Raw genomic sequence first — 41,097 nt, 5'->3', positions numbered from 1 at the left:
AATTCTCAATCAAAAAATATACAGTCAATTCTCGGCAACTAAAAAGGCTGCCCCTTTTGAGACAGCCTCTATTTGAATTATTTAATAATGCAATTAAGCATCGATTTTGGCATATTTTGCATGTTTCTCAATGAATTCACGACGAGGAGCAACTTCATCACCCATTAAGACTGAAAAGATATGGTCGCATTCTGCAGCATTTTCAATTGTCACCTGACGCAATGTACGGGTATCAGGGTTCATGGTAGTTTCCCACAATTGTTCAGCGTTCATCTCTCCCAAACCTTTGTAGCGTTGGGTGTTAACACTATCTTCTTTTCCACTGCCTTTTAAGCGCTCAATAGCAGCTAATCGTTGGTCTTCCGTCCATGCATATTCAAAGTCCTTGCCCTTTTTAACCATGTATAAAGGAGGAGTTGCAATGTAGATATAACCAAACTCAACCAGCTCTTTCATGTATCGGAAGAAGAAGGTAAGGATCAGTGTGGTGATGTGAGAACCATCCACATCGGCATCCGTCATGATAATAATCTTGTGATAACGGAGTTTAGTGATATTTAGAGCCTTATCGTCTTCAGGTGTTCCAATACTGACACCCATAGCGGTAAAGATATTCTTGATCTCATCGTTTTCGTAGATCTTATGTTCCATTGCTTTTTCCACGTTTAGGATCTTTCCTTTTAGTGGTAAAATAGCTTGGAAATTACGGTTACGACCTTGTTTTGCCGTACCACCCGCCGAATCACCCTCCACCAGGTATAATTCACAAGCCTCAGGATCATTGTTCGAACAGTCAGACAGTTTTCCAGGTAGACCTGATCCTGTCATAACGGTTTTGCGTTGCACCATTTCACGTGCCTTACGCGCGGCAGCACGAGCCGTTGCGGCAAGCACCACTTTTTGTACAATCAGTCGGGCCTCTTTAGGATGCTCTTCTAAATAAATATTTAAAATTTCACCTACAGCCTGATCTACCGCACCTGTAACCTCATTATTTCCAAGTTTAGTTTTAGTTTGACCTTCAAACTGTGGTTCAGCAACCTTTACTGAAATAACCGCAGTTAATCCTTCTCGGAAGTCATCACCGGTAATTTCAACCTTAAGGTTTTTCAGTAAGCCACTTTTATCGGCATAGCTTTTTAAAGTACGGGTTAAACCTCTTCGGAAACCAGCTACGTGCGTTCCACCTTCAATAGTGTTAATGTTGTTAACGTAGGAGTGAACGTTTTCGGAGTAAGTACTGTTATACTGCAGAGCAAGTTCTACTGGAATTCCGGCTTTGTTACCATCAATGTAAATAGGCTCCGGAATCAAAGGTTCACGAGTACCGTCCAGATAGGCAACAAACTCTCTTAAGCCACCGTCTGAATAGAAGGTGTTAGAGACGAAAGAGCCATCATCATTGGTTTCGCGTTCATCGGTTAAGGTAAGACGAATTCCTTTGTTCAAAAAGGCTAGCTCCCGTAAACGGGCAGCTAATGTATCATAATTGTAAACAGTTGTAAGGGTAAATATCTCACTGTCGGGAGTAAATGTAACTATGGTACCGGTTACATTTGTGTCACCTACTGTTTTAACATCGTACTGAGGTTTTCCTTTTTCATATTCCTGCACCCATACTTTGCCATCACGATGAACTTCGGCTTTTAAATGGATAGATAATGCATTTACGCAGGAAACGCCCACGCCATGCAGACCACCTGAAACTTTGTAGGTGTCTTTATCGAATTTACCACCCGCATGCAATACAGTCATTACTACCTCTAAAGCCGATTTTTTCTCTTTAGTGTGCATGCCTGTCGGAATACCACGGCCGTTATCTTTTACAGTAATTGAGTTATTTTGATGTATGGTAACGTTAATATCATTACAATATCCGGCTAATGCCTCGTCAATTGAGTTGTCAACAACTTCATAAACCAAATGGTGTAAGCCTTTTACGCCCACATCGCCAATATACATGGCTGGGCGTTTGCGTACGGCTTCTAATCCTTCAAGAACCTGAATATTATCCGCTGAATAATTCGCAGCTTTTGTTTCTGCTGTTTCGCTCATGTTATCCTATAGTTACAAAAGTTCAAAGATACTCTTTTTAGGCCTCTTACCGAAATGAAAAGCGCCTATTAAGACCTCGATATTAGTAATTTATTAGGGATTATTAAAGCATTCTGAAATCATAATTATTAACATTTTTCAGGGGTCGAAAAGTATTATAAATAATGGGCTCTTTGCTTGTTTTTGTGTCGAAATATTTGAAGGTCCTTACATTGCTTTTTATTGATTTTTTCAGATCAGGCAACTTTTGTAAAGTTTCATCCGTAAACCTATTTGATAAAACAATTACAATATGAAACGCAATGAATTCTTGTCTAAACTTGGTATTGGGGCCGCTATAATTTGTGCCGGAAGTTTGTTGGATGCCTGTGGTGGTGGAGATAGCGCAGAACCCAATAATAATAATGGAGGAAATAATGGAAACCCATTAAACTTTACGCTAAATATTGACACCGATTTGCCCAATGTGGGTAGTTCAAAAACCAAACAAGGAGTGATTGTAGTACGTACTGCAAATGCTGTTGTGGCTAGTTCGTTTGTTGCATTGGAGGCAGTTTGTCCGCATGAACATGGCTCGATTTTTTACGATGGTACCAACAATCGTTTGGAGTGTAGCTTACATCAAAGCAGATATCAACTGGATGGTGCCGTTATTAATGGTCCTGTAAATGCTTCGGGAAGTACCAGAACATTGAAAAAGTATAAAATTGAGATTACTGGAAATATAATGACGGTTACTGATTTATAATTATCAAAGTAAGGAACTAGCTTTAGTTTTAATTAAGGTTCACAATTTTATTCTGATATTTTTTAAAAACAACTTTCAGAAAGAATTTTGAAAATGGTTTGAATAATTATATTTGCCGCAAAGTCACTATTAGATATGAACCTTAAAAAATCAATTGCTCTTTTACCAATAGTTGGTGTAGCTATTTTGGCTGCATGTTCTAACAACAACAGCGGCACGGCAAATCAAAAAGCTGATTCGACCGGAGTTAAAACCGAAGGTGTTAAATCAGAAATTATAGTTTACGTTAATTCAGACTCTTTACAGAAGCATTACAACTACTTTGTAGATGTTAAAAAGAGTTTAGAAGCAAAAAACACGCTTCGTCAGCAACAATTTGAAGGCAAAGGCCGCTCATTTCAGCAAGAAGTGGCAAATGCACAACGTGCTGCCCAAGGTATGACTCAGGATCAACAACAACAATTGAGCTTGCAATTACAAAAGAGACAACAAGATCTAGGGCAGTTGCAACAAAGTTTGGCAGGCCAGGCTGCTAAAGAAGAACAGGAAGAAACCGAAAAATTGTACAATAAAATTACTGAGTACCTGAAGAAATATTCAAAAGATCACGGCTACAAAATGGTGATATCTTACTCAAAAGGTAATAGTGCTATTTTATATGCAGATGAAAGCCTTGATGTTACTAACGATGTGTTGAAAGGCTTGAATGAAGAATACAAAGCTGAAAAGAAATAATTAATTTTATTTTAATTTCATTTCATGTTGCGGGTTGCGGACAATAGGATGTTCGCAACCCGTTATATTTCACACTATACTAAAGGCACTTTCAAACTATTTAATCGCCACTATTCCGTAATTCATCCAAATCACGCCTGTCGCGTTTGGTAGGTCTGCCTGTTCCTCGTTCGCGCGTGAAAACAGGAGCAGTGAATACCGACATATGCCTCGCTTCGGTATTTACGGGACTTAAGTCTTCGTAATATAAAATTGCTTTTTTTGCTTCTACACGGCTTTCTAACAAACCAGTAACTTTAACAATCTTTTTCTCAATACCTTTTTGAATATGATAAACCTCATCGACCTTAACTACGTGTGCGGGTTTTAAATTATTGCCTTCCAATTTTACTTTTCCACCTTTGCAGGCCTCGGTTGCCAGACTGCGGGTTTTGAAAATTCGAATGGCCCATAAATATTTATCAATCCTTAGTTTTTCACTTTCATTCATACTGCAAATTAACAATATCGTGATTTAATATCACGTTTAATTATAACAGATAAATGAGATTAGGGTTCAGAAATCTTGTTTAAAATTGCGTTATTTGCAACGGATTTTACCTTAAGTCCTTGTATTCAAAAAAAAGTTCATTTTTAAATTCCTTACAAATGCCGTTAACTGCTTTAAAAGACAAAGTTGAGAAAGCTTGGGAAGATCGTTCCCTGCTTAACTACAGCGATATCATTTTAGCTATCGAAGAAGTTATAGAATTATTAGATAAAGGTCAATTGCGCGTTGCTGAACCGGTAATGGGTGGTTGGCATGTGAACGAGTGGGTGAAGAAGGCAGTAATTATGTACTTCCCAACTCGTGAGATGGAAGAAATTAAGGCTGGTCCTTTTGTTTTCTATGATAAAATTAAATTGAAAACAAACTTTAAAGAGGCTGGTGTTCGTGTGGTTCCTCATGGTCTTGCACGTTATGGTTCTTTCCTTGCTAAAGGAGTAATCATGATGCCTTCATACGTAAATATTGGTGCATACGTTGATTCAGGTACCATGGTTGATACCTGGGCAACTGTTGGTTCATGCGCGCAAATTGGTAAGGATGTGCATTTGAGCGGTGGTGTAGGTATAGGTGGTGTTTTGGAGCCAGTACAAGCTTCTCCTGTTATTATTGAAGACGGTTGTTTCTTAGGTTCACGCGCTATTGTTGTAGAAGGTGTGCACGTTGAAAAAGAAGCTGTATTAGGAGCCAACGTGGTTTTGACAGCTTCAACCAAAATTATTGATGTGACAGGTTTAGAACCTAAAGAATATAAAGGTTTAGTTCCTGCACGTTCGGTTGTAATCCCAGGAAGTTATACCAAAGAATTCGCTGCAGGTAGCTACCAGGTTCCTTGCGCCTTAATTATTGGTAAACGTAAAGAAAGTACCGATAAGAAAACTTCATTAAACAATGCTTTACGTGATTATAACGTAGCGGTTTAGTACAGATTTTTTAGAATATTTTGAAACATAGTCCATAAATTACCTTTATGGACTATGTTTTTTTACAGCTATTTTGTTATGAAAAGAATACTTCTGTTTATTCCCATTCTTTTTTTCTGTTCACTCTCAAGTGTTTTTGCACAGAAAGAGGCTTTTATTGATACCATTTCACAGAAAATATGTAATGAGCTGAAAGATGTTCAGTTAGATAAACTATCACCCGATTCGGTCACAAGTTTATTTGGGAAAGTGATGATGAAAGCTTGTGCCGACCATATGGGAACTCTTTTAGAGTATTATGATTTGATGGGAGCGAACTCTGATGTGGCAGCAGAACAATTGGGTAATGATGTTGCTAAAAATTTGATGAAAAATTGTCCCCGTTTTCTCGATTTTGCTCTGAAAATGGCCAATGAGAAAAAAACGCCCCTTCCAATAGATACGGAAAGTGCGACTTCTAACTATAATGGAAAACTGAGCAAAATAGTAAAGGGTGATTTTTACAAGTTTATTTGTGTAAATGAACAAGGATTACAGGAAACATTTTATTGGCTACAGCATTGCGGAGCCGAGAAATTACTACCCGAACCGAATAAATATATTGGTAAAAAGGTTAAAATTAATTTTATAGAAGTTTCTTATTTTATTCCGGCAGAATCCAACTATAAAAAGATAAAGATGATGGTTGTTTTTGATTTGCTTAATTAAAACTTCAGTTAATCTATCAAAATTAAAAGGCGTAGTTTTGCCGTTAAAATGTATTGAACATAAATCAATATGCAAAAAGAAATAGAAAGTGCGCTCGAAGTGTTAAAATCAGGAGGGGTTATTTTATATCCTACCGATACCATTTGGGGTTTGGGCTGCGATGCCACAAATCCTGAGGCCGTAGAAAAGATTATTCAACTTAAAAAACGAGAAGGGAAAAGCTTTATTGTTTTACTCGAGAATCTTAATGATTTATTCAGATACGTAAAGGATGTTCCTGAAGTGGCTTATGAACTAATTGAACTATCAGAAAAACCGTTAACAGTTGTTTTTGATGGGGGGAAGGGACTGGCTCCAAATGTATTGAACGAGGACGGAAGTGTAGGCATCAGGGTGGTTAAACATCCTTTTTGTGAGCAGCTTATTCGCAAGTTCCGCAAGCCTATTGTTTCAACTTCTGCTAATATCAGTGGACAGCCTTCTGCTATGAGTTACGATGAGATTTCCGAGGAAATTAAACAAGGTGTTGATTATGTTGTTGATTTCGAGAGAAGCAAAAAATCAACTTCTCCGTCATCAATCATAAAGCTGGGCAGTGGAGGATTGGTTAAAATCCTGCGGAAATAGTATAAAAGAAGATAAAAGTACAAAGTTAGAAGTACAGGGAAGATGGATCTTTTAGATCAGCTAACTGCTCATAACTAAAAGCTAACAACCTAATTAGAATGAGAAAACATCTCAATCATCCAATTTTTAAAACAATATCAGAAGAAGCGCAACGATTAAATATTGAGGCATTTGTTATTGGTGGTTTTGTGCGTGATATTTTTTTAAAAAGGCCATCAAAGGATGTTGATATTTTAGTGTTGGGCAATGGTGTTGAATTTGCCACCGCAGTAGCAAAAAAAGTAGGTCTGGAAAAACGCTTGGCTGTTTTTAAGAATTTTGGTACAGCTATGCTTAAACTCGAAGATCTGGAGGTTGAGTTTGTTGGTGCACGCAAGGAATCATATCGTTCACATTCACGCAAACCAATTGTAGAAGAAGGCACACTGCAGGATGATCAAAATCGCCGTGACTTTACGATAAATGCAATGGCCATCCGGTTAAATGACGGCAGTACTTTTGGTGAGTTGGTCGATCCGTTTAATGGAGTGATCGATTTGGAATATAAAACGATTAGAACTCCTTTAGATCCGGATGTGACCTATTCAGACGATCCCTTGCGAATGATGAGGGCCATTCGTTTTGCTAGCCAATTGCATTTCGATATTGAAGAACAATCACTTAAAGCTATTACAAAAAATAAGGAACGGATTAAAATTGTTTCGGCGGAACGAATAACGGATGAGTTGAACAAGATTATCCTATCCAAAAAACCGTCTATAGGTTTTAATCTTTTGTTTGACACCGGTTTACTGGAGCTGATATTTCCGCAAATGGTAGCTTTACATGGTGTTGAAACCATCAATGGCCGATCGCATAAAGATAACTTTTACCATACGCTAGAGGTGTTGGATAATATTTGTAAATCTACTGACGATCTATGGCTACGTTGGGCAGCCATTTTACATGATATTGCAAAACCTGCTACCAAACGATATGATCCTGTACATGGCTGGACTTTTCACGGACATGAGGACAAAGGTGCGCGGATGGTTCCTAAAATTTTCCGTCAGTTGAAACTTCCGTTGAATGAAAAGATGAAACTGGTCGAAAAATTAGTGCTGCTACATTTGCGTCCTATTGTTTTAGCGCAAGAAATTGTTACCGATTCGGCTGTTAGAAGACTTCTATTTGATGCCGGTGAGGATATTGAGGCGTTAATGAAACTTTGCCATGCTGATGTGACCACTAAAAATGAGTTCAAGATCAAAAAATACAAACGCAATTTCGAACTGGTTCAGCAAAAGCTTAAGGATGTTGAGGAGCGTGATAAAATGCGCAACTGGCAGCCACCGGTTTCCGGAAACGATATTATGACTATGTTTCAGTTGTCGGCAGGTAAGGAAGTTGGAATTTTGAAGAACTTAGTACGAGAAGCGATTTTAGAAGGAGAAATTAAGAACAACAGGGAAGAAGCGCTCAACTTTATCGTTCAAAAAGGAGTTGAAATGGGACTGATTGTATACGACAGGGCTCCAATATCCGAAGAAGAAAAAGAAAAGAAACACGTATAAATAATATTCGGGCAAAGATCTTTTAACGGATTATTGTCTTTGCCCGAATAACAATGTTTTTAAGGTTTAATTAGTCTGAACCTCAGGTTTTCTGAAATCATACCAGTCCACCCTTCTCGAAATAAACATCACCAATCCTAATATTACAAATAAACCGATACTGCCAATTAACAAGGCATAATCTTCCATTTGCAATAAAATGTAGAGGAATAAATAAAGGGCCGAAAGCAAAGATCCCATGAGAATTGAGAGACCTCTACTTTTAAGCACTGTTCCCGAGAACCAGGTGATTAGTAAAATAGTTGCGGCAGAAGCGATTGAATAAGCTATTCCAAATGATAAATGCTCGGTAAATGAAAGCAACAGCGTGTAAAAGATCACCAAGGCAAATCCAACCAAAATATACTGAACAGGGTGAATCCGTTTTTTGTTTACTAATTCGATAAAGAAGAAGGCTGTAAAGGTTAGGCCGATAAACATTAACGCGTACTTTGCAGAGCGATATACCTTTTGATAGAAATCAACAGGCATTAACAGGTCAACGCCAAATGAATAATTGTCTATAACTGCGTTCTTTGCTTTATGTTCTCTTGTTTCAGTGGTCATGGCGGCGGCATCCAACTCTTCTTCAGCATTTGGGAAACTATATAGATCTCCTGTCCATTTTTGAGGGAAATTTCTATTTAGCTCCAGTACTTTCCATTTTGCCGAAAATCCTTTTTCGGTGACTTCACGGCTCTCCGGTAAAAATGCTCCTGAAAAACTAGGCGAACTCCAAGGCGAGTTCAGTTGAATATTGGTTTCTTTGCCTAATGGCCAAAAACTTAATTTACTGCTTCCATTTAAATTAATACTAAAGCCAAATTTTACTCCAGACTGCAATAGAGCACCTTCTTCCAATGGAAATGGAATGCTTAAGCCCGAATCAAAAACGCCACCTCTTTCTATACCCGGATTTACCGTATATGCCTTATCGTTCAGGTTTACCAAAACGGTTTCTTTTATACCTCTTAAATCACTAATGTCAATGGATATAAAAGCATCTTTCCATGAGATACTTTCAGGAACCACTTTCAATCCGTTCAAATCAGGAGTGATAAAATTCCCTGAAAAATTAAGTTTTCCGTTGTACAAGATCGCCTCGTAAATTCCATAATATCGGATTGAAGGGTTAATATTTCCTTTTACATCAAGTCGTTCCGGTAGAAAATGCAGGTAATCGAGTGTGATCTCTTCTTTGCCATTGGCGTCTTTGGTTAAAGTCCGATATGGCACATTTAGAATTGGCCCGGCTAGGGTTTGCGCCTGTCCCCATTTCGAATAGATATCGTTTACTGCATGATCTCTGCTTTCAGAACGCTCTATAACAAGGTTCTGAATCATTACCGAAGGGATTAGTAATAACAGGCTAATAAAGCCGACCATCATTAGTTTAATAATAATGGCATTACGCTCGAAAAAGGTTGGTGCCGGTTGTTTTGTTTCTGAGGTTTCCATGATTCTATGTGTGTTAATATTTAATAAATTCTTATCGTTGAACAGTAATTGCTATAGGTTTTAAGGGCGAAAAGAGGTTGTCTTTGTTAGTGTATTTTAAAGCTGTAATGGGCAGGTGTTTTTTAATTTCAGCAATGGGACAATGAAGAAGCGGGAAGAAGTCAAGATTATGAAAAGCGGAGAACGATCTACCTTCCTTGTATCTACTAAAAAACAGCGAAAACTGGTTGGGGTAGAATAAAGTCCCTAATAGAATTACCGATTTTAGATAAATACTCTTCTTGCCATTTCCAAGCAAGTAATATTGCAAAGCAATTTCTTCGATCACTGAAGTGCCTATGCCTGATAAAACATGGAAAACATCATGATTTTCTAATTTGGCTTGTAGTTCGAAATCATTTTTCGTTAGAAAACAACCTAATTCATTTCCTAATGATCCTTCCGGAAAGTCAAGTAATTGTTGAGGCGAAATGTTCCAGGCCTTATTGTTTTTAAAAAGAGCTTGATAAGGCTTTTTGCTAAGATTATAAAGACCGATTATGATGAATTTTCTCATTTTTTAAAATTAAAAGTACTTTGTATTTCAAAGTTGTTATGCAAAAAAAATTATCTGTTAGAATTTAGCAATTGCTCAAGGCTGTTCAGGTGTTCGACAAAAGCCTTTTTACCTAAATCAGTTACTGAATAGGTGGTGTTCGGTTTTTTACCAATAAATTGTTTAGTTATCATAATGTATTTAAGTTCTTCGAGTGCTTTTGAATGGCTGGCCAAATTACCATCGGTTACATTCAATAGTTCTTTTAAGGTTGTAAAATCAATGGTTTCGTTTACCATTAAAACCGACATAATGCCCAATCTGACCTTGCTTTCAAAGGCTTTGTTGAAATTGTTAAACAGATTTACGACCATTGGTTTCTATTAATTTAAGCGTTTAAGTTTAGGCTGCCGAATCGTATTTGCGGTACATCACTAAGCCATAAATAATGTGCATTACACCAAATCCTAAGCACCAAAACCAAAATCCATATCCGGTTACAAAAAGGTTGATCAGTCCAAGTGCGATTTCAGTTAAGCCTAAATACCTGATGTCGCCAATGGTATACTTGCTGGCATTAAAAAGAGCCAAACCATAAAAAATCAGCATGCTTGGAGCAATCAGTTTATAATTACCATCAAGCAATAAATAAATAGCGAAAACACCACCAGTGGCTAATGGAATGGCAAGGTTAATAGCCAACCGTTGCGCCGATTTATCCCAAATAGATTGCTGCGCTTTAGCCGCTTTCTGTTTGGAGAAAATAAAGGCGGTCACTATTGATAAAATCAAAATGAGCAAAGCATCGATCAGGCAGAATAATAAAAAACTGTTTTGAAGCGAAAACTCTGGTGAAAAGTCCTTAATCGGAATTCGTAAATGATTATAATGGATATTTGCCCAAAATGCAGCAGCCGCGCCCAATAAAGCATAACCACCGGCAAAAATACCCGATAAACCACTTAGCGAAATAAATTTTGAAGATTTCTCCATTAAGCTCCTGATCTCAGTTAAGGATTCAAGGTGCTTGTTTACGTTTATGTCCATTTAAAAAGAACTTTGTATTGCAAAGTTAAAAATGAGAATGAAAACGCCAAATTAGATTGAAAAAAAAATTTGATTGAAAATTTATCTAATAAGAAGTAAAAAATGGACTGCTTGTTTTTATAAAAGCCGTTGTTTAGCAGTACTTTATGTACTTTTTGTAAGGCATTGTTCATTGATTCGGGTGAGTTTCCTATTTTTGCAAAAAAAACCGGTAGTGCGTAGCATTCAGAGAAATTGATCAAAGCCGGATATTTAACCTGTTAATAAACAAATAGAATTTCATAAACAGTATAATAATGGCTATCTATCGATTCAGAGTTGCTTTTGAAGATTACGACGCGGTTAGAGAAATCGACATTAAATCGAATCAAACATTCGAAGATTTTCACTACGCCATTCATAAATCAATAAATTTTGATGCAGGGCATCCCTCGTCGTTTTATGTGAGTAATGATCAATGGGTTAAAGGTGAAGAATTAGCGTTTATGCCAGCTGAACGTAAAGTTTCGCAGGGCATAAAGTTGATGAAAGACTTTAAGCTTAGCAAATTCATTGATGATCCACATCAGAAATTCTATTATATTTCAAATTTTGATCGTCCATTCGATTTTCATGTTGAGCTTTCTAAAATCTTTTTAGAGCCCGAAGCTGGTGTTGAATATCCTGTTTGTGTTAAATCAACCGGTGATGTTCCAAAACAATTCCGCGTTTCGGCGGTGGCTGCAGCAGCAAATAAAGACCCTTTAGAAGTTTTGGAAGATGAATTTGACATTGAAGAACCGGAAGAACTAGATGAGTTTGGTATTGATGTAGAAGATTTTTCATCAACAACATCATCAAAATCAGATGATGAAGATAGTCAAGAAGAATCAGAAGCAGGCGAGGATGATGATGAGTTTGGTGAACTGGGCTTTGGAAGTGGCTCTGATGATGAGTATGGCGAACGTGATGATTATTAACTAGTTCATAGGAAATAGACCATAGTTCATAGTAATGGTATTACAATCGAATCTATGAACTATGATCTATGAACCATGAGCATTTATGAAGAATAAGAAACTTATCGTTATTGTAGGGCCTACCGCTGTAGGTAAAACACGCGCAGCCATTGAGCTGGCGAAGTATTTCAACACCGAAATCCTCTCGGCTGACTCCCGTCAGTTTTTTAAAGAAATAAGCATAGGTACCGCCAAGCCGGATGAATCTGAACTGGCAGAAGCTAAACATCACTTTATTAATTCTCATTCTATTTTTGATGAAATAAATGCCGGAAGGTTTGAGGTAGAAGCCCTTGCCTTATTGGATGATTTATTTCAGAAGTATGATACTCTGATCATGGTAGGTGGTTCAGGTTTGTATATTAACGCCCTTTGTGATGGTTTAGATGACTTGCCTAAAGCTGATGAAACCCTGCGACAACAAATTGTTGACCGTTATGAACTCGAGGGTTTAAGCTATCTACAAACAGAGGTTGAACGATTGGACCCAGAATATTTTAAGCAGGTGGATGTAAACAATCCACAGCGTTTAATGCGTGCTCTGGAGGTTTGCTTGATGACCGGAGAGCCTTTTTCAGCTTTTAGAAAAAAAGAAAGCAAAGAACGTTCATTCGAGATCATAAAAATTGGTCTTAATCTTCCCCGCGAAGAACTGTACGAACGCATAAATCATCGTGTTGATCTAATGGTGGAAGCGGGTTTACTTCAAGAAGCGAAAGTGATGCATCAGCATAAAGATATCTATGCTTTACAAACAGTTGGTTACACTGAGTTATTCGATTATTTTGAGGATAAGCATGACCTGCAACGTGCATTGGAACTTATTAAACAAAATACACGAAGGTTTGCCAAACGACAAATCACCTGGTTTAACCGCGACAAGAATACCCATTGGTTTAAGCCTGAAGAAGTAAAAGAGATTATTTCTTTCTTAGCAACCGAATATGGAGTAAGGGCTGAATAGTTTAAGCTCAGCTATTGCCTGTTAATCTTTCAGCTTCTTTTACAATCCATCGGAATTCGTTCATAATCATTGCAGTTGCTCCCCAAATGGTTTTATTCTCCAACAAAAAGCAAGGTGCTTCAAACTGTAAACCTTGCGAATTGGTTACTGATACCAGTCCTAAATGTAAATCATTCAGTAAATCCGCTATCGATACAGTTACTATTTCGTCTACTTCCTTATCGTCTTTTATTAAATCGGGTTGATGATCTTGATAACCCACAATTACATGAATTAAAAAGCGGCTTGGAGGCACATAAACAGGAGATAGAGCTCCAATAATTTTAACAGTTGATTCAATAATTCCGATTTCCTCATTAGCCTCTCGTAGTGCAGTGGCAATTGGTGAGCTATCAAAAGACTCCATTTTTCCTCCGGGAAGGCCAATTTGTCCGCTGTGAACACCGTCATAAATCGGTCGTTGGATAAATGGTATTAGAATGGAAGTTGCTTTTGGGTATAATAAGATTAAAACGCTGCTTTGTCGGGCATTTTCCAGGTCGTATCCCTTCTCATAATCAGGCAACCTGACGAAGGGTACCATTTGCAAATGAGCCTCTTTACCGGGCAACGGATGTTGTAATTGGCTTGATAAGTTCTTTATGAATGAATGAAAATGCACAGTGAAATTGATAGGTGAATAAAGATACTATTTCGGCTTAAACCTTTTGGCTAAATGTTGTTTTGCTCTTTTTTAGCAGTAACAATATTTTTTGATGGGATTTTACTAGCCGGAATTAATGCCAGTAAAATGAGAATTAATGAAACAGTAAATCCGCGGTGTAAGGCAAATTGTTCAGCCTCCATAGTAGAAAAGCCTAAAGCTATTTTATTGTTATAAACATTTTGATGAGTGAAAGTGAGCATGGCAATACCTAAGGAGCCTCCCACCTGTAGTAAAAGACTGTTTATAGAGGAGGCCATAGCAACCTGTTCGAGTTTTACCGAGTTTACAGTAGCCGATGAAATCGGACTGATTAAAAGGCCCAAGCCCAACCCACGTAAACAAACAGCAATAAGAATGGATGTTAAGACGCTGCCTATGCCCAAGGTTGAAAATTGAAATGTGGAAATAGCCAATATTAATAATCCTGATATGGTCAATCCCCGTGATCCGTATTTGTCGGCCAATGTGCCCGAAATTGGCATTAGCAAACCCATAACTAAAGCACCCGGAAATAAGATCAAACCCGATTGCAGTTCGTTGTATCGTAAAAGTCCCTGCAGTAAGAAGGGCGCCAAAAACAAACCACCGAATAAGGCGGCAGAACGGGCAATGGTAACCAGGATGCAGCTTACAAACCGTGTGTTCTTAAAAAGTCTCAGGTTGATGATTGGTGATTCAGCCCTTTTCTCAACCTTTATAAAATAGATAAATGATGCAACCAATATGACGAATAAGCCAATTATTTCTATCGAAAATAAACCGACGTTCTCAAGTCTTACCAGCACTAATTGCAATAATAACAGGAAAACGGTTAGACTTGCAAATCCTTTAAAATCGAATTTGAGATACTTTTTAGGAACCTGCCGTAGAAACCCCAGGGAGTAAAAACACATTCCGATAGCTACAACACTAATAGGCAAATTGATCAAAAAGATGCTGTGCCAGCCAAATTCACGAGTTAGAAAACCACCTAAGGTTGGGCCTATAGTTGGTCCAACGACCGATCCCATACCCCACCAACCAATTGCTTTGCCTCGTTCTTCTTTCGGAAACACGGTCGACATGATGGCCATGGCAGTAGGAGGAAGGCTGCCCCCGCCAATTGCTTGCAATACTCTTGATGCTACCAGTATTTCTAAGTTGGCAGAAATTCCACAGAGCAAGGAAGCCAGCGTAAACACTACCAATCCGCCAACGTATAAATTGAAAAAGCCAATCCGGTCTTTCAGCCAGCTTGTTAAGGGCATAAAGAGTGAAAAGCTTAACATGTATGCCGTAACCACCCATTGGATCTGGTCCATGCGGCAATCAAAATCTTTACGAATAATAGGAAGGGAAACATTAACAATGCTCGAATCGAGTGAACCCATCAGGGTACCGATCATTAGAGTTGACAGAATAACATATTTATTCTTCATCTGCCGATGTTGGAACGCTAGGTTTAAAGATACTAATCTGTGGGGGCAATTTATAAGTAGGTATAAAAAAGGCCCGAACCTGATTGTCCGGGCCATTACAAACTAAACTTGGTGTCGATCAAACACTAATTTCTTCCTCTAGGCCTGCCTTCACTATGAGATTCGTTGCGTTCTGAACGTTGTTGCTGACCTCTGCTCGATCTTTCAGGACTTTGAGAGCTGCTGCTTTCTCTGCTATGTCGTTCTTGTGATTGTGAAACCTGACGATATTCAGGTTGAGAACGACGCTCTTGTTGTTGTGGTTGCTGTTGAGCATATCGTTCAGTTTTTTGCTGGCCTTGCTGATTATAATCACGTTGTTGATTCGGTCTGCTATCGTTTCTACGACTATCAGGTTGCTGATTCGTCCAGTTGTCATTTCTGCGATTTTCCTGTTGTGGAGCCTCTGTGCGTTGACGACTGTTTTCGAAACGGTTATCAGTTCTATATGAATCATTGCTACGGTTGTTATCGTAGCCATATTTTGGTCGGCTATTTCCAGGGTAATCGTTACGGCTACGTGGTTGTGTTTCTCTATTTGCGAAATATTCTTTACCTCTTATATCTGCAGGACGACAGCTTGGACGATTAACAATTCGTGGACGGTATACGTAAACGTTTTGATTATCGCATCTGGTGCTACGCGGCTCGTGACATTCGCGAACAGGAACCGGACGAGTATAGCAGCCGGGACGACTATTGTACTCGTGTACTCGTGGGCCGCAAGTGTAGCGGGTGCGGTTATAATAACTGTAATTGTTAACCACGGTTACATTTCTAACAATGGTAATGTTGCTGTAAACAGGCGCACAGTAAGCAAATAAGCGAACGCTTGAAATATAACGTGGTGGAGCAAATACCCAATAGTTGCTTGGAATGCTTCCGATATTTATTGAAACATTAATGTTCCATCCCGGAGCCATAGGTGCCCATCCGTAGTAATCACTGTTTGAACTCCAAACTACCCAGGCAGGAGCCCATTCGTAACCAGGAATCCAATACCAACCTAAATAAGTATCAAATTTCCAACGTCCGTAATGGAAAGGTGCCCATCCCCAACTATAATCCGACGCCCAGGTCCAGCCAATTTCACTCGAAACCCAGTGACCACCCGAACGATAAGGCATAAAATCAGGACCCATATCCGGACGCCAAACGTAGCCATACTGGTTGTCGTAAATCCAATCGCCGTAAGGACTTAATTCATCATAAAAAGTTTGGTAGCTTACATCACGATCATCCTCATCATATTGCTGTCCACCGTAACCTTGCGCTGATGCATTGCTAATACCCATACAAAAGGACAAGCCTAACGTTACTAATGCAGCTACCAATGTAAATTTTATAGTTTTCATATTGATCCTTTCTTTTTATAACCGCTTTGGGCGGTGTTTCTAATACTATGACGATTCAAATAAAAGAAGGTTGTATGATAAGAAGATGAAAAATGGAAGAAAATGAGTAGGGTTAAATTGTTTTATTGATAAAGTGTTGTGTATTAGTATTTTGTTGCGTTTTATGCTTTTGTTTGTATTCTAAACGTTACAATATTGGTTGAAAAAAGCTATTCTTTCGATCGGCATTAAGGTGAATTTTATGAGTAATAATGGTAAGAAGCTTGTAAACTGAAGCAGAGCGATTCCACAGCTTAAAACATGAATGATAACAGTAGAACGTTTTGGTGGTTAATATAGAAATAATATGTACATCAGATTGCTTCATCTAATTTGAATGAATACAAGGGATTTTTGCTTGTGAAGAATAGCCATTTTCATTGTTGTAAAGCATAATTGCGGAACAATTGGAGCAGTTTCCCTTTGAGTTAGCGGTTGTGCTTATTTGTTTAAGGAACATTGCTTCATCGGGTTGAAAAGGTCCTTTCTATCAATGACATGTTCCTTTCGGAGAAAGGACTTTTTCATCTCTGTTAAGCATAATTGCTATCTGTTGAAGGAATTTTGCTATCTGATGAAGCAATTTTTCTATCTGTTAAAGCTTAGTCTCCTAATTCAAATAAATCTGGATTTTTAGTCATCCATATCCCCAAAAGCGACGCTGACAATCCTATTCCTATCTCTATTAAACCTATACACACTTTGTTAAACGGGGAGTCGATAACATAGTTTTGAGGATTTTTTTTGGCATAATAAATAACTAATGAATCACTTCTGTTTAAATTATAGCCATCATAGGGCAGCATATATTCTACTGTATTTGGTTCATGGTTACTATCGTTAAATTTAATAATAACAATTTTTTTATCTCCACTATCTGAGTCATTAACATACATGCTATCAATAACCGCATTTGTTTTTTTTCCATAGAAAACTAAATAGGAGTTATTAGTCAATTCGTACAAGCCAAATAATATGAAAATGATACCTATTATTAAAAAGCCTCTTCCTGTAAAAACCTTAAGGTATGTGTCTTCCGCGTTCAATTTTCTTTTATAATAGACTATAATCCTACAATTTCAACTTAATCTTCCTTTTCTCTAACCAACCGGTAATCAAAATAATAATGAGTGAATACAGTAAACATTTAATAATCCCGATTCCTCCGGTTCTTAGTATTTCAGGTAATTGCCAACCAATAAGAGTGAAAATAGGGTAATGAATGTAGGGCAACAAATAAGCTGTTAAAGTAGCGGTTCCTGCGGGTTTTAAACTATTGAACCAGTTTTCTTTACCCTTTATATCAACCAGCCAAATTAAAAGCATGAAAGCAATAAGTGTAATACCCGAACAGATAGTGGTCCATGATGGAGTGCTGCGCAATTTAGAAATCCCCCAAAGCGGACGTGTGCTAAAACCGTAGATAAACATTACAAGGGCAAAACCGCCTAAAAGCAACCAAAGACTGCTATTTTTATCGCTATTCTTTTTATAGATAAGTCCAGCCAGAATACCTCCCATTACCAGGGTAGCGTTTGAGCCATCGCCCATGAGCCAGAAATGTAGATTTTTAGGTATATAGTTTAAATGAAAGGCCGAATTGATGGCTATTAAAGCAATTAAGCTGATAATTACCGCAACAACGTTTCCCTTACAAAGAACATGAATAGAACTGCATAAAAGGTACGCCCAGCCAATCAAACCCAAAATTCCCCACCATTGGTGTGTCATCCAGCTTGGATGTGCAGCGTCTCCTCCTTTATAAATCGCAGCCAGAATAATCAGCATTAAAATTCCGGTTCCTTGTAATAAAGTTTTTTTGCGCTTATCGAAATCTTTTGGATAGGCCAGCCAGATCAGGAAGAAAGCAATGGTGATCAGTATTTCCCATATAGGTTTTGAAAGAATTGCCTCCGGATTATAAGTTTCGAGGTTAACATGAAAGAAACCAATAATCAATAATGCCAAAGAGCGAATAGCTATATGCTTTAGAATTTCAAAAGTTGAATCGCCTTTTTTTAATCGGTTTTCAACTGCAAAGGGAATTGATAAACCAACAATGAACAAAAATGCAGGGAAAACGGTGTCAGCCAAGCCCATTCCATCTGTGTTTACGTCAACATGTTCGAGCCATTTTGGGATGCCGATTAAAGTCCAAAGGTCATTTACAAAAATCATCAGGAACATGGTCAATGCACGAAGGACATCAATAGAAGCTAAGCGGATGCTTTTTATTGTCATTGCAATTGTCTTTTTAAAAAATAAGCAATATTTAAAATGTTAAAATAAAATAATTTTAAATGTTTTGAAGTATTATTTTGAAGTACTGAAGGTTAAGTGCATAAAAAAAACCATCAGATTAACTGATGGTCTTTAAAAGAAAAGGTTCGTTTCTATTAACTTCCAAAGAAGCCTTTAAGTTTATTTTTAATTTCTGATTTTACTTTTTCGGTAGCTTGTTTTTTAACGGTATCTACCTTTTGTTTGGCTTGCTCTGTAGCTTGCTCTTTCAATTTAGTCACTTCTTCTTTTACCTTAGTTTCAGCTTCGGCTTTCTTTTGATCAATTGCCTGCGCTAAAACAGTTTGAGCAGCTGATTTGCCATCGCTACCTCCTGCTAACTGTAGTTTAACAGTTGGCTTGGTAATACTTCCGCCTAATATGGCATTTACCTTAACGGTTTCGCCTACAGAAACATTCGTTCCGGTTTTACTATTGAACTGTGAAACCAATGAATTAACAGTTGCATTGGCCTGAGAGCCTAGCATACTGCGAGGAACATTTAATGCCAATTTGTAATCCATTGATTGATCAATACCGTTTGAACCCTGAACATTCATCAGGAAATCGCCTTTCTTAATATCAAAAGGAGAAACTTTTAAACGGCCGTCTTCAATTCGGAATTTGGCTAACAGGTTATTTACTTCGAGTTTCTTGAACTTATCAGTGTTTAAAGCCATCGAAAGCTTATTCATCGGTTCAAAGCCTTCAACAATCGCCTGAATAATATTGGTCATACCTTCGGCATTGATCGAAGAATAAACCGGCATCATGTTCTGATTTAAATCCGTATTGAATTTAAGGTTAGTTGAGAATGAACCGTTGGTGTATTTAGCAATCGGCGCCAGCATTTTAACGGTGTTAAACGTTGCAAAGGCCTTTTGAATGTTCATTTTATCAATTCCGAAAGCAATATCCACTTTTGGTTTTTTAGCATCGGTGGTTGCATAAGAACCGTTCATGGTTACCGAACCGTCCAGCATGTTCAGCGACATATCCTTGAAGAAAATCGTTTTGTCTTTAACGATCATCGCACCACGTGCATTTTGTATGTCCATGTTATCATATAGCACACGGGCAACTTTAGCTGTCATGGTGAAATCGATATTTCCAGGAACTTCAACAACACTCAGCTTAGTAGTATCATTTTTTGTTTCAACTGCTGCCGGACCCATCAATTCATTAACATTGATCAGGCTTGATGTTACATTGAAAGTTCCTTGTAAAGGCTGATCTTTCTTGAATACATAGGCCATGTAATTATTCACTGTTCCATTTGCCTGAAAATCACTCGCACCAACTTTAGCCGATAAATTGCTTAAGGTAATGTTTTTAGGATTGAAGGTCATGCTGGCTGAAGGAATGCTTACCGGTTTTGGAACATTGGCACCCGAGTAGTTAAACGCCGTTAAAGCCATTTGTCCGCTTGCTTTAAAGTTTTCATATTGGCCTTTGTCAATTGACGATTTACGACCATTGGCTTTTAAATCCGCATCTAAAACACCGCTTAATTGCATGTCTTTCATCGGGAAAATGGTAGTCAGTTGTTTTAAATCCAATTTACCTTTCATTGCCATATCAATGTATGGGTCAGAAACAGGATTTTGAACTAACAACTGTCCGTCAATTGGAGCGCTACCAAATTCCATATGGAAAGCTGGGACTTTAATTTCGGTATGGTCAATCACTCCATCAGGGTTATTGATAGTGGTTTTAACCTGGATATTGTTGATTGCAGAAGGTAATGAAGGATATTTAATCTTACCGTTTTCAACCAATAGGTTAAGATTAAATGCTGGTAATGATTTTTCGTTATAAATACCTTTGGTAAAACCATCCATGGCAAATTTACCCGAAGCCTGAAGATCTTTGAAATTAGCTGCGTAAATGGCCGGAATTAATGAAAGGAAATGTTTTAAATCTGATTTCTGAGCATCGAATTTAAAGTCGATTACCATATCGCCGTTTGCCGGCATGGCTAAACTACCCACAAACGAAAGTAGCAGCTCGTTTAACTTAATTTCATTTTCTTTTAAGGTAAACTTCATTTGCTTCATGTCCATCTCAATAGGAAGTTTTGCATCGAGGTTTACTTTATTCAAATAAGGAATACCTCCGTATTTAACCGTTAATTTTTCAATAGACGATTCGGTTTCAAGTACGAACAGATCCTGGGTGAAATCACCTTTGCCGCTGTGATTAAGGTTGTCAAGTTCCATGAAAAACCCTAAAGAAGCATCGTCGTAGATTACTTTACCTTCATTGATACTATATTTCTTTAAAGCAGCTTTAAAAGTAGTAGGCTGTGATGGGGTAGGTTCTGCTGGTCCCGGTTTAGCAATGTCCCAGTTGGCTTTCCCGCTTTTGAGCACTTTTGCATAAATCGAAGGCTTATCCAATGAAACTGAACGGATATCAAAAGTTTCACCCTTAATTACACTCATTAGGTTAACATCAATTTGGAGTTGCTCAATGTTAGCCAGCGTGTCGGTAGCAAAACTGTCAACTCCAATCACGGTAAGGTTATTTAATTGTAAACCTAAATTAGGGAAGGAACTAATCAAAGTTAGATCGAAGTCTTTAAAATCAACTTTAGCGTTAACATTTTCGTTGATCGATGTTTTTACTTTAGCGACGATGCTATCTTTGAAAAAATAGGGCACAGCAATGGCTGCTGCCAGTAATACCGTAATTACAATGGCACACGTAATAAGTATTTTTTTTAACATGTTTGGTAATATGGTTTGAGTATGATTTGATTAGTACTGTTTAGTACTTAAACGAATAAAAACGACTAGGGTTATAAAATTTTAGCAATAAATAAGTGATATTTTAAGATATGCTTTTTCCTAAATCTAATTATATCTTTTCCTGTTTTCTGTAAACAATTGATACTACACTACCTGTGACAAATAAAAGGCCTCCAAGCACGGGTACCCAGCTAATTTCTTTATAGTTGGGGTCATCAAATTCAACCCTTCCAATTTTAAAATCCTTTTCCTTAAAAATCATACTGAAAGCGCTAAATGCTAAAATGGCAATGCCAATGGTTAGCAAGGTTAATCCTGTTGTTCTCATCTTTCACATAATTGATTAATGGTATATTCAGCATTTTTACTGGCAACAATTGCGAGTAAAGAATGTTGGTTAATTGAAACGAAATCGAGTTTTAGCTTTTAATAAAAATGAAACTAATTATAGGGTTATTGGGGATTGCGGTTTTGGTTTGGCTTATACGCAATTACCTCGGTTTGAATAAAAAAACATCAGTAAGAACTTCTATTGCAAATTTAGCCACAATTCTCGAACAAGAAGTGATGTTTTATCAGCGATTATCAATTCATCAAAAGCAACAATTTGAGGAAAAGGTAAATCAGTTTTTGTCAGAGGTGACTATAGAAGGAGTAGGACTGAATATCACAGATGAAGATAGGGTATTGGTAGCGGCGAGTGCTGTAATTCCGGTTTTTTATTTTGATAGCTGGACGTATAAAAACCTGAGCAATGTACTTTTGTATCCCGATACGTTTAATGAATCCTTTCAATATGATAGTGATAAGCGAAATATAGCTGGAATGGTTGGTACCGGTTTTATGAACGGGCAAATGATTCTTTCACAAAGAGCTTTGCGACAAGGTTTCAGAAATAATGCAGATAAATCAAATACCGGTATCCATGAGTTTGTTCATTTGTTAGATAAATCAGATGGTGAAACGGATGGGATCCCTGAAAACCTGCTTGCTCATCAATACACTATTCCATGGTTAAAGTTGATACATGAAGGAATAAGGGATATAAAAAAGGGACAATCGGATATTGATCCTTATGGTGCAACCAATGACGCAGAGTTTTTTGCTGTTGCAGCAGAGTACTTCTTCGAACAACCTCAACGTTTCCAACAAAATCACCCCGAATTGTACGCACTCATGCAATTGATTTTTCAAACTGAGGATAAATAGTTGTGCTCTAATGTGTTTGTATTTATTTGTTCATGGTAGTAATAATTGAAGGTGTGTCGGCTAAGCAGAAACAAAACTTGTAAGAAGAGTTGGGCGAAAACTAATAAAGCATTAATAATTTACTTCAAATCGAAATTCAATTTAAAATAAATGATTAATACTTTAAAAGATTTATACAGAAAATGCGAAAGTTAGGAATGGATTAAACCACTACCAAATCGTATTCATTGTAATCTTCGCAAATTTGGCGGGCATAATCTTCATCAAAATACAGTTTCGCTCCGTGTTTAGCAAAAACCGGATATCGGGTATCGGGTTTTGTTTTGTCTAAAAAGTTGTAGCCTGATAGAAACAGGTCAACTGTAGAAACTTTTACTTTAAAAACACGACGATGTTCTGCTTGATCTAGCACATCCATTAATTCAGAGCGCTCAAGAGAACTTCCTGCTTCTAATTTAACCCTGAAAATTTCGGCTCCGGCTTTTGGTTTGTCCGTAAAAATCAGGTCGAAGTTTTTTACATAGCACGAAAGGCAAAAAAGATCATTATATATTATGGCCGGACAATTTGGATCCCCTAATAATTTGATTGAAAAGCCTGAACGGGTAAAAAAATCTACAACTCTTTTATTCCGACGTAGAATATCATTCTCTGTAATCATATACTGCAACGATAAGATCGCTCTTATTTATTTTTGATTAGTAAGTTTTTAATGGTTCTATCTGTAAAATTGTATACAAAAGTATAAAAAATCAAATGGTTATCCGTTATGGATCAATAAAATATCTACAAGATTAACGCCATAATTCTCCCTGCTTTAAAATTACATTTATACTGAGTATTGAACAACGAGGAAGAGGTTTTGTTTTGAAGAAAAATTCGGCAAATAGACTTAATAACTAAGAGTGGCAATAATGATAGCACCACTCTTATGTTATTTATAAATTATTGCTTAGGTTTCTCTAGTAATTTGAAGAACTGGTCGAGTTGTGGTAAAATAACAATACGAGTACGACGATTAGTCGCCCTTCCGTCGGCTGAGCTATTATCTGCAATTGGCATAAATTCACTTCTACCAGCTGCTGTCATATGCTCAGCAGGTAGTCCGTAATCTTTTTGCAATACTCTTACTACAGCGGTGGCGCGTTTCACACTTAAATCCCAATTGTCTTCTATACAATTGTTTTTAATTGGTTTATTGTCGGTATGCCCTTCAACCATAAACTCAATATTTGGCTGATTAAGTAATACTTTAGCTACTTTTCCTAAAACAACTTTCGCCTGGTTAGTTATCGTGTAACTACCGCTGTTAAACAAAAGCTTATCTGAAATATCAATATAAACCACGCCCTTATCTACTTTAATATTGATGTCTTTGTCATTTAAATCACCAATAGCACCTTTTAGGTTCATCACCAGCGCCATATTCAGCGAATCTTTACGCGCCATTGATTTCTGCAAATCCTGAATGTAAACATCCTTGGCTCCAATATTTTCCATCGATTTTTTGATGCTCTCGGCTTGAGAAGCCGAGATTACCGATAAATCTTGTAGCTGCTTTAAAGCCGCGGTATTGTTTTCTTTTAAATAAGCCATTTGTTGATTTAAATTCTCAACCTGTGTATTTGCTTTGCTTAGCTGGCTTTCACAGTCTTGCTGTTTGGCAAGCAACTGTTGATATTGTGTGTTTATATCCTCTTTTTCGGCTTTTACCAGTTTAAGTTTTTTGTTGCTTACGCATGAAAATAAAAATGCGGTGCAAAATATGGCTGCGGCCATTGTTACTTTTTTCATATACCAATTTTTTATGTTAGAAAATTACCTGCTGAATAATACAATCAACAGGCCATTGAGGTAGGATGTACTTGTATAACGACCGAAAACGCGCGATTAGTGCCATCATTACGTTCGTTGAGTCTATTGATGGAGGTAAGTGGTTGAAATCATAGTGGTTATAGTTTGTAGTGGTTTTGATGGAAAAAATAATTTAACTGTGATTTTTTGCCACATCAAGTTAATAATTGGTAAAGATTTTACTTAACTGATTATTTTATGGAAAAGGAAATTGCAAGAAGACAGAATTTAATGACAGTTCTTATATTAATAGTGGTGTTGCAAACTGAAATAAGTTTTGTGATACGAAGTATTGAGCAACAAATTAATGTTGAAGGGAGTTTTAATTGCTCCAAAGAGAGTTCATTGGTCTGTGCAAGAACTCTTTTTAAATAGAAAATGATAATGAGTAAGGAAGAGTTTCTATTACTGCTCGAAAAAAACAAAGGACTTATCTACAAGGTTGCCAATTCTTATTGCAAAAATAATGAGGATCGGAAAGATCTGGTTCAGGAAATTATTATTCAGTTGTGGAGGTCATTTGATCGCTATGATCATAATTATAAGCTGTCCACATGGATGTATCGGGTTGCATTGAATACTGCTATCTCCTTTTATCGCAAGGAGAATAAACGAAAAGATGTGAGTTTACCTTTAATGGAGGAGTTTATTGAAGTTGCTGAGGAAAATTTATCAGAAGACCTCGAAACTAATATTGGATTGTTGCAACAGTTTATTAATGAGTTAAAGGAGCTGGATAAGGCTTTGATGATTTTGTACCTCGAAGAAAGCAGTTATAAAGAAATGGCTGAAATTTTAGGTATTACCGAAACTAACGTGGCTACAAAGATTAGTCGCATTAAAGAGAAATTAAAACAACGTTTTTCACTTGTAAATAATTGATTGCGATGGACGAGTTAGAATTAAAAAGCTTATGGCAACAACAAAGCCGAAAGCTGGAGGAAACATTAATATTAAACAGAAGGCTGATCGAAGAGATTCAAACCCAAAAGGCCGAATCGAAAATCAGGGCGTTTTTAAGAAACCAGGCTGTTTATGTTGTACTTGGTATTTTATGGGTATGGCTCTTAGGCTTTCTGGTTTATCATACTTCGAATATTTTCTTCAGAATATCTATAGGAGCAATTGTTCTATTCAATATTTACGCGGTGGTGGTTTATATGAAGCATATTGCTATACTCAACTCCATTAATATCGCCGAAAGCATTACCGAAACCCAACAGAAGCTTACTGAAGTAAAAATATCCTTATCGAGTGTGGGCCGTATATTGATCTTGCAAACACCGTTTTATTGCACATTTTGGTATAGTACAGAGTTGTTTCAAAAAGCGGGAATACAATTTTGGATAATTAATCTAAGCATTGTCGCAATTTTTGTCGCTGCTTCCATTTTTTTGTACCAAAAACTTACCTACAAAAATATGCACATAAAATGGGTGAAGCATGTGATGGAAAGCTTTGGAGGTAAAACCTTATCGCAAGCTGTTGAATTTGTAGATGAGATAGAAAAGTTTAAAAAAGGTTAAAATCAGGGGAACCCTGCATTAGGGATAATAGTATCAACCATGATAAACTCGAGAAGCAACGATTTTCCCCTCCTTAATCTCCAATACTTCAGCGATCATCATTTCAAACTCCCCTTCAACAGATCTTAAATATTCCATAAAAACGCGATCATCATTGGCCGTTAGCGTTGTGGGTTTATAATGCAAGGTTGGTAAACGGTCAAATGCATCGTGCCACCATTCGTGCAAAGCAGCTTTGCCTGTTACAAATCCATGTGTTTCGGGTCTTCGGGCTTTTAATTTGGGACTAAAATGAATAGCTTCATCATCATAAAGCGATAATAGTTTTTCCAAATTATGTTCATTAAAGGCTTCAAACCAGGTTAAAGCAATCTTTTCATTAATTTCGGCTTGCATCATTCATAAAGTTTAGGTAGTGCAATTTAGCTTGGTTTTCATTTTGCTCAAAATTAAATCCTCTATCTTTGAGCTTCCATTAAAACAAAAATCATGAATAAAAAAATAATGCTGTTGGGTTCTGGTGAGTTGGGTAAAGAGTTCGTCATTGCAGTAAAGCGTCTGGGGCAATATGTAGTAGCAGTTGATTCTTATAATCACGCTCCGGCAATGCAAGTAGCCGATGAACGCGAGGTAATCAATATGCTTGATGGAGCAGAATTAGATCGGATAGTAGCAAAGCACCAACCCGATATTATTGTTCCGGAGGTGGAGGCTATTAGAACCGAACAGTTTTATAATTATGAAACCCAGGGAATTCAGGTGGTTCCTAGCGCCAAGGCTGCTAACTTTACTATGAATCGTAAGCAGATCAGGGATTTGGCAGCAAAAGAACTTGGCCTGAGAACGGCTAACTACCTTTATGCCACGACTCTTGAAGAGTTTAAACAAGCTATTGATCAAATTGGCTTGCCTTGTGTGGTGAAACCGATCATGTCTTCGTCGGGTAAAGGCCAATCGGTAGTACGTACAGCTGATGATATTGAAAAGGCTTGGGAGTCGGCAATGACTCAAGGGCGTGGTAAAGTGCAGGAAGTGATCATTGAAGAATTTATCCGTTTTAATTCTGAAATCACCTTGTTAGCAGTTACACAACAAAACGGACCCACGCTATTTTGCAGTGCCATTGGTCATCGACAGGAGCGCGGCGATTATATGGAGAGCTGGCAACCTGCTCTAATCAGTGAAGCCGATTTACAAAGCGCACAAGATATGGCCGCAAAAATTACTAAAGCTTTGAAGGGTGCCGGTATTTGGGGTGTGGAGTTTTTTTTAACAGATGCAGGTGTTTATTTTTCAGAGTTGTCACCTCGTCCGCATGACACAGGTATGGTTACTTTAGCGGGAACCCAAAACTTCTCAGAATTTGAATTGCATGCGCGGGCTGTTTTAGGTTTACCGATACCAGAAATTACTTTAGAGCGTAATGGGGCAAGCTATGTAGTGCTGGCTGCAAGCGAAAATGCAGGTCAGCCTGTATACGATGGTTTAAAAGAAGCCGCCGCATTTAGCGAAACTGATTTTAAAATCTTCGGAAAGCCTTATACTAAACAATATCGCCGGATGGCAGTTGCTTTGGCTTATGCTGATAAAACTACTTCAACTGATGTGGTGCGTGAAAGAGCGAAACAAGTGGCTTCAAAAATTACTGTGAATGGAGAACAGTCGCCGAGTGTATAGCAAAAACAAAACGGAGACACTGTCTCCGTTTTGTTTTTCGATGTTAATGCTTATAAATATTTCTCAATTTGAGCATATAGTTCTGCTTTATGACTTGGATATAAGGCGTTTTTTTCAACAATATTTCCCTGCTTGTCAATAATGATATAGGTAGGTACAATATATCTTTTCCCATCCCATATAAGTTGGTCAAGATTAGCCATTAATTCTTTATTTGCGCGAACATGAAAGCCTTCAAGTTCATAATATTTTATCATTTCCTTCCATCGTTGATCGTATTTATCTTCATCAATAGATATATAAATCATTGCAACATTATTCTTCTTTAGAAACGTTTTTAGTTCTTTATTATATTGGAATTGTGCTTTACAAGGAGGGCACCACGTAGCCCAGGTGTCAATAAAAATGGTTTGACCTTTAAGTTTATCAGTAAGCTCTTTTAAGGTATTAATTTGATTATAATTTTCAATGATTGTTTCTTGTGGTGTATAATTAGCCTTTGCTTTGTCAGAAAAGGCAACAGCATCATTTACATATGGTTGAATGTAAGATGAATATCGGCTGTTTGGAAATTGTTGTTTGAAATCAGCGAACCATTGAATAATTGCCGATTGAAAACGTTTTTCTATACCCAATGAATATAGAGATTGAGCATGAACAAATTCCGCTGTTTTAGAAGGAAATTCAGTTTTAATTGTGGCGCTAATTCTTATCAGGTCTTCATTTTCATGGCTTATTGGCGGTATTTCTCCTTTGTTTTCCATCAAAAAGCATTTGTATGAATTAAGATAAGTAAAGTAATAATCATTAATCCAGATTGTTTGTGTTGCTAGTAATGATTGAGGAGGGTATTGCTGATAGGTTCTTTTCCAAAGTTCTTCAAAATCAGAAGGGAGCTTTCCAGAATGAAGATTACGATCTTTTAGTTCTCTAAATTTTCTTAAATGATTCCTTATTGCCTCTGCAGTTATACCGGCATAAAGGTAATCTGATGATGTTTTGAGATAACTGTAAAATACCGAATCAATTTTCTTTTCAGTATATAGTTTTTGAGAGGTTTGTAAATCTGCAAGGTGTTTCTCTTTAATCTTTTTCTCCATATCAACCGCGTTACTATCTAATATATAGGCATAATATCCTTCATACATTGGTACGCTAAAGTATCGACCTTTGGGTAAAAATCGTTCCGTCAAAAATTGTTGGCCTGCAGCATTATTACCGTTAAATTTGAAAGGCATTGTTTTGTTGGCTGTGTCAATACTCAGCTTTATTTTGTCTCCTTTTTGTGTATAAAAGAGTGCTTTTTTGCCCAGTACCTCAATTGTTAGCGGGCCTGTTTCGTTCTCATTCAGTTCGATTTTTAAATAGCCTGATGACGTTAAGTTTACTTGTTTTTGGTTCCCATCAAATGCACTTTGGTTTACAGGGACTCTGACCTTAACCTCCGCATTTTTTACATTTTTAATATCTAGCTCGATACTGGTCAATTGAGCGAATAAAGGAACATTACAAAAGAGAGAAACAATTGTAAATAAAATATGTCTTTTCATAATGGAATTAGGTTGGTAGCAATATAATTGTTTTTCATTATTTCATATTATGTTCTTTATAGTTAAAATTTTTTAATATCAATAGATAGCTAATGCGTCTTAGCCTGCAAGCAAAAAAAATCGATGTAAGAAATAATTTCCTGTTTTTGCTCTTTTGTACCACCATCCCACATGTCATTGTGCTTGGTGTTTTTAAGACTAATGATTTGAATGCCTAAATCCTTTTGTTCTTTATCTGTAGGTAAAACACCTGGGTCGGCTGGCATATCAATTGATCGGAATGATAAAATTTGCGGTTGTTTTACCCTCGGAATTGGCATTCGACGATTATCCAACGAAATCACTTTCCAAATCATTTCAGGATGTTCAGAAGCCATTAACATGGCCATATCTCCGCCATTGGAATGACCAATAATTAACAATTTTTCAAAGTTCCAGTTGTTGCCAAATTTCTTTAAGCTTTCTAGTGTAAAAAGCATGTTTTTTACACCTTCTTCCCAAACTGGTTTTCGAAGTTTGAAAAGATCACCACTAGTGGCCATTGGTGGATCTCCGGGTAAATCATGCTGAATGCCAATTACTACAAAGCCTTTTTTAACAAGGTGATTGGCAATGTATGAATAGGCGGTATTTGTCACTCCATAGCCATGATTGATAATAGCAACTGGTGATTTGGTTACAGTATCGGTGGTATTTTCATTTTCATAAATTACAATTGGAACCAATCGATTTCGACCTTCATCTTTAAGGAAAAAATTATGGACACTAACCTCACAATGTATGTTTTGTGCCTGACTAGAAAATGAAAACAAGGCAAGTAGCAGTATTAGCAGATAGGTATGCTTTTGTTTCATGTTATGCTTAATTTTTAACGAATAACAGTGTTAAAATTCTTGGAATAAAGTTTTTGTCATTATTGTCAAAATATTCATTCAGGTGTGTTAACGTTAATCTATGCTTTTTTGCCGTTTGAATAAACTCTGAGATGTTGTGAGTGTAACATTCAACAATATGTTGTCCTTCTTCGGTATCAAATCGGGCTTTGGTGCCAGCGTATTGCTTAAAAGGATGAAGTTCGCCAACATAGACATGACCTCCGGGTTTCAAGCAATTTGCTGCTTTAGCGAAAATGGGATCGAGATTTTCAATATGTTCTAGTATCAGGCTAAAACTTATTAAATCATATGAATCTTTAGCGAAGGTCCAATCTTGCAGAATGTCGGCTTGAATAAATTCAACCCGGTTTGCATTCACTTTTTCTTTAGCGCGCTGTAACATCTCTTCAGAAAGGTCCACGGCCGTAATGTGTTTAGCTTTTGTTGTTAACCATTGAGTGTTTTTTCCGGTGCCACAACCAATTTCGAGGCAGGTATCAAACGAAATATCGGCCAATGTTTCTCGCAAGCTTTTAGCTTCTAAATCCCTGGTTTTATTTTGATTCGTATCGTATTGTGATGCCCAGCTGTTGTAGGCTTTTCGAATGCTCATTTTCTAATTTGTAATGTGAAAGGTAATTACGGATCGGTATAAAGTTAAAAATGTAAGAATTGTTTTAACTTCATTGATGAAAAATACATTTAATGAAGCAAACCTTAAACACACTTACCCCTGATATATACAGTTCGTTTTTAGATCATCTTTCACGTTTTGTTTCTTTAAATGCTGTTGAAAAAGAACGGATACTTGAGGTGTTTGCATTTCGGAAGGTTAAGAAAAAGGAAAACCTCTTAACTGAAGGACAGGTATGCAGCTATAACTATTTTGTCGTTAAAGGTTGCTTGCGGGTTTATCTAATTACCAATACCGGACTAGAACAAATTACCCAATTCGGCATTGAAAACTGGTGGATGACTGATTTTGACAGCTTCGAAAATCAAACCCCTTCACAATTTTTTATTCAAGCAATTGAAGAATCAGAAGTGATTGTAATTGAAAAAAATTCACTGGAAAGTCTGTACATTGAAGTACCTAAGATTGAACGTTATTTCCGGATTATCCTTCAGAAGAACTTTGTGGCCGCGCAACGACGAATACTCTGGATCCATACCATTTCTTCAGAACAGCGTTACCGCAACTTCGTCGAGTTGTTCCCTTCCTTCGTTCAGCGTATTCCTCAATATATGCTAGCTTCTTATTTGGGAATCACACCAGAGTTTTTGAGTAAAATAAGGGCGAAAAAGAACCCCTAAATCCACTAAAGGAAACTTGTTGGCATTAAGTCGGTTTGGTAAGCAAACCAACTTGCTAAGCACCCTTAATAGTTTTGTTATTTCTTAAACTAGATTAATTTTTTTGAGCAGCGGACTCACGACTTTTGAATTGTAAACAATAACAATTATCTGAAAAATTAAAAGTCATGAGTAACAGAATTAACATTAATCAGGTTGAACCAGCTGCTTACAAATCAATGTTGGCTTTCGATAGCTATTTAAAAACCACAGAGATTAACCCGCTGCATAAAGAGCTTATTAAAATAAGAGCATCGCAGATGAATGGATGCGCATACTGTTTGGATATGCATACGTTTGACGCTCGTCATTTAGGAGAAACTGAGCAGCGCCTCTATACTTTAAGCGCTTGGAGAGAAACCCCGTTTTTTAGCGAGGAAGAACAGGCAATATTGGCTTTAACAGAAGAGATGACTTTATTGCCTAAAGGCGTTTCTGATGCAACTTACCAACGTGCCGAAAAGATTTTGGGAGAAAAACTATTGGCCCAGGTTATTATGGCCATTATCATTATTAATGCCTGGAATAGAATAGGAGTTACTTTAACAATGACGCCACTAGTAAGACAATTTAGTGCTAAAGAAAAAGAGGTTGTCTAAAAAGATTTGATTTAGTCACTCTGAGCGTAGTAGAAGGGTGTTTCGACTACGCTCAACATGACTTCGACTCGCTCAACATGACTTCGAGGCTCAACATGACTTCAACTACGCTAAACATGACACAATGTTGTTAATAGAGCTTTTATAGACAGCCTCTTTCGTTGAACTTTTACCGGATAAATCGATAAGTCCACTTTATCAGGAATGTATTGCGACCTTGGTCGGTAAACGCATTGTCGAGCAAGCTACCCATTATTGGTGTGTCAAGTTCATAATTTGAACTAGAAGTACTTCCTTGCGACCATACCAAGTATAACTCCGAGCCAGGTCTGTATTCCCAACGGGCAATTAAGTTTGACCGGAATTGTACAAAGTTGAAGTCAGGCTTAGCGAAATCATACTTTATCGTTCCGTCTCCTTTCTCATCAATAAAATATCGCCCGTCACTTTCGCTTATTTGGTTGGTAGTATAAGGCGTGAACCTATCGTCATAATGCTTGGCCAATGGATCCGATACGTAAGCGAAGTTACTGTAGATCGGTCGGGTAATGTAAGGCTGTGCATAGTATTGAAGCGTTAAATCCGGAGTAATGTTAAAATTCATTCTTCCTGTAAAACGAAGCGTGTTTTGGTCTACTGAGCTAACAATTGAACGGATTATGTCTTGACCTTCTACTTTAGCATTGGTTACAAATTGATCTTGACGACGCCAGTAGTAAGAGTAATCAACTCCTAAACTCATTTGAAGCGCATTTAAAGGCTGGAAGATTAAGGCCATACCTAAATCAGTTCCTTTAACCGTATTTTCAAATCCCCAGAAATTATTGAAATAAAAATTAGTATATATTTTTTTACGATAGTCGCTGTTAACATACCAGTTTTGGCCTATACCTGCCGGCTTGCGTAATGATGAAGTGCCCTGTAAAGTATTGTTTGAAACATCATAGGGATTCCAGGTTAGGCCTACACCCGTTTGCCAATTGTTTTTGAAAGTTGCATGAGAATTGGTATTGAAAGCCTGGTAAAGGAATTGACCTCCAAAATCCCACCTTGACCAATGATTGTAGTTGATCCTTGCAGTACGGAAAATAGAAAATGGTTTTTGAAATTGTAATCCGGCCCAGGTAAAATGATTGATTTCGTTGGATGTTAGCATGAAACCAATATCATTTAATTCGAGTTCGGGAGAACGGAAGGTAACACCGGTTTCAAATTTAAACACCTGACCCATCTTACCTGGTCTTCCTCCAATTTTACCTAAGCGAAAAGTACCCCCTGTACCAGTCAGCGATGTGCGGTCAGGATCCACCGAAACCTCTGGAGCTCCTTGTCTTTGAAATAAGTGTTCGAATGCCGTTTGAATACCTAAAACGGATTCTTTGCTTCCTTCTAAATGACTAAACACCATATTTCCCCTTATGTACCAGGTGCGTTTTTTCCAGTAATGAAGAAAATCAAAACCGCCGGAAAAGGCATTTTTCGTCAACATGTTATTCAGACCCTCTCCTCGGTTTACTGCTGTGAAAATACCTCCTAAAACTGTATTGCCACTATTTATGTCTTTCTGTAATCTTCCAACAAAGTAGTTGGTGAGAGGTTCAACTAATTCACTTCGTCTAACCCCCAAATTATCAATGGTGGCCATCTCGCGTTGGGTTACACTTTCGAGGACGCCAATACTCCATCCTTTTTGGGTTTTACCGCTAAATTTAGCTGCTCCCAGAATTGAAGTGTTTAAAGGAACATCTGCAAACTCCCCAGCTCCGGTAGTTGGATAGCTGTGTGGTGAACTCCCAATACGACGAGAGTAGAAGAGTAGATCAGAGTCGTAATCTCCTCCGGCCTCAGATCCGGTAAGCTGGTAATTAAATATGTTTCGACTTTCAATAAAGAATGGGCGGCGTTCCTCGAAATAGTTCTGAAAACCATCGATCCGAACCTGAGAAGGATCTGCTTCCACTTGTCCGAAATCAGGGTTTACCGTAAAATCAAGAATTAGGTCATTTGTTACGGCAAATTTTCCATCAAGTCCCATGGTCAGTTTTTTGTCTGATCCGGTGGCGAAAGGGTTTCCCGGAGTTGCCTGGTATTTGTCGGCTTGGGCAACAAGATAAGGGGCAATTTCAACCTGTCGATGGGTTGGGATATTTTTAAGGCCATGCAGCTCCCCAAAACTGCTTACCCAAACCCCGGAGTTTTGTGGAATATACTGCCAGGTAGAACGCTCTTCTTTTCTGAAAATGCGGCGCATAACCTGTATGCCCCAAACCTTTTCTGTTTCATTACCGTAACGCAGCTGACTTAGAGGAATTTTAACTTCGGCAGTCCATCCCTGATCATCTACATGGGTTTTAGCAAACCAAATTGGATTCCAGCTCGCATCCCAATTATTACCATTCTCTGAAACAAACTCATCGTTACGAACGCCAGATACAGATAAAGTAAAAGAAAAGGCCGTGCGTAAATCATGATAACTGTCTATATTAATTTCTACCCAATCGCCCGGAAATTCATCTCTTCTTCCCATACGCTTAATGATCGAGTCAGGCGCTAAATCCTGGCAACGATAAGCGATATATAGGTACTGATTATCATAAAGGATTTTGAAACTGGTTTTTTGAGAGGGAGATTTTCCTTCATTAGGTTGCCATTGGGTGAAATCACTTCCCCATTCAACAGCATTCCAGGCTTCTTCCTGTGGAATACCATCGAGATTGATACTCCCATTTATTGATTTGGTAAAGTATTTCTTCTTGGTAATCGTTGAGTCGTTTTTTTGACTGTAAGCGTTAAATGTCAAAAGTGTACAAATTAATAGCAGAAAAGTTTTGTTCATGAATCAATATTAATAATTGTTAGGCTACTTAAAGGTGAGCAGATTGTAACAAAATCGAGGCTTTACGGACCTTCTAAAACATAGATTGTTTTTACTGCTTCATTAGCTTGACAAAAAAATATTGAGGATGTTGCACGGGGGAGGAAAAAGATTCTTATGCCTTTTAAAGTGGTAAATTTTAGGAACTAGGAAGAATTTGTTGAACAATACTGTGCAATAAAGTGGTGAATATTTATAGAAAGTTGAATTACAGAAATAAAAGACCAAGTGAAATTGCATAAATTAATTCTGGTTGAGGCGACTTAGTATTTTTTGAGATGATTTGTGTAAATAGGCATTTGGATCATGATAAATAGCGCCTTGAGGGAGCCAAGACCACCAATCTCCTAAGTCTCTTTTAATAATATTGATATAAAATTCAGGGAGTTGTTGTGTTTCTCCTTCAAAATAATCTCTAAAAGCCCTGTCTTCAATTAGATTTTTACGTACCTGCCGATAAAATTTTAGACGTCCCCAACCTTCGGAAGAAATAGCACGCATAAAATTCATCCATTTTGAGGTGAAGGTTGGAGTTCCATTGAAACGCCGGAAAATTGCTTTTTGTGAAAATGAATATTCAGTTAGATCAATCACTTTGTCATAAAAATCAACCCATTCATAGTTTTTGGGCTTCACATTCATTGCCAGGTGATTATTCAGGAAATGAAATGGAAACGGTAAAACACGGTTTTCTTTTTGATATTCAAGGTTCAATGGTGCCGCTTCTCCAAATGCCGAAAGCAATGAATACCCTGGAAAAGCAGCGGGCGATAAATCGACAAATTGTTTGGTGATTTCAAATGGGTCTGATCCCTCGTCAGAATCTAATCCCAAAACAAAGTTTGTTTGCAGGTATGGTATGTATTTAAAGATCGTGTTTACATGTTGCGAAACGCGCATCATTTTTTCCATACCAGTATTATGGGCTGTTCGTGATTTATTGCCAAGTTCAAACCATGATTCAATGCCCGGTAACATGGCCAAAAATCCATTTTGCTGAAACACTTTCAAATGTTCTTCGGTGAGAATGGATAAGCTGCTTTCGGCAATAAATTGAAAGCTTTTAGGTGGTGCAACACTTGCTATCGCATTCATGTAATGTTCAAATCGTATCCCAAAATTAGGGTCGTGCCACACAATTAGTGGCTTTTTAAATTTAGTTAGCAGAAAGCGCAGGTCTTTTTTGATGGTTTCTACATCCAACGGTTGATAAGGCACCTCCGCGTCAATACAAAATGAACAGGTATAAGGGCAGCCAACACTACCGATCATTGGTACAATTTTAAGGAAAGGAGCCTTTTTTAAGGTTTCTTCAATAAACCTCCAACGCTCAATTACTCCCGGAAAATGTCCCGGTTGTCCTTTTTCGGTTAAGTGTTTTCCCTCTGGTCGTTGAGGTGTACAATTATTGGTGATTTCAGCTATTGTTGATTTATGTGCAAAACCAACTACGTAGTCGAAGTATTTAACGGCATCATCGGGATAGCAACGCGCGTGTGGTCCTCCAAGTACGGTTACAACCCCTTTACTTCTGAAATAGTTGCTCAGGGCATACGCAAGCAAGGCAGCTTGGGTAAATCCGCAAATAAATACCAAATCAATCCCTTGCGGAATTTCTTTACGCAAATCTTCCATTCCCGTATAACAAATCAGTTTTACTTCATGACCATCCTGTTCGCACCAGGTTGCCACAACCTGAGGCATTATACTGGCCATGTTTGCATGCATTATTCTGGCCCAAAGTGTGTTTGTTGGTCCTTTACTAACCAAATCAATAACTCCGATTTTAAGTTTTGGCATGTTGATGATGTTAAAAACAAGATTCTCCGAAAAGCCGGAAATAGCAATGATCTAAAAAGGTGTTAGAAAATATAAGAAGCAGTTAATGTATTTAAGTTAATGTTTATTAATGAATTATTAAAGTGTTGGTTAAGGTTTGTGTTATTTAAAATCAGAGAAGCGGATAATGAAGGAGGAGACAATTTGTTTTTAAATTAAAATGATAATATTGTTTTTGATTGATTTTCCATCATGGATTTTAACAAATTGTAGGTTTAAATAATTTTAAAGGAGATGTGATTTTTGAGAAACTTTAATTTAGCCCACTTTTCAACACCTCTCTAATAACTCCCGCTTTTCTTTACCTTTGAAATCGCTTATTTAGACCATGGTCCATAGTCAATAGACGATTGTAAAGAGCTGTGAATTAATATCTAATGAGCTTTAAGCATTAACGTTCATTAATCTAATTTCATCGACTATCGACAATGGTCTATGGACTAATTAAAACTGCAAATAAAAAAGAATGCCCGAATTCAGTCACCTCCACGTACATACTCAATTCTCCCTGCTCGACGGAGCGGCGGATATTTCCAAACTATATAAAAAAGCCGCTAATGATGGCATGAAAGCCCTTGCCATTACCGACCACGGTAATATGTTTGGCGTATTCAAGTTTGTGGCCGAAGCTGGTAAGCACGACAATAAAGTAAAACCTATTGTAGGTTGTGAGTTTTATGTGGTGACTGATCGTCACGAAAAGAAATTTACCAAAGAGAAAAAAGATAAACGTTACCATCAGCTGTTTCTTGCAAAAAATGCACAGGGTTATAAAAACCTTACTAAACTTTGTTCTTATGGTTTTATGGAGGGTTTGTACAGCAAGTGGCCACGTATTGATAAGGAATTGATCCTCCAATATCACGAAGGGTTAATTGCTACCACCTGTTGTATCGGAGCATCGGTTCCACAGGCCATTTTAAATGAGGGTGAAGAAGCAGGGGAGAAGGAATTTAAATGGTGGCTGGATATTTTTGGTGAAGATTATTACATCGAATTACAGCGACACAACTTACCCGAGCAAGAGAAAGTAAATGAAGTTTTGCTTCGCTTTGCTAAAAAATACAATGTAAAAGTTATTGCATCTAACGATTCACACTATGTGGATCAGGAAGATGCCAACGCTCACGATATTTTATTGTGTATCAACACCGGCGATATACAGGCAACACCAATTGCAACGGATGAAGAAGGCGGTAAAGGTTACCGTTTTGGTTTCCCAAATGATCAGTTCTTCTTCAAAACACAGGCTCAAATGAACGCCTTGTTTCATGATATTCCTGAAGCCATTGATAATACCAACGAAATTGTTGACAAGGTTGATCTACTTAAATTAAAGCAGGATATCCTGCTTCCAAACTTCCCAATACCACCGGGTTTTATTGACCAGATGCAATACCTGGAACACATTACATGGGAAGGAGCCAGGGCTCGTTACGGAGATACATTGGATGCCGACAAAGAAGAACGTATCAATTTTGAGCTGCATACTATCCGTACTATGGGGTTTGCGGGATACTTCCTTATTGTATCCGACTTTATTAAAGCCGGCCGCGATATGGGCGTGTTTATTGGTCCGGGGCGTGGTTCGGCGGCGGGCTCAGCGGTAGCTTATTGTATCGGTATCACCAATATCGACCCGATTAAATACAACCTCCTGTTTGAGCGTTTCTTGAATCCTGACCGTAAGTCAATGCCCGATATTGATACGGATTTTGACGATGAGGGCCGCCAGCGTGTAATTGATTATGTGGTTGATAAGTATGGTAAAAATCAGGTAGCACAGATCATTACTTATGGATCTATGGCAGCAAAAATGTCGATTAAAGACGTTGCTCGCGCCTTGGATTTACCATTACCTGATTCAAATGCCATGGCGAAACTGGTGCCTGATAAGCCCGGTATTTCTTTGGATAGGGTGATGAATGCGCCTATTGATGGAGATAAATCTTTAAAGGATAAGGAAGGTTTAGGTCCGGAAGATATTGAGAACGTTAAGCAGCTTCGAGAGATAAGGGAAGGAAAAGATCTTCGTTCCAAAGTAATTAAGGAAGCTTTAATTCTTGAAGGCTCTATTCGTGGAACCGGTATTCATGCAGCGGGTATCATTATCGCTCCGGAAGATTTAACCAATATCGTTCCGGTTGCCGTTGCCAAAGATTCCGATCTTTTGGTTACACAGTATGAAGGAAAAGTAATTGAAGATGCGGGCGTAATTAAGATGGACTTTTTGGGGCTGAAAACCCTTACTATCATTCGCGACGCATTGAAGATGATAAAAGAGAATCATGGAGTAGAGATCGACATTGATTATATTCCATTGGATGATCAGCAAACCTTTGAACTTTATCAACGGGGTGAAACCAACGGTACATTCCAGTTTGAGAGTCCGGGTATGCAGAAGTACTTAAAGGACCTGGTGCCGGATAAGTTTGAAGACTTAATTGCGATGAACGCCCTGTATCGTCCGGGACCTATCGAGTACATTCCAGATTTTATTGAGCGTAAGCATGGTCGTAAAGCGGTTGAGTATGACTTAGCCGACATGGAAGAGTACCTGTTCGATACCTACGGAATCACCGTGTATCAGGAGCAGGTGATGTTGCTATCGCAGAAACTGGCCAACTTTACCAAAGGTGATGCCGACGTGTTGCGTAAAGCGATGGGTAAAAAAGATCGTAAAACACTGGATAAACTGAAACCTCAGTTTATTGAAAATGCGAAAGAAAAAGGTCATGATGCGAAAGTATTAGAGAAAATCTGGACCGACTGGGAAGCCTTCGCGTCCTACGCATTCAACAAATCTCACTCTACTTGTTATGCTTTCGTAGCTTATCAAACTGCATATCTGAAAGCCCATTATCCCGCTGAATATATGGCTTCGGTATTAACCCATACAAAGGGTCAGATCGATAAGATCACCTTCTTTATGGAAGAGTGTAAGCGTATTGGTGTACCTGTTTTAGGTCCTGATGTAAACGAAAGTTCACTCCACTTTACAGCAACTAAGAAAGGCCAAATCCGCTTTGGCTTGTCGGGGATTAAAGGTTTGGGTGAGGCAGCCATTGAAAGTTTGGTTTCGGAGCGTAAAGAAAACGGACCTTATGCATCGATTTACGATTTTGCCAAACGAGTAAACCTGCGGGCGGTTAATAAAAAATCGTGGGAGAATTTAGTGTATTCAGGTGCCTTTGATTGTTATGATGAATACCACCGTGCCCAATATTTTGGCGTAAATGTTTCGGACCGCTTGAATGGTATTGAACGTTTAGTAAAGTTTGGGAATGATTTTGTGGCCAATCAGAATAGTGCTCAAAACTCTTTGTTTGGAGGAACGGCTGATGCTCATGTTCCAGAGCCTCCAATGCCGGATTCAGAAGAATGGAGTTTATTACAAAAGTTGAGTTTTGAGAAAGAGGTAGTGGGAATGTATATTTCCGGCCACCCTTTAGACGACTATAAATTGGAAATTGACAATTTCTGTAATGCAAGGATTACGGATTTGGCTACACCTAAACCAGGTACATTGGTGGTTGCTGGTATCATTACTGCTGCCGAAGAACGTCTGACAAAACACGGTAAACCTTTTGGAGGCTTTACTTTCGAAGATTATTCAGGTAGTCATCGGATGATAATGTTTTCAGAAGATTATCTGAAAAATAAACACTTCTTCCAATCGGGTTTATGTGTGTTTGTGAAAGGCTCTTTTAAACCACGTTTCGGTCAGGCCGATAATCTGGAATTTAAGGTAGAAAGTATTCAGTTACTCTCAGAAATACGTGAAAAGATGGCCAAAAATGTCACCTTGACTTTTCCATTGCACGAACTTACTTTAGAGTTTATTGATAACCTGGAAACCCTCTGCAAGGCGCATCCTGGTAACTGTAAATTGAAACTCAACGTGATAGACGCTGTTGAGCGTATTGTGCTTGACCTTCCTTCTAAGTCAATTAAAATCGACCCTAATAATAATTTTATGAATGAGATAGGCAAGTTTAAGAATGTGAACTTCAGCTTGAATTAATTGGGTTAATAATATAGAGACAAGGCAGTGATTTTTTAATTGCTGCCTTGTCTATTTAGTAGCCTTCCACTACGCTCAGGCTGATCAATAGTTGTTAAAACGTTGTTTGTTTCGTCTCGCGGATTTCTATGACAAAACCAAATCATTTTTATAGGTGGTTTGGTTTTTTATTAGGGCATATATCCTGTGAAT

At 37.8% G+C, this 41,097-nt stretch carries 37 protein-coding genes; 16 read left to right on the top strand and 21 right to left on the bottom strand.

Going from position 1 to position 41,097, the window contains the following annotated elements; all coding sequences use genetic code 11:
* Positions 1 to 93 precede the first annotated feature (93 nt).
* On the bottom strand, positions 94 to 2,055 hold the full coding sequence (gyrB, locus tag NF867_RS17760; protein ID WP_252589744.1) for a DNA topoisomerase (ATP-hydrolyzing) subunit B: 1,962 nt from the start codon (positions 2,053 to 2,055) through the stop codon (positions 94 to 96).
* Positions 2,056 to 2,347: 292 nt separating this feature from the next.
* Between gyrB and NF867_RS17755 the strand changes: the two genes are divergently transcribed.
* Together NF867_RS17755 and NF867_RS17750 are read left to right on the top strand one after the other, a co-directional pair.
* Entirely contained in the window at positions 2,348 to 2,803 is a 456-nt protein-coding gene (locus NF867_RS17755; protein WP_252589743.1) for a QcrA and Rieske domain-containing protein, read from the top strand.
* A 135-nt stretch (positions 2,804 to 2,938) separates the two neighbouring features.
* Positions 2,939 to 3,538 carry an OmpH/Skp family outer membrane protein gene (locus NF867_RS17750; protein ID WP_252589742.1) on the top strand — a complete coding sequence of 200 codons (600 nt, stop codon included), beginning with the start codon at positions 2,939 to 2,941 and terminating at the stop codon, positions 3,536 to 3,538.
* A gap of 100 nt (positions 3,539 to 3,638) precedes the next feature.
* Here NF867_RS17750 and NF867_RS17745 read toward each other — a convergent pair whose 3' ends face one another.
* The gene (locus tag NF867_RS17745) at positions 3,639 to 4,028 is read right to left on the bottom strand and encodes an RNA-binding S4 domain-containing protein (protein ID WP_252589741.1); all 390 of its coding nucleotides are present in this window, start codon (positions 4,026 to 4,028) and stop codon (positions 3,639 to 3,641) included.
* Between the two features lie 158 nt (positions 4,029 to 4,186).
* Between NF867_RS17745 and NF867_RS17740 the strand changes: the two genes are divergently transcribed.
* The 4 genes from NF867_RS17740 (at position 4,187) to NF867_RS17725 (ending at position 7,896) form a co-directional block, all read left to right on the top strand.
* Positions 4,187 to 5,008, top strand: coding sequence for a 2,3,4,5-tetrahydropyridine-2,6-dicarboxylate N-succinyltransferase (locus tag NF867_RS17740; RefSeq protein WP_252589740.1), 822 nt, complete (start codon positions 4,187 to 4,189; stop codon positions 5,006 to 5,008).
* 78 nt (positions 5,009 to 5,086) lie between these two features.
* Positions 5,087 to 5,716 (top strand): hypothetical protein, encoded by a 630-nt coding sequence (locus NF867_RS17735; protein WP_252589739.1) that lies wholly within the window; start codon positions 5,087 to 5,089, stop codon positions 5,714 to 5,716.
* Between the two features lie 69 nt (positions 5,717 to 5,785).
* A complete protein-coding gene (locus NF867_RS17730; RefSeq protein WP_252589738.1) occupies positions 5,786 to 6,343 on the top strand; it encodes an L-threonylcarbamoyladenylate synthase in 558 nt (185 codons plus the stop codon).
* 98 nt (positions 6,344 to 6,441) lie between these two features.
* A complete protein-coding gene (locus NF867_RS17725; RefSeq protein ID WP_252589737.1) occupies positions 6,442 to 7,896 on the top strand; it encodes a CCA tRNA nucleotidyltransferase in 1,455 nt (484 codons plus the stop codon).
* A 66-nt stretch (positions 7,897 to 7,962) separates the two neighbouring features.
* Here the strand turns inward: NF867_RS17725 and creD are convergent, their stop codons facing one another.
* The 4 genes from creD to NF867_RS17705 are packed head-to-tail and all read right to left on the bottom strand — an operon-like array spanning position 7,963 to position 10,975.
* Positions 7,963 to 9,393 carry a cell envelope integrity protein CreD gene (creD, locus tag NF867_RS17720; protein ID WP_252589736.1) on the bottom strand — a complete coding sequence of 477 codons (1,431 nt, stop codon included), beginning with the start codon at positions 9,391 to 9,393 and terminating at the stop codon, positions 7,963 to 7,965.
* Between the two features lie 31 nt (positions 9,394 to 9,424).
* Positions 9,425 to 9,949 carry a ubiquinone biosynthesis protein COQ4 gene (locus NF867_RS17715; protein WP_252589735.1) on the bottom strand — a complete coding sequence of 175 codons (525 nt, stop codon included), beginning with the start codon at positions 9,947 to 9,949 and terminating at the stop codon, positions 9,425 to 9,427.
* 50 nt (positions 9,950 to 9,999) lie between these two features.
* A complete protein-coding gene (locus tag NF867_RS17710; RefSeq protein ID WP_252589734.1) occupies positions 10,000 to 10,302 on the bottom strand; it encodes a winged helix-turn-helix domain-containing protein in 303 nt (100 codons plus the stop codon).
* 28 nt (positions 10,303 to 10,330) lie between these two features.
* Positions 10,331 to 10,975, bottom strand: coding sequence for a hypothetical protein (locus tag NF867_RS17705; RefSeq protein ID WP_252589733.1), 645 nt, complete (start codon positions 10,973 to 10,975; stop codon positions 10,331 to 10,333).
* A 296-nt stretch (positions 10,976 to 11,271) separates the two neighbouring features.
* Between NF867_RS17705 and NF867_RS17700 the strand changes: the two genes are divergently transcribed.
* Both NF867_RS17700 and miaA read left to right on the top strand, forming a co-directional pair.
* On the top strand, positions 11,272 to 11,934 hold the full coding sequence (locus NF867_RS17700) for a plasmid pRiA4b ORF-3 family protein (protein WP_252589732.1): 663 nt from the start codon (positions 11,272 to 11,274) through the stop codon (positions 11,932 to 11,934).
* A gap of 85 nt (positions 11,935 to 12,019) precedes the next feature.
* On the top strand, positions 12,020 to 12,937 hold the full coding sequence (gene miaA / locus NF867_RS17695; protein WP_252589731.1) for a tRNA (adenosine(37)-N6)-dimethylallyltransferase MiaA: 918 nt from the start codon (positions 12,020 to 12,022) through the stop codon (positions 12,935 to 12,937).
* Between the two features lie 7 nt (positions 12,938 to 12,944).
* On the opposite strand, the gene NF867_RS17690 is transcribed toward miaA, so the two are convergent.
* The 7 genes from NF867_RS17690 to NF867_RS17660 all read right to left on the bottom strand — a co-directional run bounded on the left by NF867_RS17690 (position 12,945) and on the right by NF867_RS17660 (position 21,852).
* Positions 12,945 to 13,598, bottom strand: coding sequence for an NUDIX hydrolase (locus NF867_RS17690; protein WP_252589730.1), 654 nt, complete (start codon positions 13,596 to 13,598; stop codon positions 12,945 to 12,947).
* A gap of 50 nt (positions 13,599 to 13,648) precedes the next feature.
* The gene (locus NF867_RS17685; RefSeq protein ID WP_252589729.1) at positions 13,649 to 15,061 is read right to left on the bottom strand and encodes an MDR family MFS transporter; all 1,413 of its coding nucleotides are present in this window, start codon (positions 15,059 to 15,061) and stop codon (positions 13,649 to 13,651) included.
* Between the two features lie 125 nt (positions 15,062 to 15,186).
* Positions 15,187 to 16,455, bottom strand: coding sequence for a DUF6600 domain-containing protein (locus NF867_RS17680; protein WP_252589728.1), 1,269 nt, complete (start codon positions 16,453 to 16,455; stop codon positions 15,187 to 15,189).
* Between the two features lie 641 nt (positions 16,456 to 17,096).
* A complete protein-coding gene (locus NF867_RS17675) occupies positions 17,097 to 17,540 on the bottom strand; it encodes a hypothetical protein (RefSeq protein WP_252589727.1) in 444 nt (147 codons plus the stop codon).
* A gap of 25 nt (positions 17,541 to 17,565) precedes the next feature.
* Entirely contained in the window at positions 17,566 to 18,735 is a 1,170-nt protein-coding gene (locus tag NF867_RS17670; RefSeq protein WP_252589726.1) for a DUF5009 domain-containing protein, read from the bottom strand.
* A 155-nt stretch (positions 18,736 to 18,890) separates the two neighbouring features.
* Positions 18,891 to 21,503: an AsmA-like C-terminal region-containing protein gene (locus NF867_RS17665; RefSeq protein WP_252589725.1), complete on the bottom strand. Its 2,613-nt coding sequence runs from the start codon at positions 21,501 to 21,503 to the stop codon at positions 18,891 to 18,893.
* 130 nt (positions 21,504 to 21,633) lie between these two features.
* Complete coding sequence (locus NF867_RS17660; protein WP_252589724.1) at positions 21,634 to 21,852, bottom strand: hypothetical protein; 219 nt, start codon at positions 21,850 to 21,852, stop codon at positions 21,634 to 21,636.
* 107 nt (positions 21,853 to 21,959) lie between these two features.
* Between NF867_RS17660 and NF867_RS17655 the strand changes: the two genes are divergently transcribed.
* Positions 21,960 to 22,733: a M90 family metallopeptidase gene (locus NF867_RS17655; protein ID WP_252589723.1), complete on the top strand. Its 774-nt coding sequence runs from the start codon at positions 21,960 to 21,962 to the stop codon at positions 22,731 to 22,733.
* A 202-nt stretch (positions 22,734 to 22,935) separates the two neighbouring features.
* Here the strand turns inward: NF867_RS17655 and NF867_RS17650 are convergent, their stop codons facing one another.
* Positions 22,936 to 23,394, bottom strand: coding sequence for a hypothetical protein (locus NF867_RS17650; protein ID WP_252589722.1), 459 nt, complete (start codon positions 23,392 to 23,394; stop codon positions 22,936 to 22,938).
* Between the two features lie 284 nt (positions 23,395 to 23,678).
* Positions 23,679 to 24,527, bottom strand: a complete 849-nt coding sequence (locus NF867_RS17645; RefSeq protein ID WP_252589721.1) for an OmpA/MotB family protein — start codon at positions 24,525 to 24,527, stop codon at positions 23,679 to 23,681.
* 258 nt (positions 24,528 to 24,785) lie between these two features.
* Here NF867_RS17645 and NF867_RS17640 point away from each other — a divergent pair, with 258 nt between their 5' ends.
* Genes NF867_RS17640 through NF867_RS17630 form a run of 3 tightly spaced genes read left to right on the top strand, consistent with a single transcriptional unit; the run spans position 24,786 to position 26,113 of the window.
* The gene (locus tag NF867_RS17640) at positions 24,786 to 24,962 is read left to right on the top strand and encodes a hypothetical protein (RefSeq protein ID WP_252589720.1); all 177 of its coding nucleotides are present in this window, start codon (positions 24,786 to 24,788) and stop codon (positions 24,960 to 24,962) included.
* Positions 24,963 to 24,971: 9 nt separating this feature from the next.
* Positions 24,972 to 25,469, top strand: coding sequence for an RNA polymerase sigma factor (locus NF867_RS17635; RefSeq protein ID WP_252589719.1), 498 nt, complete (start codon positions 24,972 to 24,974; stop codon positions 25,467 to 25,469).
* Positions 25,470 to 25,474: 5 nt separating this feature from the next.
* A complete protein-coding gene (locus tag NF867_RS17630; RefSeq protein ID WP_252589718.1) occupies positions 25,475 to 26,113 on the top strand; it encodes a hypothetical protein in 639 nt (212 codons plus the stop codon).
* A gap of 33 nt (positions 26,114 to 26,146) precedes the next feature.
* Here NF867_RS17630 and NF867_RS17625 read toward each other — a convergent pair whose 3' ends face one another.
* Positions 26,147 to 26,512 (bottom strand): nuclear transport factor 2 family protein, encoded by a 366-nt coding sequence (locus tag NF867_RS17625; protein ID WP_252589717.1) that lies wholly within the window; start codon positions 26,510 to 26,512, stop codon positions 26,147 to 26,149.
* A gap of 90 nt (positions 26,513 to 26,602) precedes the next feature.
* On the opposite strand from NF867_RS17625, the gene purT reads away from it, so the two are divergent.
* A complete protein-coding gene (purT, locus tag NF867_RS17620; protein ID WP_252589716.1) occupies positions 26,603 to 27,790 on the top strand; it encodes a formate-dependent phosphoribosylglycinamide formyltransferase in 1,188 nt (395 codons plus the stop codon).
* Positions 27,791 to 27,840: 50 nt separating this feature from the next.
* On the opposite strand, the gene NF867_RS17615 is transcribed toward purT, so the two are convergent.
* From NF867_RS17615 to NF867_RS17605, 3 genes are all read right to left on the bottom strand, one after another.
* Positions 27,841 to 29,340 carry a TlpA family protein disulfide reductase gene (locus NF867_RS17615; RefSeq protein ID WP_252589715.1) on the bottom strand — a complete coding sequence of 500 codons (1,500 nt, stop codon included), beginning with the start codon at positions 29,338 to 29,340 and terminating at the stop codon, positions 27,841 to 27,843.
* A gap of 89 nt (positions 29,341 to 29,429) precedes the next feature.
* Entirely contained in the window at positions 29,430 to 30,194 is a 765-nt protein-coding gene (locus tag NF867_RS17610) for a dienelactone hydrolase family protein (RefSeq protein ID WP_252589714.1), read from the bottom strand.
* Between the two features lie 7 nt (positions 30,195 to 30,201).
* Complete coding sequence (locus NF867_RS17605; RefSeq protein WP_252589713.1) at positions 30,202 to 30,828, bottom strand: class I SAM-dependent methyltransferase; 627 nt, start codon at positions 30,826 to 30,828, stop codon at positions 30,202 to 30,204.
* A gap of 92 nt (positions 30,829 to 30,920) precedes the next feature.
* On the opposite strand from NF867_RS17605, the gene NF867_RS17600 reads away from it, so the two are divergent.
* Positions 30,921 to 31,529, top strand: a complete 609-nt coding sequence (locus NF867_RS17600; protein ID WP_252589712.1) for a Crp/Fnr family transcriptional regulator — start codon at positions 30,921 to 30,923, stop codon at positions 31,527 to 31,529.
* 167 nt (positions 31,530 to 31,696) lie between these two features.
* Positions 31,697 to 32,167, top strand: coding sequence for a carboxymuconolactone decarboxylase family protein (locus NF867_RS17595; protein ID WP_252589711.1), 471 nt, complete (start codon positions 31,697 to 31,699; stop codon positions 32,165 to 32,167).
* 169 nt (positions 32,168 to 32,336) lie between these two features.
* Here the strand turns inward: NF867_RS17595 and NF867_RS17590 are convergent, their stop codons facing one another.
* Complete coding sequence (locus NF867_RS17590) at positions 32,337 to 35,003, bottom strand: DUF5916 domain-containing protein (protein WP_252589710.1); 2,667 nt, start codon at positions 35,001 to 35,003, stop codon at positions 32,337 to 32,339.
* 282 nt (positions 35,004 to 35,285) lie between these two features.
* Entirely contained in the window at positions 35,286 to 36,842 is a 1,557-nt protein-coding gene (locus NF867_RS17585; protein ID WP_252589709.1) for a B12-binding domain-containing radical SAM protein, read from the bottom strand.
* A gap of 505 nt (positions 36,843 to 37,347) precedes the next feature.
* Here NF867_RS17585 and dnaE point away from each other — a divergent pair.
* Positions 37,348 to 40,905, top strand: coding sequence for a DNA polymerase III subunit alpha (gene dnaE / locus NF867_RS17580; RefSeq protein ID WP_252589708.1), 3,558 nt, complete (start codon positions 37,348 to 37,350; stop codon positions 40,903 to 40,905).
* Positions 40,906 to 41,097: the final 192 nt, after the last annotated feature.

The sequence above is a fragment of the Solitalea agri genome (assembly GCF_023914155.1).
GTDB lineage: Bacteria > Bacteroidota > Bacteroidia > Sphingobacteriales > Sphingobacteriaceae > Solitalea > Solitalea agri.
This window is presented reverse-complemented; position numbering and strand designations above follow the sequence as displayed.

Excerpts from the sequence above, each read along its gene's own strand:
- gyrB (WP_252589744.1), bottom strand. The coding sequence starts at position 2,055 with ATGAGCGAAACAGCAGAAACAAAAGCTGCGAATTATTCAGCGGATAAT.
- NF867_RS17755 (WP_252589743.1), top strand. The coding sequence starts at position 2,348 with ATGAAACGCAATGAATTCTTGTCTAAACTTGGTATTGGGGCCGCTATA.
- NF867_RS17750 (WP_252589742.1), top strand. The coding sequence starts at position 2,939 with ATGAACCTTAAAAAATCAATTGCTCTTTTACCAATAGTTGGTGTAGCT.
- NF867_RS17745 (WP_252589741.1), bottom strand. The coding sequence starts at position 4,028 with ATGAATGAAAGTGAAAAACTAAGGATTGATAAATATTTATGGGCCATT.
- NF867_RS17740 (WP_252589740.1), top strand. The coding sequence starts at position 4,187 with ATGCCGTTAACTGCTTTAAAAGACAAAGTTGAGAAAGCTTGGGAAGAT.
- NF867_RS17735 (WP_252589739.1), top strand. The coding sequence starts at position 5,087 with ATGAAAAGAATACTTCTGTTTATTCCCATTCTTTTTTTCTGTTCACTC.
- NF867_RS17730 (WP_252589738.1), top strand. The coding sequence starts at position 5,786 with ATGCAAAAAGAAATAGAAAGTGCGCTCGAAGTGTTAAAATCAGGAGGG.
- NF867_RS17725 (WP_252589737.1), top strand. The coding sequence starts at position 6,442 with ATGAGAAAACATCTCAATCATCCAATTTTTAAAACAATATCAGAAGAA.
- creD (WP_252589736.1), bottom strand. The coding sequence starts at position 9,393 with ATGGAAACCTCAGAAACAAAACAACCGGCACCAACCTTTTTCGAGCGT.
- NF867_RS17715 (WP_252589735.1), bottom strand. The coding sequence starts at position 9,949 with ATGAGAAAATTCATCATAATCGGTCTTTATAATCTTAGCAAAAAGCCT.
- NF867_RS17710 (WP_252589734.1), bottom strand. The coding sequence starts at position 10,302 with ATGGTCGTAAATCTGTTTAACAATTTCAACAAAGCCTTTGAAAGCAAG.
- NF867_RS17705 (WP_252589733.1), bottom strand. The coding sequence starts at position 10,975 with ATGGACATAAACGTAAACAAGCACCTTGAATCCTTAACTGAGATCAGG.
- NF867_RS17700 (WP_252589732.1), top strand. The coding sequence starts at position 11,272 with ATGGCTATCTATCGATTCAGAGTTGCTTTTGAAGATTACGACGCGGTT.
- miaA (WP_252589731.1), top strand. The coding sequence starts at position 12,020 with ATGAAGAATAAGAAACTTATCGTTATTGTAGGGCCTACCGCTGTAGGT.
- NF867_RS17685 (WP_252589729.1), bottom strand. The coding sequence starts at position 15,061 with ATGAAGAATAAATATGTTATTCTGTCAACTCTAATGATCGGTACCCTG.
- NF867_RS17680 (WP_252589728.1), bottom strand. The coding sequence starts at position 16,455 with ATGAAAACTATAAAATTTACATTGGTAGCTGCATTAGTAACGTTAGGC.
- NF867_RS17670 (WP_252589726.1), bottom strand. The coding sequence starts at position 18,735 with ATGACAATAAAAAGCATCCGCTTAGCTTCTATTGATGTCCTTCGTGCA.
- NF867_RS17665 (WP_252589725.1), bottom strand. The coding sequence starts at position 21,503 with ATGTTAAAAAAAATACTTATTACGTGTGCCATTGTAATTACGGTATTA.
- NF867_RS17660 (WP_252589724.1), bottom strand. The coding sequence starts at position 21,852 with ATGAGAACAACAGGATTAACCTTGCTAACCATTGGCATTGCCATTTTA.
- NF867_RS17655 (WP_252589723.1), top strand. The coding sequence starts at position 21,960 with ATGAAACTAATTATAGGGTTATTGGGGATTGCGGTTTTGGTTTGGCTT.
- NF867_RS17650 (WP_252589722.1), bottom strand. The coding sequence starts at position 23,394 with ATGATTACAGAGAATGATATTCTACGTCGGAATAAAAGAGTTGTAGAT.
- NF867_RS17645 (WP_252589721.1), bottom strand. The coding sequence starts at position 24,527 with ATGAAAAAAGTAACAATGGCCGCAGCCATATTTTGCACCGCATTTTTA.
- NF867_RS17640 (WP_252589720.1), top strand. The coding sequence starts at position 24,786 with ATGGAAAAGGAAATTGCAAGAAGACAGAATTTAATGACAGTTCTTATA.
- NF867_RS17635 (WP_252589719.1), top strand. The coding sequence starts at position 24,972 with ATGAGTAAGGAAGAGTTTCTATTACTGCTCGAAAAAAACAAAGGACTT.
- NF867_RS17630 (WP_252589718.1), top strand. The coding sequence starts at position 25,475 with ATGGACGAGTTAGAATTAAAAAGCTTATGGCAACAACAAAGCCGAAAG.
- NF867_RS17625 (WP_252589717.1), bottom strand. The coding sequence starts at position 26,512 with ATGATGCAAGCCGAAATTAATGAAAAGATTGCTTTAACCTGGTTTGAA.
- purT (WP_252589716.1), top strand. The coding sequence starts at position 26,603 with ATGAATAAAAAAATAATGCTGTTGGGTTCTGGTGAGTTGGGTAAAGAG.
- NF867_RS17615 (WP_252589715.1), bottom strand. The coding sequence starts at position 29,340 with ATGAAAAGACATATTTTATTTACAATTGTTTCTCTCTTTTGTAATGTT.
- NF867_RS17610 (WP_252589714.1), bottom strand. The coding sequence starts at position 30,194 with ATGAAACAAAAGCATACCTATCTGCTAATACTGCTACTTGCCTTGTTT.
- NF867_RS17605 (WP_252589713.1), bottom strand. The coding sequence starts at position 30,828 with ATGAGCATTCGAAAAGCCTACAACAGCTGGGCATCACAATACGATACG.
- NF867_RS17600 (WP_252589712.1), top strand. The coding sequence starts at position 30,921 with ATGAAGCAAACCTTAAACACACTTACCCCTGATATATACAGTTCGTTT.
- NF867_RS17595 (WP_252589711.1), top strand. The coding sequence starts at position 31,697 with ATGAGTAACAGAATTAACATTAATCAGGTTGAACCAGCTGCTTACAAA.
- NF867_RS17590 (WP_252589710.1), bottom strand. The coding sequence starts at position 35,003 with ATGAACAAAACTTTTCTGCTATTAATTTGTACACTTTTGACATTTAAC.
- NF867_RS17585 (WP_252589709.1), bottom strand. The coding sequence starts at position 36,842 with ATGCCAAAACTTAAAATCGGAGTTATTGATTTGGTTAGTAAAGGACCA.
- dnaE (WP_252589708.1), top strand. The coding sequence starts at position 37,348 with ATGCCCGAATTCAGTCACCTCCACGTACATACTCAATTCTCCCTGCTC.